The sequence below is a fragment of the Bradyrhizobium sp. DOA1 genome (assembly GCF_001593325.1).
In the GTDB taxonomy this organism is placed as follows: domain Bacteria; phylum Pseudomonadota; class Alphaproteobacteria; order Rhizobiales; family Xanthobacteraceae; genus Bradyrhizobium.
Window position 1 is genome coordinate 3,330,008 of sequence record NZ_JXJM01000001.1, and the last position, 47,861, is coordinate 3,377,868.

The 47,861-nt window shown below is 64.5% G+C and carries 39 protein-coding genes and 3 pseudogenes; 18 read left to right on the plus strand and 24 right to left on the minus strand.

Annotated elements, in window-relative coordinates:
• From SE91_RS15815 to SE91_RS15830, 4 genes are all read right to left on the minus strand, one after another.
• Positions 1-517: fructose-bisphosphatase class II (locus SE91_RS15815; protein WP_156490008.1), on the minus strand; the 517-nt coding region annotated here is incomplete at its 3' end.
• Positions 518-661: 144 nt separating this feature from the next.
• Entirely contained in the window at positions 662-1,978 is a 1,317-nt protein-coding gene (locus SE91_RS15820) for a homoserine dehydrogenase (RefSeq protein ID WP_061848220.1), read from the minus strand.
• Positions 1,979-2,007: 29 nt separating this feature from the next.
• Complete coding sequence (locus tag SE91_RS15825; RefSeq protein WP_061848221.1) at positions 2,008-3,228, minus strand: LL-diaminopimelate aminotransferase; 1,221 nt, start codon at positions 3,226-3,228, stop codon at positions 2,008-2,010.
• 244 nt (positions 3,229-3,472) lie between these two features.
• Complete coding sequence (locus tag SE91_RS15830) at positions 3,473-3,748, minus strand: hypothetical protein (RefSeq protein ID WP_061848222.1); 276 nt, start codon at positions 3,746-3,748, stop codon at positions 3,473-3,475.
• 253 nt (positions 3,749-4,001) lie between these two features.
• Between SE91_RS15830 and SE91_RS15835 the strand changes: the two genes are divergently transcribed.
• Both SE91_RS15835 and SE91_RS15840 read left to right on the plus strand, forming a co-directional pair.
• Positions 4,002-5,822: a PHA/PHB synthase family protein gene (locus SE91_RS15835; protein ID WP_061848223.1), complete on the plus strand. Its 1,821-nt coding sequence runs from the start codon at positions 4,002-4,004 to the stop codon at positions 5,820-5,822.
• Between the two features lie 67 nt (positions 5,823-5,889).
• Complete coding sequence (locus SE91_RS15840) at positions 5,890-6,288, plus strand: MAPEG family protein (protein ID WP_008558658.1); 399 nt, start codon at positions 5,890-5,892, stop codon at positions 6,286-6,288.
• A 129-nt stretch (positions 6,289-6,417) separates the two neighbouring features.
• On the opposite strand, the gene argC is transcribed toward SE91_RS15840, so the two are convergent.
• Both argC and SE91_RS15850 read right to left on the minus strand, forming a co-directional pair.
• Entirely contained in the window at positions 6,418-7,401 is a 984-nt protein-coding gene (gene argC / locus SE91_RS15845) for an N-acetyl-gamma-glutamyl-phosphate reductase (RefSeq protein ID WP_061848224.1), read from the minus strand.
• The gene (locus SE91_RS15850; protein WP_061848225.1) at positions 7,398-8,063 is read right to left on the minus strand and encodes an FMN-binding negative transcriptional regulator; all 666 of its coding nucleotides are present in this window, start codon (positions 8,061-8,063) and stop codon (positions 7,398-7,400) included. Before SE91_RS15850 ends, argC begins: the two co-directional genes overlap by 4 nt.
• A 410-nt stretch (positions 8,064-8,473) precedes the next feature.
• Between SE91_RS15850 and SE91_RS15855 the strand changes: the two genes are divergently transcribed.
• Positions 8,474-9,475 carry an MBL fold metallo-hydrolase gene (locus tag SE91_RS15855; RefSeq protein WP_061848226.1) on the plus strand — a complete coding sequence of 334 codons (1,002 nt, stop codon included), beginning with the start codon at positions 8,474-8,476 and terminating at the stop codon, positions 9,473-9,475.
• A 39-nt stretch (positions 9,476-9,514) separates the two neighbouring features.
• On the opposite strand, the gene SE91_RS15860 is transcribed toward SE91_RS15855, so the two are convergent.
• Positions 9,515-10,045 (minus strand): DedA family protein, encoded by a 531-nt coding sequence (locus tag SE91_RS15860; RefSeq protein ID WP_061848227.1) that lies wholly within the window; start codon positions 10,043-10,045, stop codon positions 9,515-9,517.
• A 272-nt stretch (positions 10,046-10,317) separates the two neighbouring features.
• Between SE91_RS15860 and parE the strand changes: the two genes are divergently transcribed.
• The 4 genes from parE (at position 10,318) to SE91_RS15880 (ending at position 14,825) form a co-directional block, all read left to right on the plus strand.
• Complete coding sequence (gene parE / locus SE91_RS15865) at positions 10,318-12,366, plus strand: DNA topoisomerase IV subunit B (protein ID WP_061848228.1); 2,049 nt, start codon at positions 10,318-10,320, stop codon at positions 12,364-12,366.
• Between the two features lie 471 nt (positions 12,367-12,837).
• On the plus strand, positions 12,838-13,620 hold the full coding sequence (locus SE91_RS15870) for an outer membrane protein (RefSeq protein ID WP_061848229.1): 783 nt from the start codon (positions 12,838-12,840) through the stop codon (positions 13,618-13,620).
• Between the two features lie 227 nt (positions 13,621-13,847).
• Positions 13,848-14,033, plus strand: coding sequence for a hypothetical protein (locus SE91_RS15875; RefSeq protein WP_061848230.1), 186 nt, complete (start codon positions 13,848-13,850; stop codon positions 14,031-14,033).
• A gap of 21 nt (positions 14,034-14,054) precedes the next feature.
• Entirely contained in the window at positions 14,055-14,825 is a 771-nt protein-coding gene (locus SE91_RS15880; protein ID WP_061848231.1) for an SDR family NAD(P)-dependent oxidoreductase, read from the plus strand.
• Between the two features lie 110 nt (positions 14,826-14,935).
• Here SE91_RS15880 and SE91_RS15885 read toward each other — a convergent pair whose 3' ends face one another.
• The 4 genes from SE91_RS15885 to SE91_RS15900 all read right to left on the minus strand — a co-directional run bounded on the left by SE91_RS15885 (position 14,936) and on the right by SE91_RS15900 (position 19,359).
• Positions 14,936-15,703 (minus strand): outer membrane protein, encoded by a 768-nt coding sequence (locus tag SE91_RS15885; protein WP_061848232.1) that lies wholly within the window; start codon positions 15,701-15,703, stop codon positions 14,936-14,938.
• A gap of 178 nt (positions 15,704-15,881) precedes the next feature.
• Positions 15,882-17,126, minus strand: a complete 1,245-nt coding sequence (locus tag SE91_RS15890; RefSeq protein ID WP_082813732.1) for an FAD-dependent oxidoreductase — start codon at positions 17,124-17,126, stop codon at positions 15,882-15,884.
• Between the two features lie 180 nt (positions 17,127-17,306).
• A complete protein-coding gene (locus SE91_RS36310) occupies positions 17,307-17,756 on the minus strand; it encodes a hypothetical protein (protein ID WP_156489635.1) in 450 nt (149 codons plus the stop codon).
• An 88-nt stretch (positions 17,757-17,844) separates the two neighbouring features.
• Positions 17,845-19,359, minus strand: a complete 1,515-nt coding sequence (locus SE91_RS15900) for a caspase family protein (protein WP_061851150.1) — start codon at positions 19,357-19,359, stop codon at positions 17,845-17,847.
• A gap of 196 nt (positions 19,360-19,555) precedes the next feature.
• Between SE91_RS15900 and SE91_RS15905 the strand changes: the two genes are divergently transcribed.
• From SE91_RS15905 to SE91_RS15915, 3 genes are all read left to right on the plus strand, one after another.
• Entirely contained in the window at positions 19,556-20,530 is a 975-nt protein-coding gene (locus SE91_RS15905) for an AraC family transcriptional regulator (RefSeq protein ID WP_061851151.1), read from the plus strand.
• Positions 20,531-20,829: 299 nt separating this feature from the next.
• A complete protein-coding gene (locus tag SE91_RS15910) occupies positions 20,830-22,356 on the plus strand; it encodes a DEAD/DEAH box helicase (RefSeq protein ID WP_061848235.1) in 1,527 nt (508 codons plus the stop codon).
• A 165-nt stretch (positions 22,357-22,521) separates the two neighbouring features.
• Positions 22,522-23,589: a GGDEF domain-containing protein gene (locus SE91_RS15915; RefSeq protein WP_061848236.1), complete on the plus strand. Its 1,068-nt coding sequence runs from the start codon at positions 22,522-22,524 to the stop codon at positions 23,587-23,589.
• A gap of 71 nt (positions 23,590-23,660) precedes the next feature.
• Here the strand turns inward: SE91_RS15915 and SE91_RS15920 are convergent.
• From SE91_RS15920 to SE91_RS15960, 9 genes and pseudogenes are all read right to left on the minus strand, one after another.
• Positions 23,661-24,105 (minus strand): annotated as a pseudogene (locus tag SE91_RS15920) (TfoX/Sxy family protein).
• A 138-nt stretch (positions 24,106-24,243) separates the two neighbouring features.
• The gene (locus SE91_RS15925) at positions 24,244-24,642 is read right to left on the minus strand and encodes a HesB/IscA family protein (RefSeq protein ID WP_082813733.1); all 399 of its coding nucleotides are present in this window, start codon (positions 24,640-24,642) and stop codon (positions 24,244-24,246) included.
• A 49-nt stretch (positions 24,643-24,691) separates the two neighbouring features.
• Positions 24,692-25,063 carry an SUF system Fe-S cluster assembly protein gene (locus SE91_RS15930; protein WP_008558582.1) on the minus strand — a complete coding sequence of 124 codons (372 nt, stop codon included), beginning with the start codon at positions 25,061-25,063 and terminating at the stop codon, positions 24,692-24,694.
• Positions 25,060-26,307 (minus strand): cysteine desulfurase, encoded by a 1,248-nt coding sequence (locus tag SE91_RS15935; RefSeq protein ID WP_061848237.1) that lies wholly within the window; start codon positions 26,305-26,307, stop codon positions 25,060-25,062. Before SE91_RS15935 ends, SE91_RS15930 begins: the two co-directional genes overlap by 4 nt.
• Positions 26,304-27,608, minus strand: a complete 1,305-nt coding sequence (sufD, locus tag SE91_RS15940) for a Fe-S cluster assembly protein SufD (RefSeq protein WP_061848238.1) — start codon at positions 27,606-27,608, stop codon at positions 26,304-26,306. Before sufD ends, SE91_RS15935 begins: the two co-directional genes overlap by 4 nt.
• A 12-nt stretch (positions 27,609-27,620) precedes the next feature.
• Entirely contained in the window at positions 27,621-28,370 is a 750-nt protein-coding gene (gene sufC / locus SE91_RS15945; protein ID WP_061848239.1) for a Fe-S cluster assembly ATPase SufC, read from the minus strand.
• Between the two features lie 61 nt (positions 28,371-28,431).
• Positions 28,432-29,928: a Fe-S cluster assembly protein SufB gene (gene sufB, locus SE91_RS15950; protein WP_060735962.1), complete on the minus strand. Its 1,497-nt coding sequence runs from the start codon at positions 29,926-29,928 to the stop codon at positions 28,432-28,434.
• 113 nt (positions 29,929-30,041) lie between these two features.
• Complete coding sequence (locus tag SE91_RS15955; RefSeq protein ID WP_061848240.1) at positions 30,042-31,181, minus strand: cysteine desulfurase family protein; 1,140 nt, start codon at positions 31,179-31,181, stop codon at positions 30,042-30,044.
• Positions 31,182-31,342: 161 nt separating this feature from the next.
• Positions 31,343-32,428 (minus strand): annotated as a pseudogene (locus SE91_RS15960) (acyltransferase family protein); the annotation flags it as partial.
• 176 nt (positions 32,429-32,604) lie between these two features.
• Between SE91_RS15960 and SE91_RS15965 the strand changes: the two are divergent.
• Both SE91_RS15965 and SE91_RS15970 read left to right on the plus strand, forming a co-directional pair.
• A complete protein-coding gene (locus tag SE91_RS15965) occupies positions 32,605-33,465 on the plus strand; it encodes a LytTR family DNA-binding domain-containing protein (RefSeq protein WP_245318466.1) in 861 nt (286 codons plus the stop codon).
• Positions 33,466-33,802: 337 nt separating this feature from the next.
• Positions 33,803-34,450, plus strand: a complete 648-nt coding sequence (locus SE91_RS15970) for an alpha/beta hydrolase (RefSeq protein ID WP_014495555.1) — start codon at positions 33,803-33,805, stop codon at positions 34,448-34,450.
• A gap of 9 nt (positions 34,451-34,459) precedes the next feature.
• Here the strand turns inward: SE91_RS15970 and SE91_RS15975 are convergent, their stop codons facing one another.
• The 3 genes from SE91_RS15975 to SE91_RS15985 form a co-directional block, all read right to left on the minus strand.
• On the minus strand, positions 34,460-34,783 hold the full coding sequence (locus SE91_RS15975) for a DMT family transporter (RefSeq protein ID WP_061848242.1): 324 nt from the start codon (positions 34,781-34,783) through the stop codon (positions 34,460-34,462).
• A gap of 10 nt (positions 34,784-34,793) precedes the next feature.
• Positions 34,794-35,471 carry a glutathione S-transferase family protein gene (locus SE91_RS15980; protein ID WP_061851152.1) on the minus strand — a complete coding sequence of 226 codons (678 nt, stop codon included), beginning with the start codon at positions 35,469-35,471 and terminating at the stop codon, positions 34,794-34,796.
• A gap of 99 nt (positions 35,472-35,570) precedes the next feature.
• Positions 35,571-36,674, minus strand: a complete 1,104-nt coding sequence (locus tag SE91_RS15985) for an anhydro-N-acetylmuramic acid kinase (protein ID WP_061848243.1) — start codon at positions 36,672-36,674, stop codon at positions 35,571-35,573.
• Between the two features lie 164 nt (positions 36,675-36,838).
• Here SE91_RS15985 and tyrS point away from each other — a divergent pair, with 164 nt between their 5' ends.
• From tyrS to SE91_RS16005, 4 genes are all read left to right on the plus strand, one after another.
• A complete protein-coding gene (gene tyrS / locus SE91_RS15990) occupies positions 36,839-38,092 on the plus strand; it encodes a tyrosine--tRNA ligase (RefSeq protein ID WP_008564553.1) in 1,254 nt (417 codons plus the stop codon).
• A 57-nt stretch (positions 38,093-38,149) separates the two neighbouring features.
• Positions 38,150-39,409: an MFS transporter gene (locus SE91_RS15995; protein ID WP_061848244.1), complete on the plus strand. Its 1,260-nt coding sequence runs from the start codon at positions 38,150-38,152 to the stop codon at positions 39,407-39,409.
• 220 nt (positions 39,410-39,629) lie between these two features.
• Positions 39,630-40,073: a DoxX family protein gene (locus tag SE91_RS16000; protein WP_061848245.1), complete on the plus strand. Its 444-nt coding sequence runs from the start codon at positions 39,630-39,632 to the stop codon at positions 40,071-40,073.
• 375 nt (positions 40,074-40,448) lie between these two features.
• Positions 40,449-42,143, plus strand: coding sequence for a methyl-accepting chemotaxis protein (locus SE91_RS16005; RefSeq protein WP_061848246.1), 1,695 nt, complete (start codon positions 40,449-40,451; stop codon positions 42,141-42,143).
• 129 nt (positions 42,144-42,272) lie between these two features.
• Here the strand turns inward: SE91_RS16005 and SE91_RS16010 are convergent, their stop codons facing one another.
• Entirely contained in the window at positions 42,273-46,082 is a 3,810-nt protein-coding gene (locus SE91_RS16010; RefSeq protein WP_061848247.1) for a YhdP family protein, read from the minus strand.
• Between the two features lie 195 nt (positions 46,083-46,277).
• On the opposite strand from SE91_RS16010, the gene SE91_RS16015 reads away from it, so the two are divergent.
• Positions 46,278-46,958 (plus strand): peroxiredoxin, encoded by a 681-nt coding sequence (locus tag SE91_RS16015; protein WP_082813734.1) that lies wholly within the window; start codon positions 46,278-46,280, stop codon positions 46,956-46,958.
• A gap of 110 nt (positions 46,959-47,068) precedes the next feature.
• Positions 47,069-47,861, plus strand: a pseudogene (locus SE91_RS16020) (M23 family peptidase); the annotation flags it as partial.

The following is a 47,861-nucleotide window of genomic DNA, read 5'->3' on the forward strand; positions in this document are numbered from 1 at the left end:
GAACGGTGATGCCTTCCGGCTTGACGCCCTTGGCCTTGGCGAGGCGGCGGACGTTGTCGGCGGGCGAGGCATCGAGATCGACAACGCCCTTGTCATAGCCGGGGCCGATCGCGAGCTTCTGCATGTAGACATCGGGGGCGTGCAGCAGCGTGCCGCCGTCGGCCATCGCCATCGTGGCGATCGAGCCCGGCATGTTCTTGGCGCACAGCGTGGTGCCCTCGAGCGGGTCGACCGCGATATCGACCTCGGGGCCCGCCTTGAGGCCGACCTGCTCGCCGATATAGAGCATCGGCGCCTCGTCGCGCTCGCCCTCGCCGATCACGATGGTGCCCTGGATCGGCAGCTTGTTGAGCTCGCGCCGCATGGCGTCCACGGCGGCCTGGTCGGCGGCCTTCTCATTGCCGTGACCACGCAGCCGCGCCGACGACACCGCCGCCCGCTCCGTCACCCGCACGATCTCCAGCGTGAGGATGCGCTCGAGCAACGCTTGCGGCGGCACTGAAATATGGGTCGACATCGGCTCACTCCTTCGAAACGGTTCTGGACAGGAATCCTGCCCACATCAACTCTCAACGCCCGGTGTTCGTTCGAACGAACAACCGCATCATGGTTTGAGCATGACCTTTCCGGAAAACCGCTCAACACTTTTCGGGGTCATGCTCTAGTTCTTCTCGATCCGGATCACCTGCGGCCGTCCGCTGATCACCTTGTCCTTCTGCACGGCGGCGAGCGCGCGGCGCACGGCGTCCTCGTGCGTCGCATAGGTAATCAGGATGACGGGCACGGGGACCGCCTTGCCGTCGGCCGGCGCAGCGCCGCCATTGGGATGACGCTGCACGATCGACTCGATCGAAATCTTCTGCTCGGCAAGCCGCGTCGCGATCGCGGCCGCCGTGCCGGGGAAGTCGCGCGCGAGCAGGCGGATGTAGTAGCCGCCTTCATGCCGCTCCATCGGTGCCTTCTGGGTGTCGCGCAGCTGCGAGATCGGCCGGCCGAACGGATTGGCGCGGATGCCGCGCGCGACGTCGGCGATGTCGGCGACCACAGCGGATGCGGTCGCCGCTCCCCCCGCACCGGGGCCGACCAGCGTGATCGGCGGAATCCCCTCGCCGTCGATCGTGACCGCATTGGTGACACCCATCACCTGCGCGATCGAGGAGGATTTCGGCACCATGGTCGGGTGCACACGCTGCTCGATGCCCTTGGCGGTGCGAACCGCAACGCCGAGCAGTTTGAGCCTGTAACCGAGATCGTCGGCGGCGCGCAGATCTTCCGGCGCGATGGATGAGATGCCTTCCACATACACCGCGCTTTGAGCAACTTTCGTGCCGAACGCGAGGCTGGCGAGAATGGCGAGTTTCTGCGCGGTGTCGTGGCCGTCGACATCGAAGGACGGATTGGCCTCGGCATAGCCAAGCCGCTGCGCGTCTTTGAGGCATTCGGCGAAGGACAGCCCCTCCTGCTCCATCCGGGTCAGGATGTAATTGCAGGTGCCGTTAAGGATGCCGTAGACGCGGTTGATGCCGGTCCCGGCAAGACCTTCGCGCAACGTCTTGATGACGGGGATCGCGGCGCCGACGGCTGCCTCGAAATTCAGCGCGCCGCCGTTCTTCTCAGCTGCCTTGGCGAGCTTGAGGCCGTGCTTGGCGAGCAGCGCCTTGTTGGCGGTGACGACCGACTTGCCGGCGGTGAGCGCGGCGTCCACCGCGGACAACGCGGGATCGCCGGCGCCGCCCATCAGCTCGACGAAGCAATCGACCTCGGGATGGGTCGCAAGCGCCATCGGATCCTTCGCCCAGTCGATGCCGCGCAGGTCGACGCCGCGCTTCTTCGCCTTCGAGCGCGCCGTGACGGCGACGACGCGGATGCCGCGGCCGCTGCGGCCCGCGAGCACGCGCGCCTGCGTTTGGATCAAACGGACGACTTCGGCACCCACGGTGCCGAGCCCCGCTATGCCCACTTTCAGGGGTGCAACCATGATGCTTTTCGAAAACCCGTCGAAGAGAATTAGCGCCGATTGGCGAGCGGAACGACGTTGTGCAACGTTTCGATGCCGCTTTCAAGGAAGCGGCGCACGCCGCGCGCGGCCTGCCTGATCCGTTGCTCGTTTTCCACCATGGCGATACGGACATATCCTTCACCATGCTCGCCGAAGCCGACGCCGGGCGAGACCGCGACGCCGGACTTCTCCACCATCAGGGTCGCGAACTGCATGCTGCCGACGCTGCGGAAGGCTTCCGGCAGCGGCACCCAGGCGAACATCGAGGCTTCCGGCGGCGGGATCTCCCAGCCGGCACGGCCGAACGATTCCACCAGCGCGTCGCGGCGCTTGCGGTAGGTGTCGCGCATCTCCTTGATGCAATCATCCGGGCCGTTCAGCGCCGCGGTCGCGGCGACCTGGACCGGCGTGAAGGCGCCGTAATCGAGATAGGATTTGACGCGGGCGAGCGCCGCGATCACGCGCTCATTGCCGACCGCGAAGCCCATGCGCCAGCCCGCCATCGAATAGGTCTTCGACATCGAGGTGAACTCGACGGTGACGTCCATCGCGCCCGGCACCTGAAGCACCGAGGGCGGCGGATTGCTCTCGTCGAAATAGACCTCGGCATAGGCGAGATCGGACAGGATCAGGATCTCGTGCTTCTTTGCGAACGCGACGAGGTCCTTGTAGAAATCGAGGCTCGCGACATAGGCGGTCGGGTTCGAGGGGTAGCAGACGACGAGCGCCAGCGGCTTGGGGATCGAATGGATGATCGCCCGCTCCGCCGCCTCGAAGAATTGCGGCGTCGGCTCGGAGGGCACGGAGCGGATCACACCGCCTGCCATCAGGAAGCCGAAGGCGTGAATCGGATAGCTTGGGTTCGGACAGAGGATGACATCGCCGGGCGCAGTGATGGCCTGCGCCACATTGGCAAAGCCCTCCTTGGAGCCGAGCGTCGCCACGACCTCGGTGTCGGGGTTCAGCTTCACGCCGAAGCGGCGGGCATAATAGGCGGCCTGGGCCCTGCGCAGCCCCGGGATGCCGCGGGAGGCCGAGTAGCGATCGGTGCGCGGCTTGCCGAGTGTCTCCTTCAGCTTCTCGAGCACATGCGGCGGGGCCGGCAGGTCCGGATTGCCCATGCCGAGGTCGATGATGTCGGCGCCGGCATTCCGCGCGGCCGCCTTGGCCCGGTTGACCTGTTCGAACACGTAAGGCGGCAGGCGGCGGATGCGGTAAAAATCTTCCATGGCTCTCTGGGCTCCGGGCAACCGGTCAGGACAGAATCGACAGGCCACGACGGCCGCTCGGGAAAGGCGCTCATTCCTTCGTGAAACTTACTCAAATTCAAAGACTTAGAGCAATATTCAACGACGAGGACTGAAGTCGTTCGCCCTGACTCTCGGCTGAACTGAGGTCTTTTAGCACGGCAAGACGGGGGCGCCAGCGATTACCTTGCACCGTCACACGTACTCGCGCCCACTCGCCTTACACTTACTTGGCGTCCTTGGTAGCGACGGCCTGGCGATCGCGCGCAGCGGCGAGCTCGGCCTCGATCTTGGCGCGCTGATCTGGCGGGATGACCGCCTGATCGCGATCCGGCGGCAGATCATGCACGGGCAGATAGTTGCCCGGCTCCCGGGGATGCGCCTGCGCATCCCCAGGCGTCATGTCGGCAAGCTGGCTCGAGCAGCCGCCCAGAACAAGCGCAGTGATCAAGAGCGCGCCGCGGATCGGCAGCGCCTTTTGCAGGTCCCATAACGCCAACACTTGGGAAATCCCCTACTCGTCCCAAAGCACGGCCCCGGGCAACCTTACCCAAGACCGCGCTCAAGCTCAAACCATTGCTGCCCAAATGGCGTGAGCGACAAAATAGCCCGGCACCACCAAGCCGAGCGGTGCGGCTCGATTGTGACGGAACCAGGAATTTTTGTCGCACTGCAACACATCTTCGAGAGTGTTTAACGCCAAACATGCGAGCTTCGCGGTGACGAATACGGAATGAATCGTTACTGTTCTGCGCATGAGTACTGTCACAACCGACACGCCCAAATCCGGCAGCAAGTTCGAGACGAAGTTCGATGCCGAAGCTTTCGCGATGAATGTCGCGCGGGCGATGGAGAGCGGCGGCAAAGCGCTCGCCGCCTACCTCAAGCCGCGCGAGAGCGGCGAGGTGCAGGATCGCCCGCCGGCCGAGCTTACGGAGATCGTCAAGACCTTCACCTCGGTCGCCGAGTACTGGCTGTCGGATGCGTCCCGCTCCTCCGATCTGCAGACCAAGCTCGCCAAGGACTATCTCGACCTCTGGGGCTCGGCGGTGCGCCGCATGGCCGGCCAGGACGTGGAGCCCGCGATCGCGCCCTCGCCGCGCGACAAGCGCTTTGCCGATCCGGAATGGAAGTCGAACCAGTTCTTCGATTTCGTGCTGCAGCTCTATTTGCTCACGACCAAATGGGCGCAGGAGCTTGTGCGCGACGCCGAAGGCCTCGATCCGCACACGCGTCGCAAGGCCGAGTTCTACGTGCAGCAGGTCACCAATGCGCTCTCGCCGTCGAACTTCGTGCTGACCAATCCGGAGGTGCTGCGCGAGACGATGGCGTCCAGCGGCGAGAACCTCGCGCGCGGCCTTACGATGCTGGCCGAGGACATCGCGGCCGGCAAAGGCATGCTGAAGATCCGCCAGTCCAATCCGGACAATCTCGTCGTTGGCGTCAACATGGCGACGACGCCGGGCAAGGTGATCTATCAGAACGAGATGATGCAGCTGATCCAGTATTCGCCGACCACGGAGACGGTGCTGCGCACCCCGCTCCTGATCGTGCCGCCATGGATCAACAAGTTCTACATCCTCGATCTCAAGCCGGAGAAATCCTACATCAAGTGGTGCGTCGACCAGGGCATCACCGTGTTCGTGATCTCATGGGTCAATCCCGACAAGCGGCTCGGCAACAAGAGCTGGGAAGACTACATGAAGCAGGGCCCGCTCACGGCGATGGACGTGATCGAGAAGATCACCGGCGAGATGAAGGTGCACACCGCCGGCTATTGCGTCGGCGGCACGATGCTCGCAACCACCCTGGCCTGGCTCGCCGAGAAGCGCCGCCAGCGCGTGGCGTCTGCGACGTTCTTCGCGGCGCAGGTCGACTTCACCCATGCCGGCGATCTCCTGGTGTTCGTCGACGAGGAGCAGATCGCAGCGCTCGAGCAGGACATGAAGACGGCCGGCGTGCTCGAAGGCTCGAAGATGGCGATGGCCTTCAACATGCTGCGCTCCAACGATTTGATCTGGTCCTATGTCGTCAGCAACTATCTGAAGGGCCAGCAGCCGAGCGCCTTCGACCTGTTGCACTGGAATTCCGATGCGACGCGGATGACCCACGCGAACCATTCCTACTACCTGCGCAACTGCTATCTGGAGAACCGGCTCTCCACCGGCACGATGGTGCTGGACAACACGCTGCTCGATCTCTCCAAGGTCAAGGTGCCCGTCTACAACCTCGCCACCCGCGAGGATCACATCGCCCCGGCGGAATCGGTGCTATACGGCTCGCAGTTCTTCGGCGGTCCGGTGAAATACGTGCTGTCGGGTTCGGGCCACATCGCCGGCGTCGTCAATCCGCCGGCCTCGAACAAGTATCAGTACTGGACCAACGACAACGTCAAGGACGCCAACGTCGCGCAGTGGATGAACGGCGCCGTCGAGCACAAGGGCTCGTGGTGGCCGGACTGGCGCCAATGGCTCGGCGAACTCGATCCTGAAGAGGTTCCGGCGCGCGCCGTCGGCAACGACGCCTTCCCGCCGATCGAGGACGCGCCAGGCAGCTATGTCAGGGTTCGCGCATAGCGGACTCTGACACGCTCTTGTATAGACTCGCTCTCAACGCAGCTGCGACGACAGAGGGGACCGGACTATGACGCGCGAATTGTTCTGGCTGACACTGACGGTGATCCTGACCGGAATCCTCTGGATCCCCTACATCATCAACCGCTGCCAGGTTCGCGGCCTCACCGGCGCCATGGCCAACCCCTCACGTGGCGACAAGCCGCAGGCGGAGTGGGCCAACCGCCTGATGTTCGCGCACGACAATGCGGTCGAGAATCTCGTGATCTTCGCGCCGCTGGTGCTGATCCTGAATGCGATCGACTATTCCACGAAATGGACCGTGCTCGCCTGCGCCGTCTATTTCTGGTCCCGCGTCGCGCATCTGATCGTCTATGCGATCGGCATCCCGGTGTTCCGCACGCTCGCCTTCACCGTCGGCTTCCTCGCCCAGGCCGTGCTGGCGCTGGCGATCTTCAGGGTGTTTTGAGTTCGTGTCCCGGACGCGCAAAGCGCGAGCCGGGACCCAGAACGCCGCATACGATGCAGCAGCCTTGGGCCCCGGCTCTGCAGTGCATCGCTAAGTGGCGCTGCGCTGCGTCCGTGGCACAAACCTGCCCTACTCCTCCGGCAATCCCAGCATCAGTCGCATGTTCTGCACGGCTGCGCCCGAGGCGCCCTTGCCGAGATTGTCGAGGCGCGCGACCAGCAAGGCCTGATGATATTTGTCGCTGGCGAAGACGTAGAGCTCGAGCATGTTGGTCTCGTTCAGCGCCTCCGGCTCGAGCCGGCCGCCCTTGGCCGCCTCGTTCTGGAGCGGCATCACCTTGACGTATTTCGAGCCGGCGTAGCGCTTGGCGAGCGCCGCTTGGAGATCGGCACCGCCAGGCTTGCCCGGCAACGTGTCGAGCTGGAGCGGCACCGAGACCAGCATGCCCTGGCGGTAGTTGCCAACCGAGGGAATGAAGATCGGCCGCCGCGTCAGGTTCGAATAGAGCTGCATCTCCGGCAGATGCTTGTGCTCGAAGCCGAGGCCGTAGAGCTCGAAGGACGGCGCGCTGCCGTCTTCGAAGCTCGCGATCATCGACTTGCCGCCGCCGGAATAGCCGCTCACCGCGTTGACGGTGACGGGATGGTCAGGCGGCAGCAGACCGGCATCGACGATCGGCCGCAACAGCGCGATCGCGCCGGTCGGATAGCAGCCGGGATTGGAGACCTTCTTCGCGGCCTTGATCTTTTCGGCTTGGTCGGCCGTCAGCTCGGGAAAGCCGTACGCCCAGTCCGGCGCGACCCGATAGGCAGTCGAGGCGTCCAGCACCTTCGGGCCGGCCGTGCCCATGCTGTCGACGAGCGCAACGGTTTCCTTCGCGGCATCGTCAGGCAGGCAGAGGATGACGAGATCCACCTCCTGCATCAGCGCCTTCTTGGCCGCGGGATCCTTGCGCTTGTCGTCGGCAATCGTCTTCACGACGACGTCGTTCTGGAGCTTCAGCCGCTCGTTGATGCCGAGCCCGGTGGTGCCGGAGCCGCCGTCGACGAAGACGGTCGCGGGCTTCTTGGCCGCGCTGGTGGTCGGGGCTTTGGTGGTGTCAGCGAGGCTCATGGTGCGCTCCCTTCGAGCATGTTCGTGTCGTCTGCGAAAACCTGCGGCCTTGCCTGCCGCATCAATTGTGAGATCTGCTTGGCGTCGGCATCGCCGCCGCCAAGCGCGTTCGCGATCGCTGCATAGTCGGCGTCCGACTTGTGCTGGTTCAGCTTGAAGCTGCCTTCGACCTCCTCGACGGTCATGACCAGCCCAACGATCCCTTTCTTCATCGTCTCCAGCCGGCCCGCCGTCATCTTGGCCGATGTCCACGGCTTTTTCGGCAACAGCCAGTTCTCGAACTTGTCGCTGAGCGTGTCGATCTGCACCGCCAGCTCATCGTCCGACAAGAGCCGCACCGGGCCGCTGAGATGCACGGACTGGTAGAGCCAGGTCGGAACCTGGTCCGGCGAGACGTACCAGTCCGGCGACACATAGGCATCGGGGCCGTTGACCGCGAGCAGCCAGGACGCATCGCCACCCGCAAGCTTTAGCAGCGGATTGTGACGGGCGACATGAAAGGCGGCCTGCGGCGTGCCGTCAGCGGCGTAAGTCAGGTAGAACGGCAGCGGGGATGCGACCGGCTTCTGGCCGTCGAAGGCACACATGGTGCCGAAGCCGCGCTCTTCGGCGAATTTCAGGCTCGCCGCGCGGTCCTGCTTGAAAAAGGGTGGCGTGTACATCGTGGTCTCCTGCTGGGCCTCCTCGGGGGAGCCGCCGGATCAGATCGCGCTGACAGGAGAGAGAATGCCGCGGATCGGATCCAGCGGCAAAGACGATGATCTCAAACGCGATCGACCGCCCAAACCGCTAAGCTGCGGCGGCGGCGACGGGCGAACAGAATGGTCGCGGCGTTGATCATGGCGCGCGGCTATAAGGCCACGGGGTTCCATGGTCAAGAGCAAATCGGTCCGGCGGGACGGCAGGATGCCGCACCGCGCGACGGCAGAGTACTGCACTCGTGACGGCAGAGTGCCGCACGGTTGTCATCGGGCTGCCGCGGAATTTCCAGTAGCAATGGGGGTTCCAGAGAAAGACCGGCGCCACAACTCCCGCCGGTCCAAGCCTGTCATAACCAGCCCAGGACATCGCCATGACCGAGATTACCCGTCGCGCAACGCTAGCCGGCGCCGCCGCCTCGGCGCTCCTGCCTTTCGTCAAGACTTCGCCCGCGGCCGCCGCCGCGCCCTTGGCCGACAAGCAGAATGCGAGCTTTTATCGCTACAATGTCGGCACCCATCAGGTCACGGTGGTCTGCGACGGCGTTGCCACCGTCAATCTGACCGACAATTACGCAGCGGGCGCCAGCAAGGACGACATCAACAAGGTCTTCGCCGAACATCACCTGCCGACCGACAAGGTCACCCATACGTTCAACCCCGTGGTCGTCAACACCGGACCGAAGCTCGTCGTCATCGATACCGGTCTGGGGCCCGACCAATTCACGCAGAGCAAGGGCAAGGTCGGCCAGTTCCAGAACAACCTTACGGCGGCCGGCATCGACCGGGCGGCGGTGGACACCGTCGTCATCTCTCATTTCCACGGCGACCACATCAATGGCCTGCTGGCAGCCGAAAACAAGCCCGCGTTTCCCAATGCCGAGATCATGGTGCCGGCAGTGGAATGGAAGTTCTGGATGGACGACGGCGAGATGAGCAAGGGGATGGGCAATCCGATCCTCGAGAACAATTTCAAGAACATCCGCCGCGTGTTCGACGCGCTCGGCCGCAAGGTCACGCAATACGAAGCCGGCAAGGAGGTGGCGCCCGGCATCACCTCGATTGCGAGCCCCGGCCACACGCCGGGCCACAATTCCTTCATCGTCGCCTCAGGCAATGAAAAGGTGTTGGTGCAGGTCGACATCACCGCGGGTGCAGCCTTCCTGTTCGTCAAGCATCCCGAATGGAACATCGCCTCGGACGTCGACAAGCCACTGGCACAGCAGACCCGGCGCAAGCTCTACGACATGGCCATTGCCGAGAAGATGCCGATCCAGGCCTTCCACGCCGCCTTCCCGGGCCTCGTTCGCGTCGAGAAGGAAAAGGACGGCTCTGGCTATCGGTGGATCTCGTCGATCTGGAATGCCTCGTTGTAGGCGCGCTTGACGCGCCGACCGGGCGGCCCTGCCGCTCGGTCACACCAGGCGCCAGATCCATTCCATCAGCTTCGCGATCACGTCGCCGAACAGCAGCAGGGCCGCCGACCAGACCAGGGCCGAGACGAAATTGGCGACCTGAAAGCTCCAATAGGGCATCTCGAAGATGCCGGCCGCAAGCGGCACCGAGGCGCGCAATGGGCCGAAGAAGCGGCCGATGAAGATGCTGGGCACGCCCCACTTCCGCACGAACCCCTCGCCCTTCGGCAGCAGGTCCGGATAGCGCGAGAGCGGCCACATCTGGGCGACCCGTTCCTTGTAGCGGAAGCCGAACCAGTAGGAGACCCAATCGCCCAGCGCCGCGCCGAGGCCGCCGGCAATCCAGACCGGATAAAAGCTGATCCCGCTCGCCCCGATCAATGCGCCGATCCCCACCAGCGCGCCCCAGGCCGGCACCAGCAGCGAGATGAAGGCCAGCGACTCCCCGAAGGCGAGCAGGAACACGATCGGCGCCGCCCAAGCCTGGTGAGCGCGCACGAATTCGGCCAGGGCGTGCGCGTACTGCTCCATTCCAGATTAGCCTTCCGCCCTGTCTCAAGGTGCTGCCCGATGAAAGGACTGGTAAGCCAAGGGCTTGTGTGACATCAAGTCACAAAGCTCGACCCTGTGTGGGCTGAGACGTCAAATTGCCGGGAATTGGCGGGCCTGCGGCGTAAAATCGCCGGGATTGGCTCTCAACCACGCCGCTCGCCGGCGCCTGCGATAACCTTTCCAAGCCAGAAGTGGCATAGTCGCCCTGACCGATTCGCCGCTGCGGCGGCCCTCAAAGCGCATCAAGATATATGTCCAAGCAGTTGAAAACCAAAGCGAAAGACGACCTGTTCGGCGCCGACGAGCCGAAGTCCCGCGCGCCTGCCGCCAAGACGGCCGCGCGTGGAAGCGGCGGAGAAGCCGACTACACGGCGGCCGACATCGAGGTGCTCGAAGGCCTGGAACCGGTGCGGCGCCGGCCCGGCATGTATATCGGCGGCACCGACGAGAAGGCGCTGCATCATCTCTTCGCCGAGGTCATCGACAACTCCATGGACGAGGCGCTGGCCGGGCACGCGACCTTCATCGGCGTCGAGCTCAGCGCGGACGGCTTTCTCACCGTGACCGATAACGGCCGCGGCATCCCGATCGATCCGCATCCGAAATTCCCGAAGAAGTCGGCGCTCGAAGTCATCATGTGCACGCTGCATTCGGGCGGCAAGTTCGACAGCAAGGTCTACGAGACCTCGGGCGGCCTGCACGGCGTCGGCATCTCCGTGGTGAACGCCCTCTCCTCGCGTCTCGAGGTCGAGGTCGCGCGTGGCCAGAAGCTGCATCGGATGATCTTCGAGCGCGGCCATCCCAAGGGCAAGCTCGAGGATCTCGGCAAGGTCAACAACCGCCGCGGCACGCGCGTGCGCTTCAAGCCCGACACGGACATCTTCGGCGCCAAGGCGGCGTTCAAGCCGCAGCGCCTGTTCAAGATGACGCGCTCGAAGGCGTATCTGTTCGGCGGCGTCGAGATCCGCTGGAATTGCGCGCCCGAGCTGCTCAAGGGCGTCGAGGACGTGCCGGTGGAGGCGACGTTCCACTTCCCCGGCGGCCTCAAGGACTATCTCGCCGCGGCGATCCATGCCGACACGCTGGTGCATCCCGACATCTTCTCGGGCAAGTCGGGGCGCAACGGCGCGCACGGCGCCTGCGAATGGGCAGTGGCCTGGACCGCGGATGCCGACGGCTTCCTGTCGTCCTACACCAACACCGTGCCGACGCCGGATGGCGGCACGCATGAATCCGGCTTGCGCAGCGCGTTGCTGCGCGGCCTGAAGGACCATGCCGAACGTGTCGGCCAGGGCAAGCGCGCAGCTTCCGTCACCTCCGAGGACGTGATGGTGGGCGCGGCCGTGATGCTCTCGGTGTTCGTGCGCGAGCCTGAATTCCAGGGCCAGACCAAGGATCGTCTCGCGACCGCCGAAGCGCAGCGCATCGTCGAGCAGGCGATGAAGGATCCGTTCGACCATTGGCTCTCGGGCAATCCGAACATGGCCAACCGGCTGCTCGATTTCGTGATCGACCGCGCCGAGGAGCGGCTGCGCCGCCGCCAGGAAAAAGAGACCGCGCGGAAAACCGCGGGCAAGAAGTTGCGCCTGCCCGGCAAGCTCGCCGATTGCACCGACGCGGGCACGGAAGGCTCCGAGCTCTTCATCGTCGAGGGCGACTCGGCCGGCGGCAGCGCCAAGCAGGCGCGCGACCGCAAGACCCAGGCCGTGCTGCCGCTGCGCGGCAAGATCCTCAACGTCGCATCCGCCGGCAAGGACAAGCTGACTGCCAACGCCCAGCTCTCCGATCTCGTGCAGGCGATCGGCTGCGGCACGCTTGCGCATTATCGCGAAGAGGATCTGCGCTATCAGCGCATCATCATCATGACGGACGCCGACGTCGACGGCGCTCACATCGCCTCGCTCCTGATCACCTTCTTCTACCGGCAGATGCCGCGGCTGATCGACGAGGGCCACCTCTTCCTCGCGGTGCCCCCGCTCTACAAGCTCACGCACGGCACCAAATCGGTCTACGCGCGCGACGACAACCACAAGGAAGAGCTGATCAAGAGCGCGTTCAACGCCAACGCCAAGGTCGAGGTGAACCGCTTCAAAGGCCTCGGCGAGATGATGCCGGCCCAGCTCAAGGAAACCACCATGGATCCGAGCAAGCGGACGCTGCTCAAGGTGGTGCTGCTTGCGGACGACCGCGATACGACGGCGGATTCGGTGGAGCGCCTGATGGGCACCAAGGCCGAGGCTCGGTTCGCCTTCATCTCGGACAAGGCCGAATTTGCCAGCGAGGAGCTGCTGGACGTCTGATCTGCCAGACCTTTGACGCGTGCACGCAGCCGCGCGTCATCAAGAGCCCCGCCTCACCGCCGGGGCTTCTTCATTTGCGGGCACGGGGCGACCTGGCGCGGTGATCCTGCCAATGCATCGGCCCGCATGTCATTGATTCCCCCCGGTACACGGCGACTCGGCCAGCGACTCACGAGGCAAAAGGAGGGGCACGGCTGAGGCAGGATTGCCTCCATTTCGGGCAAAGCCGAATTTGCTAACGAGAAGTTACCAAAAACAACCTTCGCGATAAAGCTGATAACATATTGATATATATTAGCTATTTTGAATTTGCGCGGCAGCGACCCCAATCCCCGCATACCGGCGTTTTCCGGCGACTGTGCCTGCCCTGCAACAGCATTTCGGCGAGAACCGGCTATAGTCCGGACATCAGATGAAACGAACTTCAGTGCGCTCGCGCTGCTACGACAGACCAAGGTTGGGGATTTTGACATGAAGAAGACTTTGCTCGCTCTGACCGCCGTTGCGGCGATGACCGGTTCGGCCTCGGCCGCTGACCTTGGCGCCCGCCCCTACGTGAAGGCCCCGGCGCCCGCGCCGGTCGCCAACTGGACCGGCTTCTACATCTTCGGCGGTGGCGGCGGCGGCCTCTCGAATGCCGACCAGAGCATCGTGGACACGGCCACCGGCACGCCGCTGACGATCACGCAGCGCCAGGGTGGCTCCGGCTGGTTCGGCACTGTCGGCGCCGGTTACGACTGGCAGTTCAGCGGCACCTGGGTTGCCGGTGTGTTCGGCGACGCTCAGTTCGGCAGCATCCGTTCCACCATCCAGGATCCGACCATCGACATCACGGGCAACCAGAAGCTTGAAACCTCGTGGGCTGCTGGTATCCGGCTCGGCTGGCTCGCCGCCCCGAACGTCCTCACCTACGTCAACGGCGGTTACTCCGGCGCCCACTTCGGCCGCACCAACTTCACCGACCTGGCTGGCGTCCCCGTTGGTCTGCATCTCAATGGTTATGATCGTCACGGCTGGTTCATCGGCGGCGGCGTCGAGAACAGCCTGAACTTCTTCGGCATCAGCTCGCCTGGCTGGTTCATGAAGACCGAGTACCGTTCGGCCTTCTACAATGCCAAGTCTGAGCCCATTCGCTTCGATATCGGCGACCTCCCGACCATCAACAGCGTCCGGGCCAACAGCTGGAACCAGACGATCTCCACCTCGCTGGTCTACCGCTTCAATTGGACCGGCCCGGTTGTCGCGAAGTACTGATCTGATCTGAAGATCAAACGTCAAAGCCCCGGCATCGCCGGGGCTTTTTCGTTATGGGAGCTAGCGGAGCTCCCGAACAGGCACAATCCCTCCCCGCTGACTCCCTGAGCGGGCGCGCCGCCATTGTGTCCGAACGGCACCTACGGTTACTGTGCTGCCAGGCTTCGCGGGTCCGCGGCAGTCGTTGATGCCGCGTCGCGACAGAAGCCGACCGATGGGAGGAATGCATGCGCAGATTTCTGCTTGTGGTAGGCCTGCTTGCGACTGCCGTCGGACTGCTCTGGATCGGACAGGGCACGGGCACTGTGCCGTGGCCGCGATCGAGCTTCATGGTCAACCAGCTGCAATGGGCCGGCTATGGCGCAGCCATGGCAGGCTTCGGGCTGGTGCTGATCTGGCAAAGCAACCAATAGAAGAAACCCGGGAATAGAAGCATGACATCCAGCCGGTTCGATCTTCGCGGCAAAGTCGCGATCGTCACGGGAGGCAATGGCGGCATTGGACTCGGCATGGCCCGCGGCCTTGCTGACGCGGGCGCCGACATCGCCGTGGTCGGACGCAACGAGAGCAAGTCCGCCGCCGCCATCGCCGATCTCAAGCAGCGCGGGGTGAAGGCCGTTGCCATCACCACCGACGTCACCGACAAGGCCGCCGTCGCAGCCATGATCGACCGCGTCGTGAGCGATCTCGGCCGCATCGACATCCTCATCAACAATGCCGGCATGAGCATCCGCAAGCCCCCGCACGAGCTCGAGCTCGACGAGTGGAACAAGGTGATCGACACCAACCTCACCAGCGCCTTCGTGTGCTCCAAGCTGGCCTATCCGGCGCTGAAGGCGTCGGGCAACGGCAAGGTGATCAATATCGGCTCGATGATGTCGATCTTCGGCGCAAGCTTCGCGACGGCCTATGCCGCGAGCAAGGGCGGCATCGTGCAGTACACCCGCGCCTGCGCCAACGCCTGGGCGCCCGACAACATCCAGGTCAACGCCATCCTGCCGGGCTGGATCGACACCGATCTCACCCGCGGCGCACGGCAGCAGGTGTCAGGGCTGCACGAGCGCGTGCTGGCGCGCACGCCCGCGGGACGCTGGGGCGACATCGACGACTTCGCCGGCATCGCCGTGTTCCTCGCCTCGCCCGCCTCGAACTTCGTCACGGGCACCGCGATCCCCGTCGATGGCGGCTTCTCGGTGATGGCCTGAGGCCGGATCCGCACCACGAGACCGCACGCAAAAAAGAAGCCCCGGTGGAAGCCGGGGCTTTGAATTTGGCAGTGACCGTTTTTTTAGATGCTTGGTCGTTCGTTGATCGCTCAGTAGCGGCCGATAGTCGGCGCGTCGAACTTGTAGCTCGCGCGCACGACGGCCCACTGAAGATCGCGCGGCTTGGCATCGAACGTGTAGTTGGTCGTGGTGCCGCCAAGCTGATAGGTCTGGCTGGCGAAGGCCGCGTAATTGTATTCGAGGCCGACGATCCAGTTGCGGGTGATGCCGTATTCCCAGCCGGCGCCGACGGTCCAGCCGTTGGCCCAATGGGTCTGACCGCCCGAGCCCGTCGCCGGGCCGACCGTATCGCTGACGGAGAGACGGTTGTTCACGCCGGCGTAGCCGCCCTTGACGTAGAACAGGTTGTTCTGAACGGCGAAGCCGGCGCGGCCGACGACGGTCGCAAGGACATTGGCGCGCCAGGAGAACACGTCGTCACCGGCACCGAACGCGGTGTTCAGGAACGAGCCCTTGTTGTCGAGGCCGGAGATCGTGCCTTCCACACCGAACACGTAATTGTTGGCCTGCCAGTTGTAGCCGATCTGCGCGCCGCCCAAGATGCCGGAGTTGCGCTGACGATAACCCTCGCCCGGAAGCAGATCACCGAAGCCGCCGCTGTTGCCGCTGTTGATGAACTGCTCGTTGGTCCATGCGCCACCGATATGGCCGCCGACGTAAAAACCGGTCCAGTTGAACAGCGGCTCGACATAGGCAGGTGCCTTCGTGTAGCGCGCACCGAGATCGGCGGCGGAAGCAGCGCCGGTCGAAACCAGAGCGGTCGTGCAGGCGAAGGCGGCAATCAATTTATTACGCATGGTACACCCCGTGTCCTCAGATCGGCGCACGGTCACAGACGGCCCTTACTAAAATTGAAATCAACACGGTTAACGCCGCGGATGAGCACGTCCCGTGCCGTGAATCGTTTGGTGCTGTTGCAGGAGCGCAACGCATCGCGGACGCTTTTACGCGGCGTTATCCCTATCGAGACTTGCCCTACGAAGACGACGCCGCTTTCGAATGGACGTGCTCGGGCCGCACGCCGAGCGCAAGCAGGCGCGCCGGAATGCCCTGGAGCCACGGCAGCGCGGTGATGAGGCGCACGATCAGCGGCACCTTCAACGGCCGGTCGCCGCCCTGCAAGGCGCCGCTGATGATGTTATTCTGCACGACGACCTGCATGCGCTGCGTCATCTTCACCGGAAACTCGCGCCGGCGCCTGACGGCGTCGAGCTCGTCCTCCGAGGGGCAGCCGCGCTGCAGCTTGTCCGCCAGCAGGTTCGCGGTCGCGACCGCGTCCTGCACGGCGAGATTGACGCCGACGCCGCCGATCGGCGACATCGCATGCGCGGCATCGCCGATGCACAACAGGCCGGGCCGCGTCCAGCGCGTCAGGCGGTTGATCGCGACCGTGAGCAGCTTGATGTCGTCAAAGCTCTTCACCTCCGCGATGCCGGATCGAAGGACCGGTGCCATGCGCACGACGTCGTCGAGCAGAGCGGCAAGTCCCCTCGCCTTCACCGCATCGTGCTGCCCCTTGGCGATGACATAGGCGCATTGCCAGTAATCGCCGCGGTCGAAGGTGATCATCATCTTGCCGGGCTCGACCCGCGCGAACACGTTCTCGGTCTCGTCAGGCCTGCGGCCGGCCCGGAACCAGAGCACGTCCATGGGCGCGCCGATCTCCTCGACCGCGAGCCCGGCGCGCTCGCGCACGGTCGAATGGCGGCCGTCACAGGCAATCGTGAGATCAGCCTCGATGTCGATGATGCCGTCAGGCGTCTTCGCCCGCACACCGGCAATCGTCTCGCCGCGGCGGATCAGATCGACCGCCTCGGTGCTCATCATCACCTCGAGCGAGGCAAAGCGCCGGCCGGCTTCGCGCAGGAAATTCAGGAAATCCCATTGCGGCATGAAGGCGATGAAGGGGTATTTGGTATGGAGCCGGCGGAGATCCGCGATGCGCACCGGCGTGCCGCCGAACAGTCCGTCCATCTTCTGCAGGCGCTGATGCGGCAGCTTCAGGAATCCGTCGATCAGGCCGAGCTCGTCCATTACCTCGAGCGTAGAGGGATGCACGGTGTCGCCGCGGAAGTCGCGAAAGAAATCCGCATGCTTCTCCAGCACAACAACCTCGATGCCGGCGCGGCCCAGGAGATAGCCGAGCATCATGCCGGCCGGCCCACCGCCGACGATGCAGCAGCGGACTTTGGTCCGGCTTGGTTGTTGGTCAGATGTCACTGCAGACGCGATCCGCGCTGAGAGTATCGATCGATTGATGCCGGCCGATACTAGCGCGATTCAGGTCAAAGGCAGTCTCAATTCGCAGGGCGCAGGTGAATCAATGCCGGTTGGGATCAGCAAACCGGCGCCAAATGAAAGGCCCGCTTCACGCGGGCCTTCCGTGACAATCGCATTCGGCTATTTCTGGTCCTCGTTGCTGGTTCCCGAGCCCGGACTGCCGATCGGCACCCCATTGGCAGCACGCCCGACGCCCATGTTTTGCTCGGCTTGCGCAGCTGATGGCGACTTGCCGGCGGCGGTTGGCGCTTGGACATTCGGATTGTTCGGCCCGGTATTGGTGTTCACGTTGGCGCCTGTCGTCGTGCCATGGACCCCCATTCCCGAGGGAGCCGAGGGCCCGGAATTGGCGCTGCTGGACGACGTGCCCATTCCGGCCCCCGATGAGGCCGCGGATCCCCCGCTGGCGCCGCCAGTCCCCGTTCCTGCACCCGCCGCTGCACCTGCACCTGCACCTGCACCACCACCGCCTCCGGCGCCACCACCACCACCGCCGCCGCCCCCTTGGGCGAAGGCAGCAGTCGAAAGAGCCGCACAAGCGATCGTCACGAGGATGGATTTGCGAAGCATGGATCGTCTCCCTGGTTTGGTGGACAATCCAAGTCAGGAGGAGTTGTTCCTTTGCCGCTCCTCACGCTGCAGACGGCAACGAAACCCCTCAATTATTGCTCCGGTTCGCGCTGCGGAAGCTCTTGATCTCGGAGACGCTGCCGTCGCGATAGGTCAGCTCCACCGAGACGGTCTGCGTGCTCGGCGCGAGCTTCATGTAGAGCGGCATGCCGGCGCTGACGGCGCTGGGGTCACGCATGTCGCAGGGCGGCATCTTCAGCACCTGGTTGGGGACGGCGCTGTCGATGCCGATGCGCACTTCGCGGATGGCGCAGCGGTAGGACACGAGATGAGTGTAGTAGACCAACAGGCCGTTGAATTCGCGGAACGACAGCCAGCTCGTCGCGGTCATGTCGAGGATCTTGCGCTGGTCGCGGATCAGCGCGGCCTCAGGATCGAACCTGATCGGGAACGGCCCTTGCAAATCACCGGACTGGTCGACATAGCGGACCTCGATGGTGCCGGCTGAAGCATCCGGCGGCAACTCGATCGACGGATTCGGCATCCGCTTGCGCGTGCGCGGATCGAGCGTGTCGATGAAACCGGTCTCGCGGAAATCGCCCTTGCCGGCCATGCGCCAGGAAATACCGAGCGTCGGATCGGCGAAGGAGAACACCACGCTCCAGCCGCCATTGTGCCGCGAGAAGCTCGCGATCGGCGCGTTGGTGGCTTCCTCCTTCGGCAGCTGCGGCACCGAGACCGGCGGCAGCGCCGCAAGCTTCGTAGGCGGCGGATCGTCGGAACGCGCGATGGCATCCTTGGCAAGGCCGCTGAGGAACACGTCGTCGACCATCTGGTCGAAATAGACGGGCACCTGCCTGTGCTTCACGGTGTCGGCGAGCTCGCTGACGGCACGGCGGGTGCGCTGCGCCACCTGCACGAGGTTCTCGCCGGGCTTGAGCAGCTCCTTGGCGAAGGTGCGCGTGAACACGGAATTGGGGTTGGCATCGTCGTTGGACAGGCGATCGAGCGCGGTCTGCCGGGGTCCCGCGGAGAACACCGAGAACACGCCTTCCGGCAGTTGCGTCATCGGCGCAAGCCCGCCCGCGCCGGCGACCGCGCGGGTGCCCTTGCGCTCGAACGGATTGTTGCGGCAGGCATCGAACACCAGGATCGAGGTCCGCGCCTTCTTGTTCTGGAGACGCTCGACGATACGGTCGGCCAGGATCGAGGCGTCGCGCACCAGCTCTTCCTGTCCTTCGGTCGCCGCCGGCACGTCGGTCGGCAGCAGATAGTTTTGCCCTGCGATCTCGAATCCGTGGCCGGCATAGAAGAAAAACGCGGTGTCGCCCGGCTCGATCGCCTTGTCGAAGGCGAGCAGCGTCTCGGAGAATTGCTGCCGGCTCTGGTTCTCGGCGACCATCACCGAGAAGCCGAGCTGCTTCAGCGTATCGCCCATGGTGCGGGCGTCGTTGACCGCCTTGAGCAGCTTCGGCACGTTCCTGTAGTCGTTGTTGCCGACGACGAGCGCGACGCGCTTTTCGGCGTAAGCGGGAAACGCGAATCCGCTCAGGCCCGCCGCAAGGCCAAGAGCGGCCAGAATTCTGAAAAGCCGACGCGTCATCGTCATATTCCCGTTGTGGAGCGGCCCATGCTGGTTTCCCTTGAAAGGTCGTTCGGGGGACCCCCTGCCGCTGTGTGATAGTCGGGCCAAGCGCGATGACGGTTCAAGGCTCCTGATCCGCCGATTCCGTCATTGGCCTATGGCAGATTCGAGCGGAATCTGCTTTTTCTTGGGCATTCCGTTGAAAGGGGCTGCCGTGTATCGCTGGTGCACCGACGAGGTCGAGCCGCACGACCGCTTCGACTATTGGCGCGAGGTCCGCGCCAAGGGCCTGTTCGGCGTCACGGCCGAGCTCGAGCACGAACGCCGCGCCGATTTCTACGGCGAGTTCTCGCTGCGCCAGCTTGGCGGAGCCGGCCTCGTCGAGCTGAAGGCCTCAGCCTACACGGTCGAGCGCAGCGCATCCGACATCGCCTACGCGCCGGGCGATGCCATCTGCGTGTACCAGCAGCTCGGCAGCGGCGGCTGGTTCGGCGGGATGCGCGCAAGCGATTTTGCGATCGCCAATGGCAGCTTCGCGACCAGCCATACGGACCTGCCCTACCGCACCGTGCCGCTCGGCGCAGGCGGCTTCCACTTGCGGATCCTGAAGATTCCGGTGAGCAGCATCCCGGGACAGGACAAGCGCGTGCGCGAGCTTGCCCCACGGACCTTCGACGATGCCGGCCTGTCGCCCCTGCTCGGCGCCTGCTTTGCCGATCTCGGCGAAGCTGCCGCGGACGATGAAGGCGCCGCCGGGAGCGCTTCGCAGGCCTCCCTCGTCGAGGCTCTGGCTCATCTGGCGCTGATCGAACGCGGTATCCTGAGGCCCGGCAGCCGGCGGGGACAGGCCGCACTGCGGACCGCCCGTCTAACGCAGGCCCGGCGCCTGATCGCGCGTCACCTGCAAGACCCCAATCTCGCACCGAACATGGTCGCCGATCTGCTCGGCGTGTCGGTGCGCCACCTGCACATGCTGTTCGAGACCGCTGAGAAGAGCTTCTCGCAGACCGTGACCGACGAGCGCCTAAAACAGAGCCGCCGCCTGATGCGCGAGGCGCCGGACCGGCTGATCGCTGATATCGCGACCTCCTGCGGCTTCGAGAGCCTGGCGACCTACTACCGGGTCTTCAACGCCGCCTATGGCATGGCCCCCGGTGATTTCCGGGCCCAGGGCCCCGAGGGACACTAGCGGCCGCTTGGCCGACCTCCGGCCGAACCCGGAGGTGAGGCGAAAATCCCAGCCGCGCCCGTGATTTGGGCGAAAACCTCAGGTTTTTTAGGGTCTTCCCGCGCCCGCTCCATTGACTTTGGCCGATTCCTGCCTATGTTCCGGGGCGACGCGGCTCAGATCGAAGAGCGATTCCTGAGCCTTGCGCTTTGTTCGCGTGAGTCAGCACCCCCAGCTTCCTAGAGAGCCCGCCGTTTCGGGGTGGAACGCGACAGCCTTATTACCCTCGATTCCGAACGGCGGTTTCGACCAGAGGCTCAATGTCCTTTTCAGATCTCGGACTGTCCGAAAAAGTCCTCGCCGCAGTGGCGGCCACCGGTTACACCACCCCCACCCCCATCCAGGAACAGGCGATTCCCCACGTCCTCGCACGCAAGGACGTGCTCGGCATCGCCCAGACCGGCACCGGCAAGACCGCGGCCTTCGTGCTGCCGATGCTCACCATCCTCGAAAAGGGTCGCGCCCGCGCACGCATGCCGCGCACGCTGATCCTCGAGCCGACCCGCGAGCTCGCGGCCCAGGTCAAGGAGAACTTCGACCGCTACGGCGCAGGCCAGAAGCTCAACGTCGCGCTTCTGATCGGCGGCGTCTCCTTCGGCGACCAGGATGCCAAGCTGATGCGCGGCGTCGACGTGCTGATCGCAACGCCCGGCCGCCTGCTCGACCACACCGAGCGCGGCGGTCTCCTGCTCACCGGCGTCGAGTTGCTCGTCATCGACGAAGCCGACCGCATGCTGGACATGGGCTTCATCCCCGACATCGAGCGCATCTGCAAGCTCGTCCCGTTCACGCGGCAGACCCTGTTCTTCACCGCGACCATGCCGCCGGAGATCCGGCGCATCACCGAGACCTTCCTGCACAATCCGCAGAAGGTCGAAGTCTCCCGCCCCGCCACCACTGCCGTCACCGTGACGCAGGCCCAGGTGCCCGCCGGACGCGAGGCGCATGAGAAGCGCGAGCTGCTTCGCCGCCTGCTCCGCGATGCCAAGGACCTCAAGAACGCGATCATCTTCTGCAATCGCAAGCGTGAAGTCGCCATCGTTCACAAGTCGCTCCAGAAGCACGGCTTCAGCGTCGGCGCCCTGCACGGCGACATGGACCAGCCGGCCCGCATGGCGGCGCTGGATCAGTTCCGCAAGGGCGAGCTGCCGCTGCTGGTGGCCTCCGACGTCGCGGCGCGCGGCCTCGACATTCCCGAGGTCAGCCACGTCTTCAATTTCGACGTTCCCCATCACGCCGACGACTATGTGCACCGCATCGGCCGTACCGGCCGCGCCGGCCGCACCGGCACCGCGATCTCCATCGTGACGCCGCTCGACCAGAAGTCGATGGTGGCGATCGAGAAGCTGATCGGCCAGAGCATTCCGCGCGCCGAGGGCGATTACGAGGTCAACGCCGAGGCTGCCGAAGGGGACGAGCGTCCCCGCGAGCAGCGCGGCCGTGAGCGTTCGCGCGGCGGACGCGGTAAAACGCAGCGCGGCGAGCGACGCGGTCACGACCGCGAGCGCAGCCACGAGCCGCGCGAGGCGCGTGGCGAGGAACGGTCTTCAGCCGAAACAAGGCCCGCTCCCGAGGCGAAGCCTGCACGCGAGCCGAGGACTCCGCGTGAAGGCAGGCAATCATCCGAGCTGCGTCGCGGCGCCCGTCAGCAGGCCACTGCCTCGCATGTGCCGTCGATCGGCCGTCCCGAGCCGCGCCGGCAACGTGAGGCCGATACCGAGCCGGGCGATCATTCGCATCTGCCGGCATTCCTGCTGCGGCCGGTCCGCTCCCCCGCCGGGGCTTGAAGCGCGAGGCGCTCCGGGTTTCGGTTGAGCAAACCCGCAGCGCAACTTTTTAGGCGTAATCGGGAACGTATATTTACGGGGTGTTCACGAACGTCCGTTAGCCTACGAACATAATTTAAGCATTGCTGCGGTCGAGGGCGCGCCGACCGTTGTGGGGTATGTTCCGTGGTCAAGGTACTCGATGAACACGAACGCACGATGGCGTTCGCCGAGGTTGCGCTCGGACAAATCCGATCGCTTCGGCAAACGGCAATTCCCCGAAATTACGAGATCTGGTACGTCTATGCGACGGGCTACAACGCCCCGCTCAACAAGATCATCAACGAGACGCTGGCGCGCAACGGCAAGCTGACCGAAGCCGATCTCGAACAGATCTACGAGACCTATCTCTCCCACATCAAGACCACCGACCGCATCGACAAGGTCGGCGCGCGCGTCATCGGCGAGATCGACGACGTGATGAAGGTTCTCGGCGATGCGCTCGGGATCAGCGGCTCCTACGACGCCAGCCTGTCGGGTGCGACCGCGAAGCTGTCGGCGGCCAAGAGCCGCGACCAGGTCAAGGCGATCGTGGAGACGCTGTTGCGTTCGACCAGCGAGATGCGCGAGGCCAACAAGGCCCTGGAAGACCGCCTCACGCTGTCCAAGAACGAGATCAGCAATCTCCAGCAGAGCCTGGAGGCGATCCGCGCCGAGAGCTTGACCGATCCCCTCACCGGCCTCGGCAACCGCAAATATTTCGACCGCATGATCGGCATGGCCGTGCAGAACGCGCTCGCCTCCGGCGAGCCGCTGTCGCTGCTGCTGTTCGACATCGATCATTTCAAGTCGTTCAACGATTCCTACGGCCATCTCACCGGCGACCAAGTGCTGCGGCTCGTCGGCCTTTCCCTGAAGCAGACCATCAAGGGCCAGGACATCACCGCGCGCTATGGCGGCGAGGAGTTCGCCGTCGTGCTGCCCAACACTGCGCTGCGCCAGGCGCTCACGGTCGCCGATCACATCCGCCGCGCCGTGATGGCGAAGGAATTGAAGAAGAAATCCACCGGCGAGATCCTCGGCCGCGTCACCATCTCCGTCGGCGTCTCCATGCTCAAGCCGGGCGACGACCCCGACGCGCTGATCGAGCGTGCAGATGCCTGCCTCTACGCCGCCAAGCGCAACGGGCGCAACCGTGTGATCTGCGAAGTCGATCCGGAATTCGCGGTAGAGACGCACAACCGCGTGGCGTAAGGTTTTCACGAGCTGCTGTAGGGTAGGCAAAGGCGCGCAGCGCCGTGCCACCAGCACGCTCTGCGACGGAACTATGCCTGTTGGTGGGCACGCTTCGCTTTGCCCACCCTACCGCACCCGTCTCTTGGTTACTTTCTTGGTCACGGCCTTCTTCCCCGACTTCTTCTTCACCGCCTTCTTCGCCTTCGGCCGCTTCTTCACCTTGGCGCGCTGTGCGGCGGCGAGCGCGGCTCTCGCCCACTGCGCCAGCTCCTCGGAATCGTCAAACAGACGCGCGGGCAATTGCCAGTAGGAGTTCACCGTGACGGTCTTGGCGCGCGTGGAATATTGAAACGGCTTGGAGCCTTCCGCTTCGAAGTCCGGGATCGTCGCCTCATCGGCGCGGAAGAACAGGCCGGCGCGCAAGGACAGCGCGAAATTGACGCCGTCGGCGGAGATGCCGTAGCCGGAGAACATCTTACGGATGGTAACGGGGCCAAAATCGGCGAACAGGTCGATCAGGAATTCGCGGTCCATGAAGAGCGTCCCTGGCGAGAAGGCCAGCTTTCATAGCACCGGCGTCATTGCGAGCGAAGCGAAGCAATCCAGGCTGCCTCGGCAGAGGCAGTCGGGATTGCTTCGTCGCAAGGGCTCCTCGCGATGACGGAGAGAGAACTACCCCTCGACCTTCGCCGGCCGCAGCTCGACCGACTCGCCGCAGCCGCAGGCGGAGATCTGGTTGGGGTTGTTGAAGACGAACTGGGCCTGCATCTTGTCGGCCTTGTAGTCCATCTCGGTGCCGAGCAGGAACAGCACGGCCTTGGGATCGACCAGGATCTTGACGCCCTTGTCCTCGACGACCTCGTCGGTCGGGCGGACATCATGGGCGTATTCGACCGTGTAGGATTGGCCGGCGCAGCCGCCGTTCTTTACGCCGACGCGCAGGCCCACGATCTCGGAATCGGCGCGCTGGGTCAGCTCGGTAATGCGCTGGGCAGCAGCATCCGTCAGCCGCATCACCTGCGGGCGGGGCCGCCGTGGCTTCGGAGTAGATGCTGGTGTCGCCTGGGTCATCTTATCTATCTGGTCCGTTGCAGAGCGAATTCAATGCCGGGGATACGCGTCACCACATGTTGAGCACGAGGCGGGCCTCGTCGCTCATGCGCTCGGGCGACCACGGCGGCTCCCAGACGACCTTGACGTCGACCACGCCGACACCGGGCACGCTGGCAACCGCGTTCTCGACCATGGTCGGCAGCTCGCCGGCGGCCGGGCAGTTCGGCGTCGTCAGCGTCATCTGGACGTCGACCGAACGGTCGTCCTTGATCTCGACCTTGTAGATCAGGCCAAGCTCGTAGATGTCGGCGGGGATCTCCGGATCGAACACGGTCTTGAGGCCGGCGATGATTTCGGTGGTCAGCCGTTCGGTCTCCTCCGGCGGCAGCGCCGATTGAGTCTCCATCGGATTGGCTTTGATTTCGGCCGTGTCACTCATGCGAACAAATCCCGCGCCTTCAGCAGCGCCTGTGCCAGATGATCGACTTCTTCCCGCGTATTATACATGCCGAACGAGGCCCGGCACGTCGCAGTCACGTTGAACCGCTCTAAAAGCGGCATCACGCAATGGGTGCCGGCGCGCACCGCGATGCCCTGGCGGTCGATCACGGTGGCGACGTCATGGGCGTGTGCGCCCTTGAGCTCGAAGGAGATCACCGGTCCCTTGCCCCGCGCCGTGCCGATCAGCCGCAGCGAGTTGATCTCGCGCAGCTTCTCCTGCGCGTAGGCCGTCAGATCGGCCTCATGGGCGGCGATGCGCTCCTTGCCGATCGAGTTGACGTAGTCGATGGCAGCACCAAGCCCGACGGCCTCCACGATCGCGGGCGTGCCCGCCTCGAACTTGTGCGGGGGATCGCCGTAGCTGATGAAATCCCGCGAGACCTCGCGGATCATCTCGCCGCCGCCGTTGAATGGGCGCATCGCGACGAGGTGGTCGTATTTGGCCCAGAGCACACCGATGCCGGTCGGCCCGTACACCTTGTGGCCGGTGAAGACGTAGAAATCGCAGCCGAGGTCCTGGACGTCGACGGGCAGATGCACCGCGCCCTGGCTGCCGTCGACCAGCACCGGAATGCCGCGAGCGTGGGCGATTTTCACGACGTCCTTGATCGGCACGATGGTGCCGAGCGCGTTCGACATCTGCGTGATCGCGACCAGCTTGGTCTTGGCGGTCAGCAGCTTCTCGAACTCGTCGACGAGGAAATTGCCCTCGTCGTCGACCGGCGCCCACTTGATCACCGCACCCTGGCGCTCCCTGAGGAAATGCCAGGGGACGATGTTGGAGTGGTGCTCCATGATCGAGATGACGATCTCGTCGCCCTCTTCGATGTTCGGGCCACCCCACGAAGACGCGACGAGGTTGATCGCCTCCGTCGCGTTGCGGGTGAAGATGACTTCCTCGGTGCGGGCCGCATTGATGAACTGCGCCACCTTGGTGCGGCCGCCTTCATAGGCTTCCGTCGCGGCATTGGCGAGGTAATGCAGGCCGCGATGCACGTTGGCGTATTCGCTAGTGTACGCCTGCGTCATGCGGTCGAGCACGGCGCTCGGCTTCTGTGCCGAGGCAGCGTTGTCGAGATAGACCAGGTTCTTGCCGTAGACCTGCATGGCGAGCGCAGGAAAATCCTGGCGCACGCGCGCGACGTCATAGGCGCCGTTCTTGACTGCAGGATGTGTGCTCATTGGCGCCGCTCCAGCCAGCGCTCGGCAATCCCGATCACATGCTCGCGCAAGCCGTCATCGGCGATCTGCTCGATCGCCTCGCCGACGAAGGCCTGGATCAGCAGCGCCTGGGCCTGCTTCTCCGGCAGGCCGCGCGCCTTCAGATAGAACAAGAGGCTGTCGTCCAGCGCGCCGGCGGTGGCGCCGTGGCCACACGAGACGTCGTCGGCGAAGATCTCCAGCTCCGGCTTGTTGTCGGCCTCGGCTTCGTCGGAGAGCAGCAGCGCCCGGGTCATCATCTTGCCGTCGGTCTTCTGCGCGTCGGGACGGACGATGATGCGGCCCTGGAATACCGAATGGGCACGATCGTCGATCACGGCGCGGAAGGTCTCGCGGCTGACGCAGTTCGGCACGGCATGGTCGACCACCAGCGTGGTGTCGCCATGCTCGGTCTTCTGCAGCAGGTTGACGCCGTTGGCCGAGAGCTCGCTGCCCTCGCCCGCGAGCGTGATGAAGCCCTGCAGGCGGCTGACCGCGGCACCGGTGGTCATGTTGAAGAAATTGAGCTTCACGCTGGCGCCGACGGTGACGAAGTGCGACGAGATGTTCACCGCGTCGGGCGCATCGTCCATCAAGCGGATATGCGCAACATCGGCGTTGTCGCCGACCGTCACGAGCACGGCGTCGTTGACCTGGTAGGCCGCAGCGCCGGCGGCGACGAAGCTCTCGACGATGGTGGCGCGAGCGCCCTTCCCGACCGCGACCTGCGAGCGGGTGAAAGCCGACGCCGAGGCGGCAGTCGCGATGTGGATGATCTGGATCGGGGCGCTCAGCTGTGCGCCGTCGGCGATCGACAGCACGACGCCGTCGGTTGCCATCGCAGCATTCAGCGCGATCACGGCATCGGTGGCCGTGGTCTTCAGCAGGCGTGCGTCCTTTTGCAGCGTTTCACGCAGGGTCCTGAAGCCTACCTCGGCGGTGAGCGCCTTCACGTCGGAAAGATCGGCCGCGAACACGCCGTCGACCAGCACCAGCTTGCGGGCGCCCGCAATCCCATGCGCCTTCACCGCCTCCGCGGCGCGCTTCAGCGCCGCCGCATCGGGTGCGACGGCCAGCGGCAGCACCTCACCGACCAGCGCGCGCAGATCGGTGTATTTCCATTCCTCGATCCGGCGATGCGGCAGGCCGAGACGCTCATAGGTCTCGAATGCCTCGCGGCGAGTCGCGATCACTTCGGGCGACCCCGGCAGCCGGCCTTCGGCGCTGGCGAAGAGATCGCTCACCGCGCGGCCGTTCCCGGTCTTTGCCACAGCAACGTTCATTGCAACCAATCCTTACGCGGCCTCGAATTGCGCGTAGCCGGACGCTTCCAGCTCCAGCGCCAATTCCTTGCCGCCGCTCTTCACGACGCGGCCCCTCGACATCACATGCACGACGTCGGGCACGATGTAGTTCAGCAGCCGCTGATAATGGGTGATGACGACCATCGCGCGGCCCGGCGAGCGCAGCGCGTTGACGCCGTCGGCCGCGATGCGCAGCGCGTCGATGTCGAGGCCGGAATCCATCTCGTCGAGAATGCACAGGCTGGGCTCGAACAGCGCCATCTGCAGCACCTCGTTGCGCTTCTTCTCGCCGCCGGAGAAGCCGACATTGACGCCCCGCTTGAGCATGTCCTGCGGGATGTTCAGCGACTTCGAGACCTCGCGGACCTTCTTGAGGAAGTCCGGCGTCGAATATTCATCCTCGCCGCGCGCCTTGCGCTGCGCGTTCAGCGCAGTGCGCAGGAAGTTCATGGTGGCGACGCCGGGAATCTCGACCGGATACTGAAATGCCAGGAACACGCCCTTGGCGGCGCGCTCGTCCGGGCTCATCTCCAGGAGATCCTCGCCTTTGAACAGAATCTGGCCGTCAGTGACCTCGTAGCCGGGCTTGCCGGCGATGACGTGCGAGAGCGTCGACTTGCCGGAGCCGTTCGGCCCCATGATCGCGTGCACCTCGCCTTCGTTCACGGTCAACGTCAGCCCGTGGAGGATCTCACGCTCCTCGACACGAACCTTGAGGTCTTTCACTTCAAGCAAAGCCATCTTGGTATCCAGTTTATTTAATTGATGTTGGAGCGCCTCAGCGCACCGCGAGGGTCGGCAATTAGCCGACCGACCCTTCAAGCGAGATCGAGATCAGCTTCTGCGCTTCCACCGCGAACTCCATCGGCAGTTGCTGCAGCACGTCCTTGACGAAGCCGTTGACGACGAGGCCGACGGCCTCTTCCTGGCTGAGACCGCGCTGGATACAGTAGAACAGCACGTCCTCGGATATCTTCGAGGTGGTCGCCTCGTGCTCGAAGGTCGCCGACGAGTTCTTGGCTTCGATGTACGGCACGGTGTGCGCACCGCATTTGTCGCCGATCAGCAGCGAGTCGCAGGCGGTGAAGTTGCGCGCGCCGGTCGCTTTCCGGTGCGCGGTGACGAGACCACGATAGGTGTTCTGCGACTTGCCGGCCGCGATGCCCTTGGAGATGATGCGGCTCGACGTGTTCTTGCCGAGGTGGATCATCTTGGTGCCCGAGTCGACCTGCTGGAAGCCGTTCGAGATCGCGATCGAGTAGAACTCGCCACGGGAGTTGTCGCCGCGCAGGATGCAGCTCGGATATTTCCAGGTGATCGCCGATCCCGTCTCGACCTGGGTCCAGGAGATCTTGGAATTGGCGCCGCGGCAATCGCCACGCTTGGTGACGAAATTGTAGATGCCGCCCTTGCCTTCCGAATTGCCGGGATACCAGTTCTGCACGGTCGAGTATTTGATCTCGGCATCGTCGAGCGCGACGAGCTCGACCACGGCCGCATGCAGCTGGTTCTCGTCACGCTGCGGCGCGGTGCAGCCTTCGAGATAGGAGACGTAGGAGCCCTTGTCGGCGATGATCAGGGTGCGCTCGAACTGGCCGGTGTTGCGCTCGTTGATGCGGAAATAGGTCGACAGCTCCATCGGGCAGCGCACGCCCGGTGGCACATAGACGAACGAGCCGTCGGAGAACACCGCCGAGTTCAGCGTCGCGTAGAAATTGTCCGAGGTCGGGACCACCGAGCCCAGATATTTCTGCACCAGCTCGGGATGCTCGCGGATCGCCTCCGAGATCGGCATGAAGATCACGCCGGCCTTCTTCAGTTCAGCCTTGAACGTGGTCGCCACAGACACCGAATCGAAGACGGCATCGACCGCGATCTTGCGGCGGGCCGGATCTTCCTCGCCCACCTTGGGCTCGACGCCCTCGAGCATGGCGACTTCCCGCAGGGGGATGCCGAGCTTCTCGTAGGTCTTGAGGATCTCCGGATCGATCTCATCCAGTGACGAGACCGTCTTCTTCGGCTTCGGCGCCGCGTAATAATAGAGGTCCTGGAAGTCGATCTTGGGATAGTCGACGCGCGCCCAGGTCGGCTCCTGCATGGTCAGCCAGCGCCGATAGGCTTCCAGCCGCCACTGGAGCATCCAGGCGGGCTCGTTCTTTTTCTGCGAGATGAACTTTACGATCTCTTCCGAGAGCCCCTTGGGGGCCTTCTCGGTGTCGATCAGGGTCTCAAACCCATAACGATACTGGTCGACGTCGATGCGCTTCACGCGCTCGACCGTCTCTTGTACGGCTGGCATTCCATCCTCCGCTCGCGGTTTCAAGGACCGCGGTGGATCAAACTCGGACGAGTATTACGATGTTTTTGCGCGGAAAGCACGGGCTTAGAACCGTTCAAGCCCTGTTTCATCGCTTAGTGCTTAAGTAGGCTATTACCGAGCCTTTTCCAAGCCTCTAACGCCGTATTGATGTCATCTGGCTCCGTGGACCAGCCCAGACTGAGACGCACCGCTCCCTGGGCCACGGCGGGGTCATAGCCCATCGCCGAAAGCACGTGGGACGGCTGGACTTTTCCTGAGGAACAGGCCGAACCTGACGATACGGCGACCCCGGCAAGGTCGAAGCCGATCACCGCCGTCTCGGCCTTCAGACCCGGCGCGGTGAAAAGGACGGTATTCGGCAACCGCTCCACATCCTCTGCAAAGATCGTTGCCCCGGCAATGGCCTTCAGGCCATTTTCCAAATGATCTCTGAGGGTTGCCATCCGCTTCATATCCTCCGGAAGAGTCTGAAGCGCCATTTTGACTGCCGCGCCAAAGCCGGCAATCCCCGCGACGTTCTCGGTACCCGCCCTCCGGTTGAGCTCCTGCCCGCCGCCTCGCAGGACGGGTTCCAGCCCGGCTACTCCTTCCGCCACCGCCAGCGCACCAACGCCCTTGGGGCCGCCGATCTTGTGCGCAGAAAAGGTCGCAAGGTCTGCGCCTACAGCATTGATGCTGAACGGAATTTTTCCGAGTGCCTGGATCGCATCGACATGCAGGAGGCCACCGGCCTCATGAACGATCCGCGCGGCCTCCGCGACCGGCTGGAGCGCCCCCGTCTCGTTATTGGCCGCCATGATCGACACCAGCGCCGGCGCACCGCCGTCGAGTTCGGCCCTCAGACGCTCAAGATCGACCACACCGGAACGCGTGACGGGAATCAGCCTGATCCTCTCTGCGGGGAACCGTCCGCCCGCCAGCACCGAGGCATGCTCGAACGCGGAGACCAGGAGTCGCTCGACTGGCCCTCCGGACGGACTGCGCAGCCCACGCGCCAGCGCCAGCGCATTGGCTTCGGTTCCGGCGGAAGTGAAGACGACGTTCCGCGGCAGCGCGCCAACCGCCGTGGCCAGCGCGGTCCGGGCATCCTCGACCAGCCTCCGCGCCTCGCGCCCCTCGGCATGGACCGAGGACGGATTACCGACCAGATCGAACGCCGCAACCATCGCGTCCCGCGCCTCAGGGCGCAGCGGCGTGGTCGCGTTCCAGTCGAGATAGACACGGTTCGACATTTCGCTCTCTTAGCACCTTTTGTCGTCCGGCCAATCGGACGGCGGGCACTCGTCAGGCCGGCTGATGCTGCTCCCATCCTCGCAAGCCTTCGCGGCGCCGTCCGCAATCCGAACAGAGGCCGCAGCCAGGACATGCGTCGAACGATCTCGTAGGTCGCCACACATGTGAGTGCGGTCCCCATGATGACAATGCACGCCTCGATTCCAGCCGGGAGGCCGCGGCCGCGCAATTGATGCGCGATCACGATGATCGCGGTCTGATGCACGATGTAGTACGGGAAGATCGCGTCTGTCAGGTAGCGCCGCGCGGGGCCGTCGGCGGTGAGATGGCGTCGCGCAAAGCCCAGCACAACCGCGATCGCGAGCCATTGATAGCAACCATAGGCCGAGGCCGCGGCCCACTTCAGCGCGGGCGACGGCGCGAACAGGCCGGCGCGAACCAGGATGAAGGCAGAGAAGCAGGTGGCTGCGGCCAGCACGGCCACCCAGCGCCGCCGCTCGAGTTCGCGCCAGATCCCCTCCTGCCTGGCCAGCAGGAAACCGGTCAGGAAAGCCGTCGCGTGGTCCGCGTGGTTGTACCAGTCGCCGAACAGTGCGTGCGTCGACGGAAAGGCCGGAAACAACACCAGGCGCCAGGCCGCAAACAGCAGACACGGCACGATCAGGAGCCATGGCCCGGCGAGCATCCCAGCCAGCTTCCGTCCGAGCCAGTCGGCCCCCGCCGGCCAGAGCGCGAGCAGGCCGATCAGGGCCATCGTGTAGACCCACAGATAGACCACGAACCAGAGATGGTTCCAGGTCGGGAGCACGATGCACGGGTTTGGGCAGAACTGAGTGTCGAAGGCGAAGTAGTGCTTGATGTAGAAATCGAAGAAGCCGGCGGGATAGCCGAGGCTTTCGACGATCTGGAGATAGGACTGCGGCGGCACGATAACGAGCATGCCGAAGATCAGTGGGATCAACAGCCGTGCCGACCGCGCCCCGGCGAGCAAGGCCAGGCTGGACTTGTCGAGCATGAAGCGCGCGGCAACCCCGGACACCAGAAACAGCAGCGAAAGGCGCCAGGGGTTGAGGAACAGCATCACAGGTTCCAGCCAGGTCAGCCGGTGCTCGCTCTTGATGTGAAATCCCCAGGACACGTAGAGCATGCCGACGTGGTAGAAGATCAGCAACCCGAAGGCTAAAATCCGCACCCAGTCGAGGTCGATACGCCTGTCCGAGCTCTGGAATTGCTGTGGTGTTGTCATGGTTTTCTGCTCCTTGACGGAACGACGAACGCGGTTTCGGGGCCATGGCTGACACCGAAAATGCTCCGCCTGCGGCGCGCGTCGAGCCGGTTTGGGATCAGACTGGGACGCGAGGGGACGAGCCGCCGTCCGCTGGGACGAGTCGTGGATCTGTCGGGATCGGCGGCAGCGACTGGATGATGTTCGCTGCGATTGCGGCCGTCGCGCTCGCGATCGGAATCGTCAATGCGTTTTCCGGCGCTCAGGACGCGGCTTGGCGCGGCGGCAGCTACGACATCGGGCAGCGGCTGTTTTGGGAGATGTCGAGCATCGCCGTCATCCTGCTGTTGCTGCCGATCCTGGTCTTGGCCGTCCGCCGCATGCGCCGGACACCCGGCCTCGCCTTGCAGGCGGCAATCGCGGCGATCGCCCTGCTCGGCTTCTCTACCCTTCACATCACCGGCATGGTCTGGGTGCGCAAGCTCGTGCTCTGGCTCGCCGGCGGCGCCTACGACTTCCGTTTCTCGCTCGCGACCGTCCTGTACGAATTCCGGAAAGACGCCGTGGCCGTTGTCCTGATCGCCGCCACGATTTGGCTGCTCGAAAGCCGGCGTGAGCTGAAGCGCGCCGCAGCCGCTCTGTCGGCGCCGCCGGCCCCGCCCCAGCCGTCGTCACCCGATCTGATCTGGCTGCGCGACGGCACGAGCCGCATTCGCGTGGTCCCGCGCGAGATCCTTTGGGTCGCGTCCGCCGGCAACTACATCGAATACAGCCTCGCCGACGGCACCCGGCATCTGATCCGCGGCACGCTGGCGGCGGCGGAAAGCGAGCTGGCGCAATTTTCCATCGTCCGCGTCCACCGGACCAAGCTTGCCAATCTCAATCGGGTGCGCGGCGTCGACCTCAAGCCATCAGGAGATTTCGAACTCGCCTTCGATAACGGCCAGACGCTCGGCGGCAGCCGGCGTTACCGGCCGACGGTCGCCTCGCTCGGAAGCCGAAGCTCCCCAGCGGGAAGCGCCACGGTCGATCCACCAGCGATTCACAAACCGTCGTGATTCCAATTGGTTGAGCGTTGTCCTCCGACAGTGCGCCCGGCTCTCGCCGTGCTCCGGTCGATTCAGGCAAGTCCCGGTCCTCGGAGGCAAGGCAGAGATGACACTGCAATGACCGGCTAAGCTCTTGAGCTGATTGAGAGATGTCGAAGAAGCTTGCTTTTTGACCCTGGCCTCGTGTTAGAAGCGCGCGTCAGTTCACCTGCGCGCCACTCGCGCATCATCCGAGGGCGCGCCTCGCCACCCTTCATCCGTGCTCTTGTCTGCGGCGACGCCAGGGAAAGCCACAATCGGACGATTGCGCAGGGATCACCTCAAGGGACTCAATCAGAGATCATCGATGCCTGAAGTCATTTTCACCGGCCCTGCTGGCCGTCTCGAAGGCCGCTACCATCCGGCCAAGCAGAAGAACGCGCCGATCGCGATGATCCTGCATCCGCATCCGCAGTTCCATGGCACGATGAACCATCAGATCGTGTACCAGTGCTACTACGCCTTCGCGCATCGCGGCTTCTCCGTGCTGCGCTTCAATTTCCGGGGCGTCGGCCGCAGCCAGGGCTCGTTCGACCACGGCACCGGCGAATTGTCGGATGCGGCGGCAGCCCTCGACTGGGCCCAGACCATCAATCCCGAGGCGCGCGCGTGCTGGGTCGCCGGCTTCTCCTTCGGCGCCTGGATCGGCATGCAGCTCCTGATGCGCCGCCCCGAGGTCGAGGGCTTCATCTCGATCGCGCCGCCGGCCAATCTCTATGACTTCTCCTTCCTCGCGCCCTGCCCGTCCTCGGGCCTGATCGTCCACGGCGAGAAGGACGCGGTGGTGCCGCCGAAGGACGTCAACACCCTGGTTGAGAAGCTGAAGACGCAGAAGGGCATCGTGATCGACCAGCAGGTCATCCCCGGCGCCAACCACTTCTTCGACGCCAAGCTCGAGCCGCTGATGGAGACCATCACGGCGTATCTCGACATGCGCCTCGCCAACGTGCGCTGAGGCTGCCGCTCAAGCCAGCTTGAGCGCGACGATGCCCATCAAGACGAGCGCGATGCCCGCAAGCTTCATCGCGCTCAGGGTCTCACCGAACAGCGCCACGCCCATGATGAAGGTGCCGGCAGCCCCGATGCCGGTCCATACCGAATAGGCGACGCCGACCTCGAGCACCTTCAAGGCGCGCCCCAGCAGGAAGACGAAGGCGGCGAGGAGCACAAGCGAGACGATGCTCCAGCCTGCTCGCGTGTAGCCGTCCGCATATTTCATCGCGATGGCCCAGCCGACGTCGAGCAGGCCTGCGATCACCAGCATGAGCCAAGCCGCGGACTGCGACATCGACCTGGCCTCAGGCCGCTAGCTTTAGGAGATGCGCGTCGTGCCGGACGAGGAAGGCGCGCAGCAATTGCGGATAGTCCTCGCCGACCGCGGTGCGAACGCTGGGGCGCTTCGCCAGCCCTGCGCGCCAGGCCCGGACCTTCGGCAGATCGCTGAGGATCCCGAGTTCGGTTAGTTCATCGAATACATCGAAATAGCGGAAGATCGGGGCGAATACGGCATCGACCAGGCTGAAGGCATCGCCTGCAAAATAAGGCCCCGCGCCAAGCGCCGTTTCCACGCGCGCGAATTTGTCGGCGAGCGCCTGACGCTTGCTCTCGAACGTCGCCGCATCCGTCGTCGTCTCCAGCCCCCAGAGGTCGCCGAGGATCGCCGACCCAAACTCCATCCAGGCGCGATGCTCGGCGCGCTTCAACGCATCTGCGGGATGCAGCTTCGCACCGCCTTGGGTTTCCTCGATGTATTCGCAGATGACGTTGCTCTCAAACAACGCGACCTCGCCGCGGTCGGTCGTCACCACCAGCACCGGCACCTTGCCGAGCGGCGACAGCTTCAGAAACCAATCCGGCTTGTTGGCGAGATCGATGTCGATCCGCTCGAACGGCACGCCCTTCTCTTTCAGCGCGATCACCGCGCGCTGAACATAGGGGCAAAGCTTATGGCTGATCAGTTTGAGGGTGGCAGTCATGGCGGCGATCCCGGCGGTTATATGCAACTGCATCTAGATAAATGCAGTTGCATATACTCGTCAAGATCGATGCATCTGCATCAACTGCCTGTGAGATCCTCAGGGCCGCGCGATCACCCCGCCCGTCATCGGCATCGGCACGCCCGTCGTCGCCGGATAGGACAGCGGCAAGCCCTTCAAGCCGCGCGCTGCGAGGAAGCCGAAGGCCTGCGCCTCGATGGCGTCGGAAGCCCAGCCCAGCGTCTCGGCGGCTTCGACGGTGGCGGAGCCTACGCGCTCGCGCAGCATCCGCAGCATGGTGAGGTTGCGGGCGCCACCGCCGCAGACGATCCAGCTGCGCGGCCGCCGCGGCAACAGCGGAATGATGCGGGCGATCGCAGCGGCGGTGAAGGCGGTCAGCGTCGCGGCGCCGTCGGCCGGCTGGACGTCGCCGAGCTTCAAGCCGGCAAAATCGTTGCGGTCGAGCGACTTCGGCGGAGGGCTTGCAAAGAACGGCAGCTTCAGCGCCCGCGAGATCCAGGCCTCATCCACCTTGCCGAGCGCCGCGAATTTACCTTCCGCATCGAAGGCCTGGTTCATGGTGCGGTACATGAAGTCGTCGAGCAGCGCGTTGCCGGGACCGGTATCGCAGGCGATCAGCGTGTCGTTGCCGTCGATATAGGTGATGTTGGAGACGCCGCCGATATTGACCACGACGATGGGCCCTTCGCGATCCAGCGAATTGGCAAGCGCACGATGATAGACCGGCACGAGTGGCGCGCCCTGCCCGCCGGCTTCGACGTCGGCTGCCCGGAAATCATACATGACCGGGATATGGATCGCCTTGGCCAGTGCCGGCCCATCGCCGATCTGCACCGTCAGCCGCTTCTCGGGCCGGTGCAGCACGGTCTGGCCATGGAAGCCGACGATGTCGATGTCCTCCGGCCTCATGCGGTTCTGGGCGACGAAGGCGGCCACTGCCTCGGCATGGGCCTGCGTCACCGCGCGCTCGGCCTCGGCCAGAACGCCCGGCCGGGCATCGCGCTGCGGCAAGTGCACAGCTTCGCTCAGGGCCTGGCGCAGCAGGTTGCGCTCGGCCGGGCCGTAGGGCCGGTAACCGGACGGTCCGAACGCCTTCACCTGCTTTCCGTCGGTCTCGATCAGCGCGACATCTACCCCGTCCAGCGAGGTGCCGCTCATCAAACCGAGTGCCGTCAACATCATGGATCAGCGTCCTCGAAAGACCCCTCCGGCATGCCGATCTTGTGCCAGAGGGACACATCTTATAATGCCACAGCGCCAAGTGGCGGGCGGCCAGCGGGTTCCCACGCAAGACCCTTAAATTGCCCCCAAAACAGTAAACCAAGAATTGTTGGGCATGCCGACAGATGACTGCATTTAAATCGGAATTCCTCAATACCCTGCAGGAACGTGGTTTCATCCACCAGTGCTCCGATTTCGAGGGGCTGGACGCACTCGCCGCCAAGGGCGAAGCGACAGCCTATGTCGGCTACGATTGCACCGCCCGCTCGCTGCACATCGGTAATTACCTGACCATGATGATGCTGTACTGGCTCCAGCAGTCCGGCAACAAGCCGATCACGCTGATGGGCGGCGGCACCACCATGGTGGGTGATCCCTCCGGCAAGGACGAGACGCGTGCGATGCGTACTGTCGCCGAGATCGAGGCCAACAAGGACTCGATCCGCGGCGTGTTCGCGAAGGTGCTGCGCTACGGAGATGGCAAGAGCGACGCCGTCATGCTCGACAATGCGGAATGGCTGACCAAGCTGAACTGGATCGAGATGCTGCGCGACGTCGGCCGGCATTTCTCGGTCAACCGCATGCTGACCATGGACTCCGTGCGGCTGCGCCTCGAGCGCGAGCAGGAGATGAGCTTCATCGAGTTCAACTACATGGTCTGTCAGGCCTACGACTTCGTCGAGCTCGCCAAGCGCACCGGCTGCCGTCTCCAGATGGGCGGCTCGGACCAGTGGGGCAATATCATCATGGGCGTCGATCTCGGCCGCCGCATGGGCACGCACCAGCTGTTCGCGCTGACGACGCCGCTGCTGACGACCGCGTCCGGCGCCAAGATGGGCAAGACCGCACAGGGCGCGGTGTGGCTCAATGCCGATCAGTTCTCGCCATATGATTTCTGGCAGTACTGGCGCAACACCGAGGATGCCGACGTCGGCAAGTTCCTGAAGCTGTTCACGACGCTGCCGATGGCCGAGATCAGGAAGCTCGAAGCCCTCGGCGGCTCCGAGATCAACGAGGCCAAGAAGGTGCTCGCCACCGAGGCGACCGCGCTGCTGCACGGCCGCGATGCCGCGAACGAAGCCGCCGAGACCGCGCGGCGCACCTTCGAGGAAGGCGCGCTCGCCGAAAGTCTGCCGACCGTGGAAATTCCGCGCGGCGAACTCGACGCCGGCCTCAGCGTGCTCAACGCCTTCGTTAGGGCGGGCCTGGTTGCGTCCAACGGCGAAGCCAGGCGTCAGATCAAGGGCGGCGGCCTGCGCGTCAACGATGCGTCCGTCACCGACGAAAAGATGGCGCTCTCCGCCGCGAACCTGACGCCGGAAGGCGTGATCAAGCTGTCCTTCGGCAAGAAGAAACATGTGCTGATCCGGCCTGCATAGGCGTATGAGCTTTTCGCTGCTTGTCAGGGCGCGCCGATGCGCGCTCCCTGACGGGCAATGGATCAGAACACGCCCAGGGAAACGACCAAGGAACAAGTCGGACGCGCCAGGCACGATGCGGTGCGCACCGCGCTCGTGATCCTCTGCCTGTGCTTCACGCTTGCTGTTCTTGGCCGCGGCCTCAGTGAGAGCTTCACCGTCTTCCTCAAGCCGATCTCCGAAAATTTCGGCTGGGATCGCGCCGACGTCGTGTCCATCTATTCCCTCACCTGGCTCATCAGCGGCCTGACCGCACCGCTGGTCGGTCGCCTGTTCGATCATTCCGGTCCGCGCATCGTCTACGCGCTGGGGCTATTCCTTCTCGGCTCGGCCTTCCTGATCGCAAGCCAGGCGCAGGCACTCTGGCAATTCCAGCTCTCGATCGGATTGTGCGTCGGCATCGGCGTTGCGTTCATCGGCAACGTGCCGAACTCGATCCTGCTCGGCCGCTGGTTCGGGCCGCGGCTGCCGACCGCAATGGCGGTGGTCTATTCCGCGATGGGCGGCGGCGTGCTGGCGCTGCTTCCGGCCTCGCAGCTGCTGATCGATCATCTCGGCTGGCGCGAGACGTATCAGCTGTTCGGCTTCGCCGCGCTCGGCTTGCTCGTGCCGCTGCTGCTCCTGCCCTGGCGCCTGTTCGCAGCCGGCTCACCGCACGTCGCCAAGAAAAGCGATCCGGATTTCATCGACAACGGCTGGACGCTTGTCAGCGCGATGCGCCACCATGCCTTCTGGGCGCTGTTCTCGACCTTCTTCTTCACAGCCGTCGGCATGTACGCGATCGCCGCGCAGATCGTGGCCTACCTGATCGACGCCGGCTTTGCCCCGCTGCAGGCGGCTACTGCCTGGGGCTTCTCCGGCGTCGTTCTCGTGTTCGGCATGCTCGGGGTCTCCGCGCTCGACGGGCTGATCGGGCGCCGGCCCTCGGTGCTGCTGAGCTACGCGATCTCGATCCTCGGCATCGTCCTGCTCTGGCTACTGCAGTATTATCCGAACATCATCCTGCTCACCGGTTTCGTCGTTTGCTTCGGCAGCATGATGGGCTCGCGCGGTCCGCTGATCACCGCCACCGCGATGAAGATCTTTCGAGGGAAGCGCGTCGGCACCATCTTCGGCACCATCTCGATCGGCAGCGGGTTGGGATCGGCCTTCGGCTCATGGAGCGGCGGCCTCATCCACGACTTTACCCATGGCTACGATCTCCTGCTCGTCTTCGCACTTGCGAGCGTGATCCTCGGAATGATTCCATTCCTGGTCGTCCCCGCATTGCGTGAATAGGTTTCCCAGAAGTAACTTGAGCGCATACGGATCACCGGGAAATTACGGATGGGCACTGCATGAGGGATGCACGAAACCCGCTTCGCAACCGGCTGAAACCGGGGGCGTGCGGTGTTTTGTCCTACATGACGAAAATGTCAGAACGCAGTTGATCCCGGATGGCTTGCGGGACAGAACTGAATGCGATCCAAGTCGCTCATTGGATGGAGGGCACAAACCAATGAACTTTCCTTATCTCACTCGCTTTCAACCGGTTCTCTTGAGCCTGTTTCGCTTCATCACCGGCCTGTTGCTGTTCCAGTATGGCGTCGCCAAGCTGTTCAAGTTTCCGGCCGTTCCGATGTTCGCAAAAGTCGAACTGATGTCGCTGTACGGCGCGGCCGGCACGCTCGAATTGGTGCTCGGCGGGCTGTTGATGATCGGCCTGTTCTCGCGGCTTGCAGCCTTCATCCTGTCCGGTGAGATGGCGTTCGCCTACTTCATGGGACACATGTTCAGGGGCGAATCTCCGGTGTTCCTGCCGCTGCTCAACGGCGGCACCTCGGCCATCCTGTTCTGCTTCGCCTGTCTCTATCTGTCTGCGGCCGGCGCCGGCCCGATCAGCGTCGACGCGGCGATGGGCAATGAACGCGAATCGACCGGCGGCGCATTCGCGCGGCGCTGACGCGCGAATGTGACGCGCAAATAAAAGATGGCACCGGCGGCTTCGCCGGTGTCGTCTACCGCGAGCCCAGCACGTTCCAGATCAGGACGAGGGCAGCCACGAGCAGCACGGACATGATGATGCGGTGAGCGAATCGGTTCATCGCCATCCCAATCGGTTCATCGCCGCCCCGGCTCGGCTCCCACCAATATCCAGCATCATTCCTCTCCGCGACCTGGCCCGCCATATGCGCGCAAGGCGCGCTCTGCCTGCACATTTGCGCGTGCGGCTGCGAACGCTGCGCGCTCGGCAGCGGGCCGCACACGTCCGTTCATGAATGGTAAGAACTTCATGCTACCGACGCGAGTAATAACAACCATTTCGCAAGGGGCTGCGATGAAGCTGCTGAGTCATTTCAAGATCCGCACCAAGCTCGCCAGCATGGTCTGTCTCGCCGCGCTCACGGTCACGGCCATCATCGGCGTATCGGCCGTGCTCAGCAAGAGCCGCATGATGGAGGATCGCGTCCAGCAGATGCGGACCGCGGTGGAGCTGCTCTATAACTACGCTCAATCGCTCCAGGACGAGGTGACCGCCGGCAAGCTCACGCAAGCCGAGGCCAAGAGCCTGTTCCACCAGCGCGGCCGCCGGATGAGCTTCAACGGGAGCCAGGGCTATCCGGTGGTCTACAATCAGGACAGCTCCCTGGTCGTGAACGGCGCCAATCAGCAGCTCGAAGGCAAGATCACCGGCGCCAAGGATTCCAACGGCGTGCTGATCGCCGACGCCATCATCAAGGCCGGCAGCGAGACCGCGCAGGGCGGCGTGACCTCCTATCTCTATCCCCGCCCCGGTCAGACCGAGCCGGTCCGCAAGACCGTGTATGCGCGCAAATTCGCGCCATGGAACGTGACGATCAGCTACGGCCTTTATGTCGACGACATCGATGCCGACGTGCGCGCGCTGACGCTGGAGCTGGCTGCGATCGGCTTCGGCCTGATGCTGCTGATGGCGGCACTGTCCTGGCTGATCGCCCGCGACGTGCTCGGTGCGCTCGACCGCCAGAAGAACCGCATGCAGGCGATCGCCGAGGGCGCCATCGACAAGGCGGTCGAGGAGACCGACCGCGGCGACGAGATCGGCCGGATGGCCGAGACGCTGGAAGTGCTCCGGCAAACCGCACAGACGGCACGCACGCTGGAAGCCGAACAGGTCGCCACCAAGACGCGCACCGAGCAGGAGAAGCGCGACGCCCTGATCGCGCTTGCCGACCGCTTCGACGCCTCCGTCGGCCAGCTCGTCGGCCAGATGGCGTCCGGCTCCGGCGAACTCGAGACCACCGCCAAGTCGATGTCATCCACCGCCGAGGGCACCAACCGCCGCGCTGCCGTGGTCGGCTCGGCCGCCACCGAGGCCAGCCAGCGCGTCCAGACGGTCGCCGCGGCTGCCGAAGAGCTCTCTTCTTCGATCACCGAGATCAGCCGTCAGGTCGCGCAATCCGCCGAAGTCACGGGACGCGCGGTGGACAGTGCCCGCCGCACCGACACGATCGTGCGGGCGCTGTCCGACGGCGCCCAGCAGATCGAGCATGTCGCCGAGTTGATCTCCAGCATCGCGGCCCAGACCAATCTGCTCGCGCTCAACGCCACCATCGAGGCGGCGCGCGCGGGCGAAGCCGGCCGCGGCTTTGCCGTCGTCGCCTCCGAGGTGAAGTCGCTGGCGAGCCAGACTGCGGAAGCCACCCGCGAGATCGGCGACAAGATCGCGCAGATCCAGGGCGCGACCAAGGAGGCCGTGGATGCGATCGGCGGCATCACCGCCACCATCGAGGAGGTCAGCCGCATCGCCACCTCGATCGGCGCCGCCATCGAGGAGCAAGGCGCCGCCACCGCCGAGATCGCCCGCAGCGTGTCGCAGACTGCTGAGGCGACCAAGGAGGTCACGACCAATATCGGCGCCGTCGGCACCGCTGCGAACGAGACCGGCAATGCCGCCGGCATGGTGCTTGCGGCAGCTTCCAGCCTCTCCAAGCAGGCCGAGCAGCTCTCCGGCGAGGTCGGCACGTTCCTCGCAGGCGTCCGCGCGGCGTAGGCTGGTTCGCACGCTCTCGACGTCGTCATGGCCGGGCTTGTCCCGGCCATCCACGCGTTGGCCACGCAGCACGAAGAACGTGGATGCCCGGGACAAGCCCGGGCATGACGGCCTGGTTGATATCCGCCTCTACCGCCGTGCGAGCGTACAGCCGCTCGACAGCTGGCGCGTCGATCCAGTGGAGCCGTCGTTCGACTGCGAGGGGAATTCCTCCCAGGGCGAATTCTGCTTGCCGGTGTTGAATTCGAAGATCTTGCGGAACAGGCCCGGCGCCATCGCCGAGATCGGATTGACGCGCATCACGGGCGCGGCCGGCGTGCCGACCACCTCGTAAGTGACGCCGATCAATCCCTCATTGTTGCCGCCGCCGAGGAAAATGCCGAACAGCGGGATCTGGCCGAAGATGTTGTTGACGCCATACATCGGCACGAAGGTGCCGCTCATGCAGACCTGGTTGCCGGGATAGTCGATCGAGCCCTCGATGGTGGCGCCGATCATAGGGCCCTTGACCACGCCGTCGCGGATCGTGAGCGCACCATTCTGCCGGGTGAACTCGGCCCGCAGCGCGCTGAAGGAAACGCCGTTGCCGGTGCCGTTGGGCGCGCCGGCGGCGACGCGATCGAGCTGCGCCTCACCCTTGACCGTGAAGTCGCGCACGTTGATGAGGCCCTCGCGCGCCGTGTTCGGTTCGGAGGTCGGCGGCTCCATCGCCACAACCATCTGGCCGCCAACCGCCTTGGTGTAGGTGTCGGTGAAACGCAGCAGCGCGCCGGCATCGTTGGTCTGGAGATAGATCACTTCGCGATTGCCCTGCGCACGGCCGCCGCGCAGATCGGCCGCAATCGGCGTGTCGCGGCCGATCTTTCCGCTCAGCGTCAAGGCTTTGATCGCGCCGTTGCGCTTCGACATCTTGGCATCAAGGCTACGCATCGCCTCGCCATTGGCGCCCATGACGGTGCCGAGCTTCACGTCGATGTCGAAATCGACGTTCTTCATCTTGTTCTTGTCATCCTTGGAGTTTCCTGAGATCGCCGACTTCAGGAAGCCGCGGCCGTCGAAAACGTCGCCGCGCATCGTGCCTTTGAGCATACCGTCCTGGCCGCGCTCGACCTTCAGCGACGTCTTGTCGCCGTCAGACGGTGAATAGACCGGGAAACTCGCATTCATCAGGTCGCCGTTCGCATCGATTTCCAGCGAGCCCTTGATCGAGGCGCCGCCGCCCTCGATGACGATGTCCTCGAAACGCGTTGATTGCGCCGTCGGCACGACCTTGAAGGTGGCCTTGCCCGACCGGCCCGGCAGCTTGACCCACCCGGGCAGGATGTTGTCGAGCCTGACCGAGGTCAGGTCGGCCTCGACGCCGAGCTTCGTCGTCTGCTCCGGGCCGCTCGCGATCTTGCCCGACAGCTTGATCGGCAACGATCCGCTGACGGCGGGGCTGAGATCGAATCCCAGGCGCGCGCGGCTGGCGTCGTCCAGCGTCGCCTGCAATCTGACGTCGGCATCGCCCTCGGCCGGCTTGCGATAGTCGAGTGAGGCCGCCTGCCCGTTGATCTTGACGTCACCCTTGACTTGATAGCCCTGGTTGCTCGCGGCGATCTTGAGGTTGTTGGCCTCCAGCTTCTGGTTCATCACCAGCTTGTCGGCTGAGAAACCGTTGAGGTCGGCGCTGACGGAATAGACAGTGTCGGCCTTGGTCAGCTCGCCCTTGACCGGCATGGCGAGCTGGATGTTCGCCGAGAACGTCCCCTTGCTGGTGTTGGGGTCGACGACGGTCGACGACAAATCGCTCAGCCGATCATTGGCGAGCATTTCGGCGGCCGCGGGCACCGGTCCCTCGACGCGAAAGCGCGTGCGCGACGGCGACGGCTTCGGCGCCATGTCCGGCACCTCGAAGGTGAAGTCGGAGATCGTGATCTTGCGGCCGGCGGGCGTATCGGCAATGCCTTGCGCGATGTTCACGGTCGCGGCGCGGCCGGTCACGCGCGCCTTCAAATCGGCATCATGCACCACAGGCATGCCGTCCACTGGGCGGACCGCGACGCCGCTCGCCACGATGTTAACCGATAGGCCGTCGTCAGGGATCGGCGGCCCCTTGCGCGGCAGGTTCTTCGTCGGCGAGTTGACGCCGATCTCGATGCGCTGGAGCGTGCCGCGCTCGATCCGCTCGATCACCCATTCGCGCAGCTCGGGAACGACGAGCGTCGGCCACATCCGCTTCAGTGCCGAGGCCGACATCGGCGTACCGGCAAAACCCAGCGTCAGCCGAGGCTCGCCCGAATAGTCGATGGCCCCGGTGCCGGCGACGCCGATCTCGCCGTTGCTGATATCGGCCTGCGTCAGCAGCAGGCGCTTGTGGTCGGTGTCGAAGCGGAAGCCGATCGCAATGCGGTTGAAGACGAGCGGCGGCTCGTTGTCGATGCCGCCGAGCAGGATCGAGCCGCCGCTGAAGCCAAGCTGCCAATCGTTGATGTTGCCGTTCGGCGGTTCGAGATGGGCCAGCAGCGTCAGCCGGTTCGCGCCGGAGATGATCTTGAAGGGTGCGACCAGCACGCGCCGGTTGGCGTCCCACTCGACGTTGATCTCGGCCTGGTCGATCGCCATCGGATAGTCGGGCGTGTCGGTATCGATGATGTTGCCCGCACCGACCGCGATCTTGCCGCGGAAGAAGGTCGGCACGCCGTCACGGCCGAGCTCGCCCTTGAGCTCGCCGGTCAGCGGCAGGTCGGCGGTATAGGTGAGATCCTTGACCCGCAGCGCCAGCAGGAGGTTGGAGGTCGAGACCTTGTCGGCCTTGATGTCGACCGAGCGCACGCCGTTCTCGGCCGGCCCGATCGTGGCGCGCAGCATCCAGGGACGCGCGCCCTCCTCGCCGAGGCTGAGCGCGACGCCGCCGCGGCTCGGCCGGCGCAGGCTGAGCGTGATGTTCTCGAACGACCATTTGCTGCCGCGCTGCTGATCGTCGACGATCAGATTGCCGTTCTTCAGGCCAATCTCGTTGAGGTTCTGACCATCGAGGCCGGTCATGCTCAGGCTGTCGAGCCAGTCGAGGCCCTGAAGAATGCCGCTCTGCGCCGTCGCCTGAGGCGCCGCCTGCGACGCGTCCGGGCTCGCGGGCTGCTGCGTGGCGAAGGGCGGCGGCGGAACGCCGGCGCGCGGAAATGTCGGCGGCAGGCCCGCCTCTTTCTTGGAGGCCACGCCCGTTGCCAGCGGCTTTGCGGTATCGCCGGCCGAGACCGTGACAGTGCCGTCGGGTGCGATGCGGATCGCAAGCTCGGCGTCGACGAGGTTGAGGCTTTCGGCGCGCAGGTGCCCCATCAGGAGAGCCGCGCCCGACAGCTTCACCTCGGCCTTCGGCGCACTGGCGACGACGGCGTGATCGCGGTCGCGGACGATGATGTCGCGGATACGGACCGCGATACGGATCCGCCCCGCCCGCTCGATCTGGGTGCCCCCGATCTCCACGGTATTGCCGTGGCCGATGTTCTCCTCGATCGCGGCAGCGAGCCACGGCGTTGCGATATCGAGATTGATCGGACCGGCGCCGAGCCGCCACCACAGTGCAGCGAAACAACCGACGAAGATGACCACCACTGCGCCGACCACCATGGTGAAGCGCTTCAACCAGCGATCTGCGGCCAGCCAGCGGTGCAGCGCCCGAAACCCGTCACCGAAGCGATGGAAGCCCGAATTGGAACGCGACAGCAGCCGGCGCGCGCGATAGCCCGCCGCCTCCTCCTGATCCGGATCCCAATCGGCGTTGTCCCATTCCTGCGGCTCTGGTTGACCGCCGCGCCGATCGAAGTCCCGCGTGTAATCCTGGGGCGACTTATTCCTTGCCATTGCCTCTCGATACAGGCGCCCATCGTGGGATTGAGCGCCGCCGGGACCGCAGCCGACGACGGGGAGCGAAGCCCCCTGCGCCGGCACTGCCGCCATACCTCGAATATTCCTGCTGTTCGTCATTTCGCCCCGGGAGCGCGTTCAACGAGCAGTTGGGTGGTGCGTGGAATTCCTTGTAACCATACTCCGGCGTCGCCAGACTTGCCCAGCCGAGGGCGCGAGTCCGTCACACCGGACGAGAGCTGCAATACCGCTTTGGTTGACCTGCCGAAAGCGACGAAAGGAAGGCGTATGTCCAAGAAATCCCGAAAGAAATCGTCCAAAACGCCCTCCGGCAGTCCGACGGCTAAGAAGAAGGCCGGGAAAACCCGGGCAGCGACTCAAACACGGTCCGCGAAAACACAGCGGACGCCAGCAAGCAAATCAACCGCAACGATAGCAAAAGCAGGATCACATAAGGCCGCATCGAAACAGTTAAATCCTTCCAAATCGCCCGCGGCGGCGAAGCCTGCCCTGACGGAGGGCCAGAGGGCGCCCGCCTTCCGCCTGCCCCGCGACGGCGGCAACGTAGTCACGCTGGCGGACCATGCCGGACAGAAGCTGGTCCTGTTCTTCTATCCCCGCGCCGACACGCCCGGCTGCACCAGGGAGGCCATTGACTTCACGCGCCTGGCGGACGCCTTCGCTGCCGCGGGCACCAAAGTGCTCGGCATCTCCGCCGATCCGTTAAAGGCCCAGGAGAAGTTCCGCGACAAGCACAAGCTCGGCATTCCCCTCGTCTCGGACGAGACCCATGCGATGCTGGAGGCCTACGGCGCCTGGGGCGAAAAGTCCATGTACGGCAAGAGCTTCCTTGGGATTCTTCGCACCACGGTGTTGGTTGGAGGCGATGGCAAGGTGGCCCGGATCTGGCGCAACGTGAAGGTCGACGGGCATGCCGAAGAGGTGCTGGAAGCGGCAAGAAGCCTTTAACCAATCCCTCGAATTCGGCCGTTCCCGTTTCCGGAAAATTAACCATGAGCGGCCCAGATTGCTGCGGCAATTAGGCCGTCCGGACTGATCCGACCGGCGCGGGAGTGCCGATGTCGAAAAGTTCTGCCCAATACTCGCAGTACCCCCAACATCATCCTCACGACCACGGACGGGCCTTCCAACGCCGCGCTGCCGCCCCAGCGCCGGTCGCAATTCCCCTTCCCGCAGCCGACGACGCCTATACCATCGTCCATGCCGGCAAGCAGGTCCGCTTCGGGCCCGTGGTGTTCTGGATCGTGGTCGGCACCGTCGTGCTGCTCGGGCTGTGGTCGATCGCGACCGCCACCTATTTCGCCTTCCGCGACGACGTCCTGACCCGCCTGGTCGCCCGCCAGGCCGAGATGCAATACGCCTATGAAGACCGCATCGCCGAGCTGCGCGCCCGGGTCGACCGCGCCACCAGCCGGCAGCTGCTCGACCAGGAACAGTTCGACCAGAAGCTCGATCAGATCATGAAGCGCCAGACGGCGCTGGAGTCCCGGGCCACGGCGCTCGGCGCCATGCCTGACGTGACCGGATCGATCCCGCGCGCGGCACAGCAGCGCAGCGACGCTGGCCAGACGCAGGGCACACCGAAGCCGTCGCCGATCAGCGACACCGTGATCTTCGTGGCGCCGCCGGATCGCGAAGCACGACTCGAATCGCGCGCGCCGACCGTCGCAGCGCCTCCCACCAGCCAATTTGCCAAGAACCAGGGCTTCGACAATGTCCTGGTGCGGCTTACGACGTCGCTCGATCAGGTCGAGCGGCGCCAGATGGCAGCGCTCAACGCCGTCGAGGAAGGCATGGATTCGCGCATGCGCCGGATGCGCGGCGTCGTCAGCGATCTCGGCCTCAACCTCG

Excerpts from the sequence above, each read along its gene's own strand:
- SE91_RS15820 (WP_061848220.1), bottom strand. The coding sequence starts at position 1,978 with ATGGTTGCACCCCTGAAAGTGGGCATAGCGGGGCTCGGCACCGTGGGT.
- SE91_RS15825 (WP_061848221.1), bottom strand. The coding sequence starts at position 3,228 with ATGGAAGATTTTTACCGCATCCGCCGCCTGCCGCCTTACGTGTTCGAA.
- SE91_RS15835 (WP_061848223.1), top strand. The coding sequence starts at position 4,002 with ATGAGTACTGTCACAACCGACACGCCCAAATCCGGCAGCAAGTTCGAG.
- SE91_RS15840 (WP_008558658.1), top strand. The coding sequence starts at position 5,890 with ATGACGCGCGAATTGTTCTGGCTGACACTGACGGTGATCCTGACCGGA.
- argC (WP_061848224.1), bottom strand. The coding sequence starts at position 7,401 with ATGAGCCTCGCTGACACCACCAAAGCCCCGACCACCAGCGCGGCCAAG.
- SE91_RS15850 (WP_061848225.1), bottom strand. The coding sequence starts at position 8,063 with ATGTACACGCCACCCTTTTTCAAGCAGGACCGCGCGGCGAGCCTGAAA.
- SE91_RS15855 (WP_061848226.1), top strand. The coding sequence starts at position 8,474 with ATGACCGAGATTACCCGTCGCGCAACGCTAGCCGGCGCCGCCGCCTCG.
- SE91_RS15860 (WP_061848227.1), bottom strand. The coding sequence starts at position 10,045 with ATGGAGCAGTACGCGCACGCCCTGGCCGAATTCGTGCGCGCTCACCAG.
- parE (WP_061848228.1), top strand. The coding sequence starts at position 10,318 with ATGTCCAAGCAGTTGAAAACCAAAGCGAAAGACGACCTGTTCGGCGCC.
- SE91_RS15870 (WP_061848229.1), top strand. The coding sequence starts at position 12,838 with ATGAAGAAGACTTTGCTCGCTCTGACCGCCGTTGCGGCGATGACCGGT.
- SE91_RS15875 (WP_061848230.1), top strand. The coding sequence starts at position 13,848 with ATGCGCAGATTTCTGCTTGTGGTAGGCCTGCTTGCGACTGCCGTCGGA.
- SE91_RS15880 (WP_061848231.1), top strand. The coding sequence starts at position 14,055 with ATGACATCCAGCCGGTTCGATCTTCGCGGCAAAGTCGCGATCGTCACG.
- SE91_RS15885 (WP_061848232.1), bottom strand. The coding sequence starts at position 15,703 with ATGCGTAATAAATTGATTGCCGCCTTCGCCTGCACGACCGCTCTGGTT.
- SE91_RS36310 (WP_156489635.1), bottom strand. The coding sequence starts at position 17,756 with ATGCTTCGCAAATCCATCCTCGTGACGATCGCTTGTGCGGCTCTTTCG.
- SE91_RS15900 (WP_061851150.1), bottom strand. The coding sequence starts at position 19,359 with ATGACGCGTCGGCTTTTCAGAATTCTGGCCGCTCTTGGCCTTGCGGCG.
- SE91_RS15910 (WP_061848235.1), top strand. The coding sequence starts at position 20,830 with ATGTCCTTTTCAGATCTCGGACTGTCCGAAAAAGTCCTCGCCGCAGTG.
- SE91_RS15925 (WP_082813733.1), bottom strand. The coding sequence starts at position 24,642 with ATGACCCAGGCGACACCAGCATCTACTCCGAAGCCACGGCGGCCCCGC.
- SE91_RS15930 (WP_008558582.1), bottom strand. The coding sequence starts at position 25,063 with ATGAGTGACACGGCCGAAATCAAAGCCAATCCGATGGAGACTCAATCG.
- SE91_RS15935 (WP_061848237.1), bottom strand. The coding sequence starts at position 26,307 with ATGAGCACACATCCTGCAGTCAAGAACGGCGCCTATGACGTCGCGCGC.
- sufD (WP_061848238.1), bottom strand. The coding sequence starts at position 27,608 with ATGAACGTTGCTGTGGCAAAGACCGGGAACGGCCGCGCGGTGAGCGAT.
- sufC (WP_061848239.1), bottom strand. The coding sequence starts at position 28,370 with ATGGCTTTGCTTGAAGTGAAAGACCTCAAGGTTCGTGTCGAGGAGCGT.
- sufB (WP_060735962.1), bottom strand. The coding sequence starts at position 29,928 with ATGCCAGCCGTACAAGAGACGGTCGAGCGCGTGAAGCGCATCGACGTC.
- SE91_RS15955 (WP_061848240.1), bottom strand. The coding sequence starts at position 31,181 with ATGTCGAACCGTGTCTATCTCGACTGGAACGCGACCACGCCGCTGCGC.
- SE91_RS15965 (WP_245318466.1), top strand. The coding sequence starts at position 32,605 with ATGATGTTCGCTGCGATTGCGGCCGTCGCGCTCGCGATCGGAATCGTC.
- SE91_RS15970 (WP_014495555.1), top strand. The coding sequence starts at position 33,803 with ATGCCTGAAGTCATTTTCACCGGCCCTGCTGGCCGTCTCGAAGGCCGC.
- SE91_RS15975 (WP_061848242.1), bottom strand. The coding sequence starts at position 34,783 with ATGTCGCAGTCCGCGGCTTGGCTCATGCTGGTGATCGCAGGCCTGCTC.
- SE91_RS15980 (WP_061851152.1), bottom strand. The coding sequence starts at position 35,471 with ATGACTGCCACCCTCAAACTGATCAGCCATAAGCTTTGCCCCTATGTT.
- SE91_RS15985 (WP_061848243.1), bottom strand. The coding sequence starts at position 36,674 with ATGATGTTGACGGCACTCGGTTTGATGAGCGGCACCTCGCTGGACGGG.
- tyrS (WP_008564553.1), top strand. The coding sequence starts at position 36,839 with ATGACTGCATTTAAATCGGAATTCCTCAATACCCTGCAGGAACGTGGT.
- SE91_RS15995 (WP_061848244.1), top strand. The coding sequence starts at position 38,150 with ATGGATCAGAACACGCCCAGGGAAACGACCAAGGAACAAGTCGGACGC.
- SE91_RS16000 (WP_061848245.1), top strand. The coding sequence starts at position 39,630 with ATGAACTTTCCTTATCTCACTCGCTTTCAACCGGTTCTCTTGAGCCTG.
- SE91_RS16005 (WP_061848246.1), top strand. The coding sequence starts at position 40,449 with ATGAAGCTGCTGAGTCATTTCAAGATCCGCACCAAGCTCGCCAGCATG.
- SE91_RS16010 (WP_061848247.1), bottom strand. The coding sequence starts at position 46,082 with ATGGCGGCAGTGCCGGCGCAGGGGGCTTCGCTCCCCGTCGTCGGCTGC.
- SE91_RS16015 (WP_082813734.1), top strand. The coding sequence starts at position 46,278 with ATGTCCAAGAAATCCCGAAAGAAATCGTCCAAAACGCCCTCCGGCAGT.